The organism is Alkalicoccobacillus murimartini, from assembly GCF_030813245.1.
GTDB classification, from domain to species: domain Bacteria; phylum Bacillota; class Bacilli; order Bacillales; family Bacillaceae_D; genus Alkalicoccobacillus; species Alkalicoccobacillus murimartini.
Map to the genome: position 1 here is coordinate 403,700 of NZ_JAUSUA010000002.1, position 57,671 is coordinate 461,370.

General features: G+C 38.9%; 57 protein-coding genes (2 of these 57 running past the window's edge). 10 read left to right on the forward strand and 47 right to left on the reverse strand.

Going from position 1 to position 57,671, the window contains the following annotated elements:
* Window positions 1-158 carry the 5' portion of a universal stress protein gene (locus J2S05_RS08505; RefSeq protein ID WP_306981812.1) on the reverse strand. 262 nt of this gene lie to the left of the window's left edge, so the window shows 158 of its 420 coding nt (coding positions 1-158); its start codon is at window positions 156-158; its stop codon lies off the left edge, out of view.
* 162 nt (window positions 159-320) lie between these two features.
* Between J2S05_RS08505 and J2S05_RS08510 the strand changes: the two genes are divergently transcribed.
* The gene (locus J2S05_RS08510; protein WP_306981814.1) at window positions 321-569 is read left to right on the forward strand and encodes a hypothetical protein; all 249 of its coding nucleotides are present in this window, start codon (window positions 321-323) and stop codon (window positions 567-569) included.
* A gap of 309 nt (window positions 570-878) precedes the next feature.
* Here the strand turns inward: J2S05_RS08510 and J2S05_RS08515 are convergent, their stop codons facing one another.
* Entirely contained in the window at window positions 879-1,091 is a 213-nt protein-coding gene (locus J2S05_RS08515; protein ID WP_306981815.1) for a hypothetical protein, read from the reverse strand.
* 292 nt (window positions 1,092-1,383) lie between these two features.
* Here J2S05_RS08515 and J2S05_RS08520 point away from each other — a divergent pair, with 292 nt between their 5' ends.
* From J2S05_RS08520 to J2S05_RS08530, 3 genes are read left to right on the forward strand one after another with little or no spacing between them, the layout of a single operon-like run.
* Window positions 1,384-2,430 carry an N-acetylneuraminate synthase family protein gene (locus J2S05_RS08520; RefSeq protein ID WP_306981817.1) on the forward strand — a complete coding sequence of 349 codons (1,047 nt, stop codon included), beginning with the start codon at window positions 1,384-1,386 and terminating at the stop codon, window positions 2,428-2,430.
* Window positions 2,431-2,442: 12 nt separating this feature from the next.
* Window positions 2,443-3,591 carry a UDP-N-acetylglucosamine 2-epimerase gene (neuC, locus tag J2S05_RS08525; protein WP_306981819.1) on the forward strand — a complete coding sequence of 383 codons (1,149 nt, stop codon included), beginning with the start codon at window positions 2,443-2,445 and terminating at the stop codon, window positions 3,589-3,591.
* A 5-nt stretch (window positions 3,592-3,596) separates the two neighbouring features.
* Window positions 3,597-4,298 (forward strand): acylneuraminate cytidylyltransferase family protein, encoded by a 702-nt coding sequence (locus J2S05_RS08530; protein WP_306981822.1) that lies wholly within the window; start codon window positions 3,597-3,599, stop codon window positions 4,296-4,298.
* On the opposite strand, the gene J2S05_RS08535 is transcribed toward J2S05_RS08530, so the two are convergent.
* From J2S05_RS08535 to J2S05_RS08600, 14 genes are all read right to left on the reverse strand, one after another.
* Window positions 4,279-6,132 carry an MBL fold metallo-hydrolase gene (locus tag J2S05_RS08535; protein ID WP_306981823.1) on the reverse strand — a complete coding sequence of 618 codons (1,854 nt, stop codon included), beginning with the start codon at window positions 6,130-6,132 and terminating at the stop codon, window positions 4,279-4,281. The genes J2S05_RS08530 and J2S05_RS08535 overlap by 20 nt on opposite strands.
* 27 nt (window positions 6,133-6,159) lie before the next feature.
* The gene (locus J2S05_RS08540) at window positions 6,160-7,293 is read right to left on the reverse strand and encodes an ATP-grasp domain-containing protein (RefSeq protein ID WP_306981825.1); all 1,134 of its coding nucleotides are present in this window, start codon (window positions 7,291-7,293) and stop codon (window positions 6,160-6,162) included.
* Window positions 7,294-7,306: 13 nt separating this feature from the next.
* Window positions 7,307-7,975: a class I SAM-dependent methyltransferase gene (locus tag J2S05_RS08545; RefSeq protein WP_306981827.1), complete on the reverse strand. Its 669-nt coding sequence runs from the start codon at window positions 7,973-7,975 to the stop codon at window positions 7,307-7,309.
* Window positions 7,976-7,983: 8 nt separating this feature from the next.
* A complete protein-coding gene (locus J2S05_RS08550; RefSeq protein ID WP_306981829.1) occupies window positions 7,984-9,837 on the reverse strand; it encodes a motility associated factor glycosyltransferase family protein in 1,854 nt (617 codons plus the stop codon).
* A gap of 28 nt (window positions 9,838-9,865) precedes the next feature.
* Window positions 9,866-10,474, reverse strand: coding sequence for a hypothetical protein (locus tag J2S05_RS08555; RefSeq protein WP_306981831.1), 609 nt, complete (start codon window positions 10,472-10,474; stop codon window positions 9,866-9,868).
* Between the two features lie 369 nt (window positions 10,475-10,843).
* A complete protein-coding gene (locus J2S05_RS08560; RefSeq protein ID WP_306981832.1) occupies window positions 10,844-11,671 on the reverse strand; it encodes a flagellin N-terminal helical domain-containing protein in 828 nt (275 codons plus the stop codon).
* Window positions 11,672-11,821: 150 nt separating this feature from the next.
* The gene (locus tag J2S05_RS08565) at window positions 11,822-13,087 is read right to left on the reverse strand and encodes a histidine--tRNA ligase (RefSeq protein WP_306981834.1); all 1,266 of its coding nucleotides are present in this window, start codon (window positions 13,085-13,087) and stop codon (window positions 11,822-11,824) included.
* Between the two features lie 246 nt (window positions 13,088-13,333).
* Window positions 13,334-13,882 carry a GNAT family N-acetyltransferase gene (locus tag J2S05_RS08570; RefSeq protein WP_306981837.1) on the reverse strand — a complete coding sequence of 183 codons (549 nt, stop codon included), beginning with the start codon at window positions 13,880-13,882 and terminating at the stop codon, window positions 13,334-13,336.
* 123 nt (window positions 13,883-14,005) lie between these two features.
* Complete coding sequence (locus J2S05_RS08575) at window positions 14,006-15,208, reverse strand: aminotransferase-like domain-containing protein (protein WP_306981838.1); 1,203 nt, start codon at window positions 15,206-15,208, stop codon at window positions 14,006-14,008.
* Between the two features lie 307 nt (window positions 15,209-15,515).
* On the reverse strand, window positions 15,516-15,725 hold the full coding sequence (locus J2S05_RS08580; RefSeq protein ID WP_306981840.1) for a hypothetical protein: 210 nt from the start codon (window positions 15,723-15,725) through the stop codon (window positions 15,516-15,518).
* A 166-nt stretch (window positions 15,726-15,891) separates the two neighbouring features.
* A complete protein-coding gene (locus J2S05_RS08585) occupies window positions 15,892-17,715 on the reverse strand; it encodes a TcaA second domain-containing protein (RefSeq protein WP_306981843.1) in 1,824 nt (607 codons plus the stop codon).
* A gap of 111 nt (window positions 17,716-17,826) precedes the next feature.
* The gene (locus tag J2S05_RS08590; RefSeq protein WP_306981845.1) at window positions 17,827-19,272 is read right to left on the reverse strand and encodes a zinc ribbon domain-containing protein; all 1,446 of its coding nucleotides are present in this window, start codon (window positions 19,270-19,272) and stop codon (window positions 17,827-17,829) included.
* 17 nt (window positions 19,273-19,289) lie between these two features.
* Complete coding sequence (locus J2S05_RS08595; protein WP_306981847.1) at window positions 19,290-19,796, reverse strand: zinc ribbon domain-containing protein; 507 nt, start codon at window positions 19,794-19,796, stop codon at window positions 19,290-19,292.
* A gap of 463 nt (window positions 19,797-20,259) precedes the next feature.
* Window positions 20,260-20,754 (reverse strand): hypothetical protein, encoded by a 495-nt coding sequence (locus tag J2S05_RS08600; RefSeq protein ID WP_306981848.1) that lies wholly within the window; start codon window positions 20,752-20,754, stop codon window positions 20,260-20,262.
* 228 nt (window positions 20,755-20,982) lie between these two features.
* On the opposite strand from J2S05_RS08600, the gene J2S05_RS08605 reads away from it, so the two are divergent.
* The gene (locus J2S05_RS08605; RefSeq protein ID WP_306981850.1) at window positions 20,983-21,138 is read left to right on the forward strand and encodes a hypothetical protein; all 156 of its coding nucleotides are present in this window, start codon (window positions 20,983-20,985) and stop codon (window positions 21,136-21,138) included.
* Between the two features lie 397 nt (window positions 21,139-21,535).
* Here J2S05_RS08605 and J2S05_RS08610 read toward each other — a convergent pair whose 3' ends face one another.
* The 5 genes from J2S05_RS08610 to J2S05_RS08630 are packed head-to-tail and all read right to left on the reverse strand — an operon-like array spanning window position 21,536 to window position 24,768.
* Window positions 21,536-22,027 (reverse strand): hypothetical protein, encoded by a 492-nt coding sequence (locus J2S05_RS08610; protein ID WP_306981851.1) that lies wholly within the window; start codon window positions 22,025-22,027, stop codon window positions 21,536-21,538.
* A 36-nt stretch (window positions 22,028-22,063) separates the two neighbouring features.
* Window positions 22,064-23,575, reverse strand: a complete 1,512-nt coding sequence (locus tag J2S05_RS08615; protein WP_306981852.1) for a hypothetical protein — start codon at window positions 23,573-23,575, stop codon at window positions 22,064-22,066.
* A gap of 15 nt (window positions 23,576-23,590) precedes the next feature.
* The gene (locus J2S05_RS08620; RefSeq protein ID WP_306981853.1) at window positions 23,591-24,103 is read right to left on the reverse strand and encodes a hypothetical protein; all 513 of its coding nucleotides are present in this window, start codon (window positions 24,101-24,103) and stop codon (window positions 23,591-23,593) included.
* Window positions 24,104-24,135: 32 nt separating this feature from the next.
* Entirely contained in the window at window positions 24,136-24,453 is a 318-nt protein-coding gene (locus J2S05_RS08625; RefSeq protein WP_306981854.1) for a WXG100 family type VII secretion target, read from the reverse strand.
* A gap of 18 nt (window positions 24,454-24,471) precedes the next feature.
* Window positions 24,472-24,768, reverse strand: coding sequence for a hypothetical protein (locus J2S05_RS08630; protein ID WP_306981856.1), 297 nt, complete (start codon window positions 24,766-24,768; stop codon window positions 24,472-24,474).
* A gap of 525 nt (window positions 24,769-25,293) precedes the next feature.
* Here J2S05_RS08630 and J2S05_RS08635 point away from each other — a divergent pair.
* Window positions 25,294-26,121 (forward strand): methyl-accepting chemotaxis protein, encoded by an 828-nt coding sequence (locus tag J2S05_RS08635; protein ID WP_306981858.1) that lies wholly within the window; start codon window positions 25,294-25,296, stop codon window positions 26,119-26,121.
* A gap of 555 nt (window positions 26,122-26,676) precedes the next feature.
* On the opposite strand, the gene J2S05_RS08640 is transcribed toward J2S05_RS08635, so the two are convergent.
* The 6 genes from J2S05_RS08640 to J2S05_RS08665 all read right to left on the reverse strand — a co-directional run bounded on the left by J2S05_RS08640 (window position 26,677) and on the right by J2S05_RS08665 (window position 33,431).
* Window positions 26,677-27,552 (reverse strand): carbohydrate ABC transporter permease, encoded by an 876-nt coding sequence (locus tag J2S05_RS08640; RefSeq protein WP_306981860.1) that lies wholly within the window; start codon window positions 27,550-27,552, stop codon window positions 26,677-26,679.
* 18 nt (window positions 27,553-27,570) lie between these two features.
* Window positions 27,571-28,455 carry a carbohydrate ABC transporter permease gene (locus tag J2S05_RS08645; protein ID WP_306981861.1) on the reverse strand — a complete coding sequence of 295 codons (885 nt, stop codon included), beginning with the start codon at window positions 28,453-28,455 and terminating at the stop codon, window positions 27,571-27,573.
* A 92-nt stretch (window positions 28,456-28,547) separates the two neighbouring features.
* Window positions 28,548-29,615, reverse strand: coding sequence for a response regulator transcription factor (locus tag J2S05_RS08650; protein WP_306981863.1), 1,068 nt, complete (start codon window positions 29,613-29,615; stop codon window positions 28,548-28,550).
* Window positions 29,615-31,399, reverse strand: coding sequence for a sensor histidine kinase (locus J2S05_RS08655; RefSeq protein ID WP_306981864.1), 1,785 nt, complete (start codon window positions 31,397-31,399; stop codon window positions 29,615-29,617). Before J2S05_RS08655 ends, J2S05_RS08650 begins: the two co-directional genes overlap by 1 nt.
* A gap of 90 nt (window positions 31,400-31,489) precedes the next feature.
* Window positions 31,490-32,773 (reverse strand): extracellular solute-binding protein, encoded by a 1,284-nt coding sequence (locus J2S05_RS08660; protein ID WP_306981866.1) that lies wholly within the window; start codon window positions 32,771-32,773, stop codon window positions 31,490-31,492.
* Window positions 32,774-33,236: 463 nt separating this feature from the next.
* A complete protein-coding gene (locus J2S05_RS08665) occupies window positions 33,237-33,431 on the reverse strand; it encodes a hypothetical protein (protein WP_306981868.1) in 195 nt (64 codons plus the stop codon).
* Window positions 33,432-33,805: 374 nt separating this feature from the next.
* Here J2S05_RS08665 and map point away from each other — a divergent pair, with 374 nt between their 5' ends.
* Window positions 33,806-34,546 (forward strand): type I methionyl aminopeptidase, encoded by a 741-nt coding sequence (gene map / locus J2S05_RS08670; RefSeq protein WP_306981870.1) that lies wholly within the window; start codon window positions 33,806-33,808, stop codon window positions 34,544-34,546.
* A 45-nt stretch (window positions 34,547-34,591) separates the two neighbouring features.
* Here the strand turns inward: map and J2S05_RS08675 are convergent, their stop codons facing one another.
* From J2S05_RS08675 to J2S05_RS08735, 13 genes are all read right to left on the reverse strand, one after another.
* Window positions 34,592-35,437, reverse strand: a complete 846-nt coding sequence (locus J2S05_RS08675; RefSeq protein WP_306981871.1) for an ABC transporter permease subunit — start codon at window positions 35,435-35,437, stop codon at window positions 34,592-34,594.
* A complete protein-coding gene (locus J2S05_RS08680; protein ID WP_306981875.1) occupies window positions 35,434-36,219 on the reverse strand; it encodes a PhnE/PtxC family ABC transporter permease in 786 nt (261 codons plus the stop codon). The genes J2S05_RS08675 and J2S05_RS08680 overlap by 4 nt, the downstream gene beginning before the upstream one ends.
* A 12-nt stretch (window positions 36,220-36,231) precedes the next feature.
* A complete protein-coding gene (gene phnC / locus J2S05_RS08685; RefSeq protein WP_306981877.1) occupies window positions 36,232-36,996 on the reverse strand; it encodes a phosphonate ABC transporter ATP-binding protein in 765 nt (254 codons plus the stop codon).
* Between the two features lie 19 nt (window positions 36,997-37,015).
* Window positions 37,016-38,056 carry a PhnD/SsuA/transferrin family substrate-binding protein gene (locus tag J2S05_RS08690; protein WP_370873620.1) on the reverse strand — a complete coding sequence of 347 codons (1,041 nt, stop codon included), beginning with the start codon at window positions 38,054-38,056 and terminating at the stop codon, window positions 37,016-37,018.
* A 113-nt stretch (window positions 38,057-38,169) separates the two neighbouring features.
* On the reverse strand, window positions 38,170-38,994 hold the full coding sequence (locus tag J2S05_RS08695) for a PHP domain-containing protein (RefSeq protein WP_306981879.1): 825 nt from the start codon (window positions 38,992-38,994) through the stop codon (window positions 38,170-38,172).
* The gene (locus J2S05_RS08700; RefSeq protein ID WP_306981882.1) at window positions 38,991-39,701 is read right to left on the reverse strand and encodes a phosphonate C-P lyase system protein PhnL; all 711 of its coding nucleotides are present in this window, start codon (window positions 39,699-39,701) and stop codon (window positions 38,991-38,993) included. The genes J2S05_RS08695 and J2S05_RS08700 overlap by 4 nt, the downstream gene beginning before the upstream one ends.
* Window positions 39,701-40,903, reverse strand: coding sequence for a phosphonate metabolism protein PhnM (gene phnM, locus J2S05_RS08705; RefSeq protein WP_306981884.1), 1,203 nt, complete (start codon window positions 40,901-40,903; stop codon window positions 39,701-39,703). Before phnM ends, J2S05_RS08700 begins: the two co-directional genes overlap by 1 nt.
* A gap of 13 nt (window positions 40,904-40,916) precedes the next feature.
* Entirely contained in the window at window positions 40,917-41,756 is an 840-nt protein-coding gene (locus J2S05_RS08710; protein ID WP_306981885.1) for an ATP-binding cassette domain-containing protein, read from the reverse strand.
* On the reverse strand, window positions 41,749-42,615 hold the full coding sequence (locus J2S05_RS08715; protein WP_306981887.1) for an alpha-D-ribose 1-methylphosphonate 5-phosphate C-P-lyase PhnJ: 867 nt from the start codon (window positions 42,613-42,615) through the stop codon (window positions 41,749-41,751). The genes J2S05_RS08710 and J2S05_RS08715 overlap by 8 nt, the downstream gene beginning before the upstream one ends.
* On the reverse strand, window positions 42,612-43,724 hold the full coding sequence (locus J2S05_RS08720; protein ID WP_306981889.1) for a carbon-phosphorus lyase complex subunit PhnI: 1,113 nt from the start codon (window positions 43,722-43,724) through the stop codon (window positions 42,612-42,614). The genes J2S05_RS08715 and J2S05_RS08720 overlap by 4 nt, the downstream gene beginning before the upstream one ends.
* The gene (phnH, locus tag J2S05_RS08725) at window positions 43,725-44,318 is read right to left on the reverse strand and encodes a phosphonate C-P lyase system protein PhnH (protein ID WP_306981891.1); all 594 of its coding nucleotides are present in this window, start codon (window positions 44,316-44,318) and stop codon (window positions 43,725-43,727) included.
* Between the two features lie 20 nt (window positions 44,319-44,338).
* Window positions 44,339-44,761 carry a phosphonate C-P lyase system protein PhnG gene (phnG, locus tag J2S05_RS08730; RefSeq protein WP_306981892.1) on the reverse strand — a complete coding sequence of 141 codons (423 nt, stop codon included), beginning with the start codon at window positions 44,759-44,761 and terminating at the stop codon, window positions 44,339-44,341.
* A 379-nt stretch (window positions 44,762-45,140) separates the two neighbouring features.
* A complete protein-coding gene (locus J2S05_RS08735; RefSeq protein WP_306981894.1) occupies window positions 45,141-45,839 on the reverse strand; it encodes a GntR family transcriptional regulator in 699 nt (232 codons plus the stop codon).
* Window positions 45,840-45,974: 135 nt separating this feature from the next.
* Between J2S05_RS08735 and J2S05_RS08740 the strand changes: the two genes are divergently transcribed.
* The 3 genes from J2S05_RS08740 (at window position 45,975) to J2S05_RS08750 (ending at window position 50,637) form a co-directional block, all read left to right on the forward strand.
* Window positions 45,975-46,175, forward strand: coding sequence for a DUF6440 family protein (locus tag J2S05_RS08740; RefSeq protein ID WP_306981896.1), 201 nt, complete (start codon window positions 45,975-45,977; stop codon window positions 46,173-46,175).
* Window positions 46,176-47,020: 845 nt separating this feature from the next.
* Window positions 47,021-48,721 (forward strand): methyl-accepting chemotaxis protein, encoded by a 1,701-nt coding sequence (locus J2S05_RS08745; RefSeq protein WP_306981898.1) that lies wholly within the window; start codon window positions 47,021-47,023, stop codon window positions 48,719-48,721.
* Between the two features lie 221 nt (window positions 48,722-48,942).
* Window positions 48,943-50,637: a methyl-accepting chemotaxis protein gene (locus J2S05_RS08750; protein WP_306981899.1), complete on the forward strand. Its 1,695-nt coding sequence runs from the start codon at window positions 48,943-48,945 to the stop codon at window positions 50,635-50,637.
* A 420-nt stretch (window positions 50,638-51,057) separates the two neighbouring features.
* Here the strand turns inward: J2S05_RS08750 and J2S05_RS08755 are convergent, their stop codons facing one another.
* From J2S05_RS08755 to J2S05_RS08785, 7 genes are all read right to left on the reverse strand, one after another.
* Window positions 51,058-51,624 carry a T6SS immunity protein Tdi1 domain-containing protein gene (locus tag J2S05_RS08755; RefSeq protein ID WP_306981901.1) on the reverse strand — a complete coding sequence of 189 codons (567 nt, stop codon included), beginning with the start codon at window positions 51,622-51,624 and terminating at the stop codon, window positions 51,058-51,060.
* Between the two features lie 93 nt (window positions 51,625-51,717).
* Complete coding sequence (locus J2S05_RS08760) at window positions 51,718-52,128, reverse strand: immunity protein YezG family protein (RefSeq protein WP_306981903.1); 411 nt, start codon at window positions 52,126-52,128, stop codon at window positions 51,718-51,720.
* Between the two features lie 185 nt (window positions 52,129-52,313).
* Window positions 52,314-52,781: an SMI1/KNR4 family protein gene (locus J2S05_RS08765; RefSeq protein WP_306981905.1), complete on the reverse strand. Its 468-nt coding sequence runs from the start codon at window positions 52,779-52,781 to the stop codon at window positions 52,314-52,316.
* A 412-nt stretch (window positions 52,782-53,193) separates the two neighbouring features.
* Window positions 53,194-53,613: an immunity protein YezG family protein gene (locus tag J2S05_RS08770; RefSeq protein ID WP_306981907.1), complete on the reverse strand. Its 420-nt coding sequence runs from the start codon at window positions 53,611-53,613 to the stop codon at window positions 53,194-53,196.
* Between the two features lie 143 nt (window positions 53,614-53,756).
* Complete coding sequence (locus tag J2S05_RS08775; RefSeq protein WP_306981908.1) at window positions 53,757-54,326, reverse strand: T6SS immunity protein Tdi1 domain-containing protein; 570 nt, start codon at window positions 54,324-54,326, stop codon at window positions 53,757-53,759.
* 12 nt (window positions 54,327-54,338) lie between these two features.
* Window positions 54,339-56,501, reverse strand: a complete 2,163-nt coding sequence (locus tag J2S05_RS08780) for a polymorphic toxin type 15 domain-containing protein (RefSeq protein ID WP_306981910.1) — start codon at window positions 56,499-56,501, stop codon at window positions 54,339-54,341.
* Between the two features lie 1,085 nt (window positions 56,502-57,586).
* Window positions 57,587-57,671, reverse strand: the 3' end of a protein-coding gene (locus tag J2S05_RS08785; protein ID WP_306981912.1) for a UDP-glucose dehydrogenase family protein. Its footprint extends 1,235 nt past the window's final position; the window shows 85 of its 1,320 coding nt (coding positions 1,236-1,320); its start codon lies beyond the right edge, outside the window; the stop codon is at window positions 57,587-57,589.

The following is a 57,671-nucleotide window of genomic DNA, read 5'->3' on the forward strand; positions in this document are numbered from 1 at the left end:
CTATACAAAAAAACCTCAGAATGTCCTCTGACATCCACACAGTAAACAAGATCAATGTGAACCTCTGATTTATAAGGCTCCACCATTTGCACAGCTTTTTCTAGCCCTTTTCTTGCATGCTTTGATCCGTCCGTTGCTACCAGTATTCGTTTAAACATACGCCACACTCCTGTCGCTATCTTGTATAAAATGAATAACCGGCCAGTTAATTTACTATACCCTTTTCGGTTAAACTTAACACCTATTCTCTCAAAGGAAAGGTTTCCCAATAATTAGTTCGGGTATGCATTAGGGTAAATACCCAAAATAAGGAGGATGCAATGTCTGAAAATGCGATCAAAGTACACGTTTTAATTAGATTGCTATTTGCATTGTTTTTAACTGTCTTTTTTAATTCAGCAAGACAAGTCGGAGTAGACTATTCAATAATCTCCTCTATTCTTTTAGGCATATTTTTTACGATGCTTCTTATAGCAGGGTTGGCTTCTCTTAAAATGGGGTATCGAGCTGCTGGAGTAGTAGATTTATCGACTGCTGTGGCTGTATTGGGTTTGGGGGTTTTGTTATAAAAAGAGCACTTTGACGGATCGTTAAAGTCTCACACCAAACCCAGTGCCTACCGGAATAACAAATAGATAAAAGACAACTAACAACAAGTTCTTACCTAATAGTATCCGCTTATGCCGCTCACTCCCCTGCTATTCTCCCTTACCAGTACTAGTTCTTAAGATTTAAGTCATTATGCAGAGTACAACGACTAATCTTATCCTGCCCCTGTATCTTCTCTATCGTAATACACTTCTGTAGCAATAGCCTTTTTTACGTATCGATCCATCACTAATTCACAATGAGATAATCCCTTTTCTCATGAATCGCTTTCAACAGATTCTGCTCTTATTCCCTTGCACCACGAACCGAGTTCTAAGCTGTCGGTTACGCCCTATCTCTAGCAGGCACTCTTCAATTACTAATAAATCCTGTTGGATCGTACGAGACAATAGCTGATACGCTTCCTTTATCGTTCCAAGCAAAAGAAAATCATGTTCACTTATTAACCGATCATGTAACTCTTTTTGCCTAACCGAAAGCAAGCCGTTCTCCTCCTAACAACATTCCGATATGTACGTGTTTATTTATTTTATACCTTATACAATTTTTTTGGAGGTGGGTAAGGGGGATAAAATATGATTCACCACTCTCAATAGCTCAACACTAGGTTGATTTTGTTCATTTTTTTCACATAAAACCTTAATAAAACTAAACTTTATAAAAATATTTACTTTAAAAATGGATTCTGTTCAAATAGTATTGAATTCTTCAACAATAATCGACTAAATTCCGATAATATATATACAGACTACCTAAGAAGAAAGAGGTCTTATTATGAAGTATCCATCTTTTAAAATTGGCACCCGAAAAATTGGATTGGGTTATCCACCATTAGTTATCGCAGAGATTGGAATTAACCATGAAGGAAGCTTGAAGGTTGCTAAAGAAATGGTCGACTCCGCCTATGAAGCAGGAGCTGAAATGATCAAACATCAGACTCATATTGTAGAAGATGAAATGAGTCAGCACGCTAAAGATGTAATACCGGGAAACACCGATGTTTCTATTTATGAAGTGATGTCTAGATGTGCATTAAACTTTGCAGATGAATTAGCCCTTAAAGAGTATGTAGAATCAAAAGGAATGATTTTTTTAAGTACCCCTTTTTCAAGAGCTGCAGCTAATCGATTAAATGATATGAATGTTCAGGCATACAAGATAGGATCCGGAGAATGTAATAACTATCCATTAATTGATCATATCGCTGCCTTTGGTAAACCAATGATTGTTTCTACTGGAATGAACGATATAGAAAGCATAAACAAAACCGTTGAGATCTTAGAGAAACATGGCGTTCCATATGCTTTGCTTCATTGCACAAATGTATATCCAACTCCACCAGAGCTTGTTAGATTAGGAGCGTTAAATGAATTAATTAAACACTATCCTAATGCAGTGATTGGACTATCAGATCATACGATTAATAATAATGCATGTTTAGCAGCTGTAAGCCTCGGAGCTTCAATCTTGGAACGTCATTTTACTGACAGTAAAGATCGCCTAGGTCCAGATATCGTTTGTTCAATGGACCCTACTGAATTAAGCAACCTTATAACAGGTAGTATCGAAATTTCAAAAATGCGAGGCGGGACAAAAGTTCCTGTACTTGAAGAAAAACCAACGATCGACTTTGCTTTTGCATCAGTAGTAACAACACAGCCTATACAAGCTGGAGAGGTTCTTACTAAAGAGAACATATGGGTAAAAAGACCAGGTACTGGTCCTATTAAAGCAATCGATTATGAAAACTTACTTGGAAAACAAGTGAATCGAACACTTGTAAATGATGAGCATTTATTATGGGAAGACATTGTAGAATAGAAAGGAATTCTAATGAAAAAGAAGAAACTACTTTTTTTAACTGGAACTAGGGCTGATTATGGAAAGCTAAAATCATTACTCAAGCAAGTAGAGAGCCATGCTCAGTTTGACTTATATCTATTTGTTACTGGAATGCATATGCTATCAAAGTACGGTTCTACTTGGAAAGAAATTGAGAAAGATGGCTTTCAAAATACGTATCATTACATTAATCAAAAAAGTCAAGCTCAAATGGATATTACTTTAAGTAACACTATTCTCGGATTAAGTAATTACATTCATGAGATTAAACCAGATATTATTGTTATTCACGGAGATCGTTTAGAAGCTCTAGCAGGTGCAATGGTTGGTGCTTTTAATAATATATCAGTTGTACATATTGAGGGCGGTGAGGTATCAGGTACGATTGATGAATCTATTCGTCATGCCATTAGCAAGTTTGCCCATGTGCACCTAGTAAGTAACGAACAAGCGAAAAAAAGAATCATTCAATTGGGTGAAAAATCAGACATGATACATGTAATTGGATCACCTGATATAGATATTATGCTATCTTCAGATTTACCACAGTTACAAGAGGTTAAAGAAAGATATGAGATAAAATTTGATACCTACTCGATATTAATGTATCATCCCGTGACAACAAATTTAGAGAATCTACAGTTAAATATTAAAAATATCATTAAAGCTTTGCTTCAGACAGATAGAAATTATATTATTATTTTCCCAAATAATGATGAAGGTAGTCAGATTATTTTAGATGAGTATGCAAAACTAGAAGAAATAAGCAAAATAAAATTATTCCCTTCTATGCGATTTGAGTACTTTTTAACATTATTAAAAAATGCTGACTTTTTAATTGGAAACTCTAGTACTGGAATTAGAGAAACAGAGGTCTATGGAATTCCTACTATTGATTTAGGAAATAGACAAGAAGGAAGGTACTTGCCAGAAGTGTATGCAAATTTGGTTCATTGCAATGAAGTTACTGATGATATTTTGAAAGCTATTCGAAATCTACCTTTGCACCAACCAGCATATTCGTCTTTCGGGGAAGGCGAAAGTGATAATCGGTTTATCGAGTTGATCCAACAGGAGGACTTTTGGAATATTACACTCCAAAAGAAGTTCGTAGACCAAATATATTTAACAAGTAGGTGAAAGAATTGTACCAAAACAAACGTATAGTCGCGATCATACCAGCTAGAGGTGGAAGCAAAGGAATTCCTAAAAAGAACATTATATTGGTTAATGGTAAACCTCTTATTCAATACTCAATTGATGCTGCACTTCAGTCAAATTATATTGATGATGTCCTCGTCTCAACTGAATGTCCTGAAATAGCGAGAATATCAAGAGAAGTCGGAGCTAAGGTACCTTTCCTTAGACCTCCACACCTCGCTTTAGACGAATCTAAAACAATTGATTCCATTGTTTATACTATAGTTGAGCAGAAAAAAAGAGGGATTGAGTACGACCTGATTGTGGTACTTCAGCCAACCCAACCCCTAAGAAAAAGTTGGCATGTAGATCATTCAATTGAACAAATTGAAGGAAGTCAGCATAACGGGTTAGTAAGTGTTTCAAAGGTAAAAGACCATCCTATCTTAATAAGACAATTACATTCAGATCATACAGTCAGCAGTCTTTTAAGTCAGACAAGCACCGTAAGAAGGCAAGACTTCTCAGACTACTATAAAGTAAATGGAGCAATCTACATTAACAAGGCTAGTTCATTAACAAATAACACTAGTTTAAATGACAATTCACTTGCATTTGTTATGGATCAAAAATATGATCTGGATATTGATAACCCATTAGATCTAGAGTTATTAAAAATCATTCTCTCTAACCCAGAACACGCTTAAGCTCTTGTATCAGTTTATTTATTTTGTTGGGGCTTAGCCCATGGCTTTTCGCCCCTATTTCAATACTCTCATTAACCGAATTATGGCACCCAAAGCAATATAGACCGTATCTACCGAAGATTCTTCCTGCTTGCTCTCCGTAAGTTTCCATCAAATCAGCAATCACCATATGTTTACTTATCCCATCAACAGTAGTAGGAGTTCTCAATCTTTTTTTGAAATAAGGTGCTTGCAGCAACCGCCAAAAACCTGCATGATATACATCTGGATTACGAGAAAATTTGCACCAATAACCAATCGTAGCTTCATCCCAAGACTCATTAGTGGCTACAATAAAGGCTAAAATTTGCTGTGGAACCTGCATAGTTAAATTTACTTGATTCTCAAACTGGTTATAAAGGAAGCTAAGTTTTCCATCCCTAATTTGAAAACATGTCGAAAATAATTTTTCCTCCTGATGAATCACGTCAAGTTGTACTACTATATCCTCACAAAATAAGATTTCAGGCACATCATTTAATAGCAAAAAATAGTGTTCAATTTCAGAAAGTGATATGTCAGATGTCTTTGGATGAAAATCACTAAACATACCTTCGTCATATATGTTCTCTACATATTTAAGACGATCTAACTTATTATAGATTTCCTTCCGATTATAATTATATCGATGTATAGCGTCTTTTCTACCATCCCACTCTTCCCCCGGAAGAAGGTCAATAACTTTATAATTACTACCTCTAAAATAATTAACTACATCATCTAAGCTATTTTTCTTTAGAATGCTGGCATATTCTTTTTGACTTGGATGCCAGAGTTCAAAATGACTAGCAAAGGGTAAAAGATACTTAGCACCATATACCTTCATAGCCTGCATGAGCATAGATAACATTCCTTTTTGACCAGCAACCATGATTTCTTCTTTTCTTTCCATATCTAAGTGATCCCATGTTATTGGATATCCGGAAGCTCCAGGTGAAAAACTAGAGGCAATCATATCAACTGGCCCTATTAATTTGGGAATTTTGTGATTAATGCCTGCATCATTTAAGTTTAGAAATTTGAAATCAGCTGTTTCAATTAAAATTAATGCATCGTTCCACAAGCTTTCTGGTTCAAATAAAGTGATTGATAAACCATCGGAAATCTGCATCTTCGCTCCAAAAGGAACGGCTATAACTTTCTCAAACCCTAATTCCTCTAATTTGTAAATTAATCTCCTGTTTACAAAATCAGGAACATATATTGGAATTGATCGGTTGAATAGCCTAAGCGTGGGCTCATGGAAGTGATCTGAATGTTCATGGGAAATCCAAATTGCATTTGGATTTAATTGTTCAGTCCTTATAACAGGAGGAGGATACTGTATCCAGGACCCCATAAAAGCTGGTCCATTTATCCAAGGATCACAAAGTAAAGAGAAGCCTTTATGTCGGAACTCTATGCATGCATGAGCATGCAGCTTTATAGATGGACGTTTATCATAAGTAGACTTCTTTTTTTTCATAATGGGCTCTTTAATCAGCTCTAGTTCATCATTTGGTAGATCAGCGTATAAATCAGTTCCCTCTTCACTGACATGAAAATAGTCTAATGTTTGTTTTTTGGAAGTATACGATTCACCTGTTTCGCAGTCGAATTTCCACTGATGAATATCACACTTGAAGCAATGTGACTCTTCCTCAAAAAAAATCTGTCCACCTTGATGAGGACAAATTGAGGTAAAGAGCCTAAACTGATCATCTACTTTATTTAAAAAGTACGCTTGCCGGTTTAACACAATTTCACAAGGTAGCTTAGTAAAATCTCTAATATTTCCTAATAGAGTCTTGCTCATTATTTATTCACCTTATTTCAATTTTGCCTATGTTAAGAGTTTAGTACTATGTTCGTTAAGTTCTAAATTGCTCAGATTTTTATTCTTATGAATGACAATTAGATAACTATCCATATTACTTTTAGGGTATGGAATAAGTACCTTATTGTTTGCACGAATAAGCTTGTATTCATCCAACATACTTCTCAGATATATGTGAATGGTCTCTTCATGGTAAGTTAGGAAACCATCAGACAGATTATATATATGATCAGAAAAAACCTTTGGGGAAGTAGAATAAAGTCTCTGCTCAACTTCTTTTCCTACTATTAAATTAATGTAGTTATCTATATAATTGTATTCAAAAAAATCCCACGATAAATGAGTTTCAAAACGATCGCCCGCTATACCAAAGTCTATTTCAACAATTTCAAGACCTTCTGTTGTCGCAATTATATCTAATTTTAGTGCGGAATTCCGAATAGAGAAAGTAGAAATAAGTCTATTAATTAACTTATTAATATTCGCATTATACTCATCTGCTGGCTGTTGCCTTCCAATACAAAAAGTATCCTTAAGATTTTCCCTTTTCATAACAAAAGTAGCCTTAGTGGATCCATTTTGAATAATACTGCTAACTCTTAATTCCTCTCCCTCAAGAAAAGGTTCAATAACTACTTCATGAACATCTATATTACTATCTAAGAGCTGTTGTTTTGATAAAAGTTGAATTCCTTCACTTGAACCTCCAACAAGCGGTTTAACTATAAAACTATTTATCTCTTCTAGAGATTCAATCTCATGAGGTAAATAGCTTTTATACTTATTAAAACCAAATTCAAATAGTTTTTTTTGCTGTTCGTTTTTGTTCAAATTAATACTATACGTATCCGTTCCCAACTCACCTAAAAGATTAAAGTAATTGGCGATTTTCTTTTCCGTTACAAGAGCTTTTCCATAAGAAAAGCTCCCGACTCCAATATACTTGAGACCGAGGTCCACTAACCATTGAATTGCTTCATCATAATTCCAAGTACTTATCGCTTTGAATGCGTAACACAGTTTTTTACCAGGTGCATCTTGATCTAGATCAAATGCAATAACTTTATATCCTTTTTTCACAAGTCTCTCTATGAATGGAACTTGATTTAAACCCGCACCTACAGAAATGACAAATTCCAAGCATAGTCCTCCTTTATTTACGTGCTTCTATTAACCAATGAGCCATCGTGTGGCCAAGATCTCCAATTGGATCAACAGAACGATGACCTAAGCTTACATCTTTGAACATATCTAATTTATCCCTAACCCCTGCTTCATCCCAGAAATACATGATGGTTTGCTTAGGACTATCTGATTTTCGATCAAAGTAATCAACAAGAAATTTATCTCCCTCAACATGTAGTCCTTTATCCATTCTACTATCCTGTTTTGAACGTAATGTAGATAGTAAAACTCCACCTGGTTTTAACATGCTGTATACTTTATTAATCAGGTCTGTCTGTTCTTGTTCCTCTAGATAATGAATTAATCCCCAGACAATAATAACATCATAAAACTCACTTGTTTCTGTTAAATCTTGAACAAGCTTATTTTCAAATGTTGTTGATAGTAAACCAAGCTCTTCAGCTTTCTTATTTGCATATGCAATAGCTGCCACTGAACTATCTATTCCTTTTGCCTCAATTCCAAAATCGTTCATAAGAAATGTATGTCTTCCTGCTCCGCATGCAATATCCAAACCATTTGTAAATTTACCTTTGTTCTTGTTTAAGCTTGAAATGATTATTTCATCGGGATACTGTAACAGGCTTCTACCTTCTGAATAGACATTATTCCATGTCTCTACATTTAATTTAGACAAGATATACCTCAATTCTGTTCAATTAATTTATCTTCTACTTCTTTCACATGCTCTGAAATGATTTGATTAATTGCATTCCAAGTCTGAATGATGTATTTATATTGCTGAATAATAGTATGTGATTTTTTAACAACATCTTTTGAATACATAGCCTCTCGAATCCTAGTAGACAAAATCTCTAGTTCATGTCTAGACATAGGTCCTAAAAACACCTTATAAAACGAGGAATCCTCAATTTTATGAATATATTTATTAATAGTGCTCAATAAAAGGTCTAATTTTTTTTCATTCTGCTTCGCCGTCGAAGCCGTTAGAATGAAGTCTTCCAATAAATTAGACAATTTGTTTAATTGGATTTCTATACTCTCTTGTTCCTCCATAAGATGAACATAGTTTTTATAAACTTCTTTTTGATCATAAGTAATTGAGTTAATCTCTAACCAACTTTTGTCAATCTTTTCACTTTCAAATGTATTGGATAGACTTTCTAATGAGATAAATTCTGTATAATTTATCTTAGCTCCATTTTTGGTTGTGTTATAGAGTTTAATGTGAGAATTCACCTTAGCATAATGCTCCAAAGCCTCTCTCATCTTTACCATATGAGTCTTTGTTCGAACGACACCACCATCAACTGATTCAACCTCAAACGTTTCTGCAAGCTCATCTTCACTTAATTGATTATCTAACCATCCATATTCAATACCTGCTGCATATCGAACATTAGAATAACTTAAATTCTGCCCTACTAAAACAATTGGATTACAGCCAATCTTACTTAGAACTTGAAGTGCAATAACGGCAATGGAGGGTGCATCCGTAATTGCCTCTATTTGTTTTGTGTTATTTTTTTCTAATAGAGCTTCTGATACTGTATCTTGACTAGTAAGGAAGTGTAGCATTTTTCCCGGATAATCATGAAGTGTTTCGTAACCGACACTAGAACCAAAAATCATAGGAATATCCTTTAGGTTCTGCTTCTTTAATTTTTCAAAGACATATTGATTTTTCTCTTTAGGATCATACGTAAATGCAGCATCTGGATGAATTCCTTGCTCGATTAATGCATTGATTGCAGATCCCACTGAAAAGATATAAGCAGATTGGTTTTCTTTTATCTTTTTAAGCTGTTCAATCTCATCATTTAAGGATGGCCCCGCAGCAACGATAATAGCTGGCTTGTCTTTAAATAAGCCTGTATCAATATCATGTATGAAATTTGGTGTCTTTAGTATAGAGGGAAGATTTCTAAGACTATTAAGTACCCAACGAGATTGAAAGCTTACATTTGTATGTAAACGATCTTTTTGATTAAGTAATAATTTCTTAAACATCTCACTAAACTTATTAACTTTATCTTTATAAATTCTTTCGTAGCTAGGTAGGATTACTAACTTAGCTGGTGAGATGTTCTGCAATTCATCGTCTAACACTTCTTGATATCGGGCATCATCGTCTGCTAAGTAAACATTTGTTAAGTTCTTAAATGTATGATCCGTTAGATTAATCAATTCTAGAGATTTTTTTAATATAGCTGGATTTAGTTCTATTAGAGAGAATCGCTGGGGTTTATACGTCTCTATAAAAGCTTGAATATGATGACCCAGCCCAATGCCTAAAAATAGAATAGGATCTCCTTCATCTAATACGTTTTGATATTTTGTTAAAAGCGCATCTACTTCTTTAGTAGGATTGTACGAACTGTGAAGAAATTGCTTTACTTCATTCTGATGAACAGCTAGAGTTGGAACCCCATTTTTAGCCAGTTGAATCACAAATTCGTGATTATCTATTGTTTTATTTAACTTGTTAAGTAAAACTCGGTTTTTAATTCTTAAATAGTTTCGATTCTCTATTAACATAAAGACTCCACACACTCTCTATAATGTCTCAGTTTAGTAGATCTCTTTTTCCCTCAGTATCAATTATCATTATGATCTTATTCTTCAGTTCCTCAAGTAGCGTAATAAATTCATATTGAAGGATATCGCCTATTAAAATCTCATCTTTTGAAGCCATTCCATCTGTTAACTGCTTCAAAACTTCTTGTAGATCTGAACCTAACTTTAGAACTTCATTCCAGCTTTTTGGTTTTTCCTCTTCATGATCTATGCTAACAATCGTTCCATTAATCCATTCAATTCCATCCAGCATTTCCTGAAATTTTTCCCATGTCGAAGATTTAGCTATCTGATAATATTCCTCAGAAAGTAGTTGGATTTCTGGAATAGCCCTAGTTAAATAATTCTCTAAGGACAATGTAAGTTCATTAATAAATTCCTTTTTCGTTTTTAAATAAACTTCAATTAATTCAATTTTTTTTATATGTTCTGCTAGGTACTCTTGATATTCTTCATATACTTCTATGCCATCAATAACAAAGTGACTGAAGAAATAAGGTGTTTCTTCGGTTTTAAGATTGATTTCATCTGCTATTTTTTGTAAAGATGTTACATCATTTGGATAATCGAACTCTGTGTCTAACAGGTGTAGTTTCATAATGCACCCCATTCTATAAATACTATTTCTTATATCGTCAAAAAGCGGGGGAGGTTCAAGCGAAATTATTAAACAAATAGAGAAAACATGTGTTATGTTTTAACTTTAAATTTGATTTAACTTACTCTTAGTATTAACTTTTTGTAAGATTAAACTGATGTAGGTTATTCATTAGTACGATCAAGTTCAATAATTACTTAATCTAGTAATAATTACCTTTTGAAAATAGTAACTGAGTGTTTTTGTAACCGTTTTTTTACAATATGATGTTTAGTCCTGTTTAGATAACCTCACTCTATTATAAATAAGAAATCAAGAAAAAAAAGACTCCGGCTAAGCCGAAGTCTTTTAGATAAGATTAATGAGTTATTATCCAAGAAGTTGAAGTACTGATTGTGGAGCTTGGTTAGCTTGTGCAAGCATAGCTTGAGAAGCTTGAGAAAGAATGTTATTCTTCGTGAATTCCATTACTTCTTTAGCCATGTCTACGTCACGAATACGAGACTCAGCAGCTTGAAGATTTTCAGCAGAGTTATCAAGGTTAGAGATTGTGTGCTCTAAACGGTTTTGAACAGCACCTAATGCAGAACGTTGAGTAGAAACAGAATTAATTGCATCATTGATTGTAGAGATAGCTGCTTCAGCTCCACTTTGTGTAGCAAGGCTTACTCCACTTAATCCTAGAGCTTCTGATTTCATGCTGTTAATACTTACAGAGATGCTTTGACCTGAGTTAGCTCCAATGTGAAACTTGATTGCATTAGTATCACCAGATAGAGTGCCATCGATTAGCTTTCTGTCGTTAAACGCAGTCGTATCAGCAATACGATCGATCTCTTCAGTTAGAGCTGTAAGCTCTTCTTGAATAGCCGCACGGTCAACATCATTTTGGTTCGTATCGTTTGATGCTTGTACAGCAAGCTCACGCATACGTTGTAGGATTGAGTGAGTTTCGTTAAGAGCTCCCTCAGCTGTTTGAATCAAAGAGATACCATCTTGTGCGTTACGTGAAGCTTGATCCAAGCCACGAACTTGAGCACGCATTTTTTCAGAGATTGCAAGACCAGCAGCGTCATCGCCAGCACGGTTGATGCGAAGACCTGAAGATAGTTTTTCTTGAGCTTTAGCTCCAGCAGCTTGGTTTGCACCAAGTTGACGGTGAGCGTTCATTGCAGATAGATTGTGGTTAATAATCATTTGTTATTTCCTCCTTGAGTTTACCCGTTACACATCCTTGTGTTGGGTTTTCGTTTTGGTTTTGAACAGCCATTGCTAGCTCGTTCTCTATTTATATCGGAGGTGCTTTGAGGATGTTTAGTGGTTTTTGAATTTTTTTCGATAAATTTTTTAATTAAACCCAAACCCCACACCCCCCTCTTCCCCTGTCACCATATCCTTCACCCTATACTCATTCCTCTCTACCTCATCCTGCCCCACTACCACAACATACCTAACTTTCTGCTTATTCGCTCTCTCCATCGCTTTGCTCAATTTCTTCCCACCTAATTCACATTCCACTCGGTAGCCTTGTTGTCTCAAATATCTTGCTAACTTCAATGATTCTTTCTGAGTCTGTAATGGGATGATGTAGTAGTCTATCTCTGATAACATCTCATCACGCCCCTGCATAGCTACTGCAATAACATCCAGTCCAAATGAAATACCGACTGTTGCGATGTTTTCGCCTGAGCCTACTAGTCCTCCAATGGCATTCTCGTATCTTCCGCCGCTACCTATGCTTGATTGAATGGAGCCGTCTTTTAGAAACATTTCATAGATGGTGCCAGTGTATATTTCTAAGCCGCGAGCAAGTAGAGGATTGAATTGACATTGGTCCGTCATATCTAGGTATTCAAGGTAGGTTTGCAATTCCTCTATTTCACTGAGTCCCTGTCTGATATGTTCATTCTGCTTTGCGTATTGTTCAAAGAATTCCCTACTATCAGATTGTAAAAAGGTCATGACTTGCTCTAATGAAGAAGATGGAACAGCTAGATCCAATAGTTCACTACGTATAGCCTCGACTCCTACCTTTTCCACTTTATCAATCGTTAGAATCACTTTGTTCATTAAGTCCTCGGGCACTTTAAACACTTCTAGCATTCCTATTAAGAGTTTACGATTGTTGTATTGAATCACAACATCCAGATTCAGCTTCTTAAAAGCATCAATTGCCATCATCATAAGCTCAGCTTCAGCCATTTGTGATTTTACTCCAACGATGTCGACATCACATTGAGTAAATTCTCTCAGTCTGCCTTTTTTTATTGGACCATCCCGAAAAACCTTTCCTATCTCATAGCGTTTAAATGGAAACCCAACGGTTGGATTTAAGGCGATAACCTTTGCAAAAGGAATGGTCAGGTCATACCTTAAAGCCAGGTCTCGCTCTCCTCTGTCCGTCAACCTGTACATTTCATTGAGAATCTCTGCCCCGCCTGCATATTTTGAGGCCATGAGTGAGGTGTAATTTAGGATAGGTGTCTCCAATGGTTTACAGCCGTACTCTGTGAATGTCTGCTCGAGCACTTGTTGAATCTTACGTCTTGTGTTTTGCTCCTCTGGCATAAAATCCTGTGTTCCTTTGACGTTCTGATAGCTCATCTTTTTCATGTGTGTTGCCTCCAATTCGTTTAGAATACAGAAAAAACCGCATTGCGCTTAAGCTGGTTCACTTAATCAATGCGGTTCATGAGAAATAGTCTTCCTATGTTCGATTTTTTAAAGAGATCGAATTAGCAAGACTAGCTCGTATGATGATGTAGTTGTGTAGTTAAAAAGTTCATAAGATACACCTCTGTGAGTGATTAGATCTTATCTTATAGGAAAAAGAAGGGAAAAAAAACTACCCTTTTCAGACTAATCCTTCTTCGCCATTGGAGGCATACCTAACACTTCTTTATCAAAACGCTCCGGAATAAGTGTCTTGTACATTAGCACGCCAAGATCTCCGTTATCGTTCTCATGAGTGAAATAGTCAATGTAGCCTTTTCGTTTGTACATATCTAACAGCCATGGATGCTTGCGACCTGATGTTCCGAGTACGTATGCAGGTACTTTGTACGTATCGATAAATAGTGTGTTCTCGACATACTCCATAAGCTTGTTACCAACGCCTTGTCCACTTAAATCAGGAGCGGTTGCGAACCACCAGACAAACGGATAGCCTGAGACAGGGGTTGTACTTTCCCATGGGAAGCGAATGGTAATCGTAGACACTAAGCGACCATCTCGTTCTAACACAACAGCTGTTGATTTCTCTATATTTTCAGTGACCATCTCAAGTGTCGCTCGTGTAGATGGCCAATCAATGCCCATATCAGCCAGCGGTTTAAACGCGGTATTCATTAATTCTAGAAATGCTGGTGCATCCTCTTTTGTTGCGATGCGAAATATATCTTTGCTCATGCATAATCCTCCACTGTTGCGTAATGTTAATATGTTTAACGTAGATACGTTAGCATTACTCTAAAACGTTTGCTAAGCTCTCGTCAAATTCGTGAGCTCAACATTCGATACCATTTTCTAGTATTATGCCTTTATCTCTTCAACATCACTCTTCACAATTGAAAAATAAGTATCGGCAAGTATCCGGACCCCTCGTTTAATTTGCTCAGCATCGCAATACGTGAAGCACAATCTGATCTCGTTAGATGGGCGGTTATCCTGATAAAATGAGGTTCCAGGCACAATGCTTACTCCGTTTCGGAATGCTCTAGCTGCCAATTCATCCGTATCAATGTCTTTCTTAAATCGCACCCATATGAAAAATCCACCCTCCGGAATATGAAAGGAAATGTGATCTTGAAAAGTCTGTTGTAGTGCCTCAACCATCACATCCCGTTTCACACGATAATCATCAATCAGGCTAGTAAGGTGCGTTTGAAAAGAGAGCTTCGTAAATAACTGAGCAAGAATTTCTTGTGTTAGTGGGTTGGTTTGACTGCCTTGCAGAAAGATATTTAACTTTGACAGAACTTCACCTTTAGCAATGATCCACCCTATCCTTACTCCTGGACCAATAATCTTTGAGAACGTCCCAATGTAAATAACGTGACTTGGTGCATAGGAGTAAACAGATGGTTGATAGTCAGTTGTGAAACTTAACTCTCCATAGGCATCATCTTCAAGAATATAAAAGCTGTATTGCTCGGCGAGTTTGGCTAATTTTTCTCTGCGATCCTGAGAGAGATTCACCCCACCCGGATTATGAAAGTTCGGCATGATATAGATGAATTTAGGGGCTTTTCTTTTCTTAAGAGCCGCTTCCACCTCATCTACCACCAGTCCATTCCTATCAATTGGAAATGAGGTAATCTTTGCACCAGCAAGTTGAAATGCTTGTGTTGCTCCAAAAAAAGTTGGTGCTTCGACCCACACCTCATCACCTGTATTAATGAGCGTCCTTGCTGCTACATCAATCGCATGCTGCGCGCCAGATGTCGTTAAAATTTGATCTAGATCCACTTCAATTGAACGATGAACAGCGCTCTCTTTTATCCACTGCTTTGTTTTATTTATCCCGTCACCACCAAAATAGTGAAGAGCCAAGTGACCACCTGAAAGAATGGCCTCACTAGCTGCTTCACTTAAGGCTTGAAGTGGAAACAAGTCAGAATTCGGATAGCCAAACGACAGATGAACATGAGAGTCTTCCGTTGTGATCGTCCCTCCAATGGAAGACTTCTCAGGAAGATATTTAGCATACTCATACTCTTTTAATTGATTAACCATTGAACACACACCTCATTTTAGACTCTGTTCACTTCATTCATGCGCTTCAATTAAATGATGTTCAAATTCAAATGGTAAGTCAACTGTAGCCTGTTTATTTAGTCAAAAAAAGTCCTCAGTCACACAAGCGCGAGGACTATATACATCTCTAATATGATTTTAACTTTTCCACCAAATAAGCCAAAAATATCGCGATAACTTGTGGGATCAAGTTTAGAAAACTAACCAGGATGACTAATTGAAAGGACGTTAAGGGTTTGAAATAACCTTCCCAACGATCAACTCCAGCCATGTCACTTAAAAAGTATTACGAAACCAGTAGAGAAACGATATTACCTAGAAAAATAAATACAGAGTAGCTAAAGAATTTACATGAGAAAGCAAGAACTGAGGTCACACCAATCATGAGTAAATACCCGCTCATAGACGTAGTAGCGAAATCCTGATACATGGAATAAAATACGTAGGGAAAGCCATACAAACAAACGATTAGAATACCGATCATTACTTTTCTCATTTCAATTGTCCTCTCACTGAGAATGGTCATGTTCAATTTGTAATAATTATACATATACATTTGATTATAAACGAATGGTGTGTAAAAGGAAGTCATATCTTGGTTTCTTCTTGCAGATATTGAAAAGCAATACCCACCTCAACGGTTGAGGTGGGTATCATCTCTTCTAAATCTCCTTACTATCGATTTCCTTAACATCTCCAACGAGCTCAGATAATTCCCATCGCTCTTCGTCTTCGTTATATATAACAATATAAGTAGCATTAAAGGTTTTTTGTAAATCTGCTTTATCTGTGTAATAGATTTCATAGATTTCTTTTGTTTTAATGGTATAACTTCCATTGTCATTTGCACTGACACTAGTTGTTTCCGCATCTATAAAATATTGAGAAATTTCTCGGTCATACAGATCTATCATGTATGATTCGATTCCTTTTTTATATTCCGGCGTCACATAGTTATCAATATAAGACGGATCACCATAATTAACACCACTTACGTAGCTAGATATAAATGAATAGACAAGTGAATCTGCTTGGTCCTCACTTAGCTTTACTTTTGAACCTTCTTCAATGGCAGAATCTGTTGAGGAGACTTCATCTTGATCCTCTTTTGTAAATGAGAACGTTTCAGTTGGTTCGCCATACCCATACGTAGAACCGATGATGGTCCATGCATCGTCTTTAAAGGTCAACTCATACTCCCTATCCCATTCGGTGAATTGAAGGGAAGGCGTATCACCAGGGTAATATGTGTCTTCTTCCCATTCCTCATATACAACGACATTCGCTTTCCATGTTTGCCCATGCTCTACGATCGTTGTCTCATTCCAGTCAAAACCAGTTTCTACTAAATACCCTGCATATAGATAATCCCATTCGAGGTTACTCTCAATACTTGATTTGTAGTCGCTGTACGCTTCTTTTCCAAAGTGTTTGAGTTTATCTACGTTTCCTTCCTGTTTAGCCGTTCTGACAGAAAGTAGTGCTTCGTTTATGGTATTACTTAGCTGTTCTTTTACTTCATCATTTGGCGCAAAATAACCATCAATCGTTTCATAGATTGGGCTAGACACGCTTTTTAATAAGCCGAATGGTGACTCTGCCTCAATATGATACGTTAACGTGCCGTCTGTGAGCACAGGTCCAAACTCAAAAGGAGAAGAAGTCACATCTATTTCATTGTTTGTATCCTCTAATATAAGTTTTGTTCCCTCAATCATCGGTTCAACAGATAAAAATGCTGTATTCAAATCAAAGCCAAGACTGTAATAGTAGTCACCTTCAAAAAGATTCACGTTTAGTTCCTTTTCATTTATGCCAAAATCATTTTCGACCGTTCCTTTAATTTGATAATGACCAGGAAGGTAGTAACCAAAGAAAAATTCTTCATTCGCCCATATTGGAGAGACGTCTGTGTCGTCTACTGTAAATTCAATCTCTTCCATATTGGTGCTCACATATAAAGGTAATGCTTCTAACACAAATTGATAGTTATCAAAGACTAACCACTTACTGCCTGAGTTTGTGAAAGTGATAGGGAAGTCCATGTAGTAATCGGAGTAGTCGACGACCTCTCTTGGGCTATCCACAACTTCTGATTCAGCTGACCACTTGTATATTAAAGCCGAATGAGCATCAGGGTCTTCATCTAGGTACTCAAAAAACGCATCCACATGAGTATCTTCTACTTTTAAATCAGGATCACTTGATGCTAAGTGACTCTTCACGGCATTATGGTCACGATCAGCAACAGCTTCGAGGAATGAATCTAAAACTCTATCCTTATCCGCTAATGTTTTTCCTGTAAAAAAGAGCGCACCCGCGATAACAATCACACCGGCACTTGCACCAACAATGATTTTTGTTTTTTTGCTAAATGGTTTCATTGTAGCATTTACTTGTTCTTGTTCCGGTAGCTTTGTTCCACACTTGCTACAGAAAGCTTGGTTACGGTTTTTATGTTGACACTTTGGACATACTTGCATCATGTTCAACTCCAGATCTATTCAAGGTAGTTCGTGACTTTTTCGGTTAATGTCACATCAAAATTCCAGTTAAAATTTCCGTATTCAATGTTTCCACCCCAAATCATTCCGTTTTTAAGCAGCTGATTTATTTATATAGGTGTCTTCCTGTCTAAATTTTTGTGAAAGGATACATCCTACCCACGCTGATGCACCTGCAAATAACGTGCTAATAAAGAAACCAATAAACCAAGAAGACCCTATTTGAACACTGCCCTCCCAGAATGTAAGAGAAAATGATGTTAACCAAATAACAACCGAATGGATCAATCCTACTGAAACTGCATAAGCGACTACAGCTCGAAGTAAGCTTGTTCTTTGTCTAGAGACCCATAGGAATCCTGCTAGACCATGAATGAGAATTGGAATAAGAACAAAAAATCTCGCTCCTCCAAAAACCTCTTCTATATCTTCCTTTACATAATCATCCTCTGGGGTCACTTTAGCCCCTGTTAAAGCAGAATAACTGACAGAGTATTTTTCGTAATAAAAATCGATATCAGCCGAAATTGTAGATAGCTGACTGATATGCCAAGTGTACGAACCTAGCTGCGATAACAATGCTACGTAAGGGAGCGTTTGATCATCATAATCTTCTTTTGATAGATCACTTGTCATACCTACCGCTGCAGTCAGAACAAGTAGACAAGCCACAGAATGAATGACTGCTCGCTTAAACGCAGAAAGATAGCTAAAGTTATGTGATGCTAGGCTGAGTGTCAAACCAACTGTGATAAAAAGCGCACTAATAACAAAGCCATGAATAAACGCACTAAAAAATCCATACGAAGCTGTTAATGAAAATGTACCAAAAAACCCTGCATCCAATATGTCTGTTGTTCTAGTCGCAAATAAACTAACGATGCTTAAAAGCAAGGCATAGATAACAGCAGGTACTAGAATATGGATTGCTTTTTGTTGAATTGATTGTCCTATTTTCTTCCTGCCAATTAAAAACCCCACAATACTAAACACAATAGCCGGGAGGAGTAGCATGAAGACCAATCCACCCTGCATCAATAAATCCATATTCATCATGTCCTGCTCTACTAAATTAAATGTCAGACTAACAGAGTGAAGGACCATTAATACATCAATAAATGAAATGATATTGATACTCACCCCAAAACCAAAGCCGTCAAAGAATTCATCCGCGATAAAATTATTTAGCGAACCTGCAAACATAGCAGCGATAATAGAAAGAATAATAAGTGCAGCTATTGGATAAATCGCTAATTTTACAAACGAAAGAGGTGTTGTCTCACTCTGAGTGTGAGGTGATTCTGGAACAAAAGGAGTAGACGCTTGAACCGTTGAAATTCTATTAACTTCTGTACCTGTTCCGCAAGTCGTACAATATCTAGCATGACGCATCAAATCGCCACCACATGTTGAGCAGTGTTGATTCCCTTGATCTATAAGAGTTGGCTTCTTATCTTTGATATCCGTCAAAGCCACACCATCATGCTGACAATAAAGAGCTTCCGATGAATTTTTCGTTCCACATTGTTTACAATACATAGTACCCTCCTATCCCCTTAGACGTTATTCTGATGGGTTGCAGCTGTGCCACAACATGGGCAAAAATTACTTGTTTCTGGCATAGACTCTGAGCAAGTTCCACAAGCAACGAGCGCAGTAGGATCAACTTTTTCCTCAACCACAAGCTCAGATCCACAGCCCCCACAAAAAGACGCATTCGCATCATTTTCCTTATGACACTGTGTACATACAACACCCAACTTTGATTCCTCACTTAACACCGATAGCTCTTTACTCTTCTGATAGACAAACGTATCATGTGCCACAATCTGTGAACTTAATGACTGTAAGTCCTCATCGAGAAGCGCACCTGCCCTCAGCTTCTCATACGCCTTTTGACCAAGCTGAAGCAAAACCTCCGCCTTCTCCGCAGACTTCCCCTGTATCTCACGTTTGATCTTCATCATCTCTTGTGACGTTTGAAACTTCTGCTTTCCTTGATCAATACCACCCTGAACCTTAGAGAGACCCTCTCCAACCTTGTCTTTCCATCCTGTTGTCATATAATATCGTATCTCCCTTCTATGTAAGTGAAATTCCATGCTATTATACTAAAAGACTATGAAAAAGTAACTATTATATTTGAATTTAATGTAAATAAAGGTTAGTGAAAGAAAAAAACACTCAAGCTCGTTGGCTTGAGTGGGGGAGGAGTTTGTTTTTTCTGATGTGAGTTTGCGCACTTATTGGTTTTCGCGCATGTGATCATGTTTTTTGCACATTACGTTTTTCTCAGTTCTAACCTTTCCGCACATTCTCTAATACATAAATTATTTAATTTTAAAATTAATGTATTAGATAGCTAGTTCATGCTATTAATTTCAAACATGTAAAAATGTACAATCAGAAATCTGTACCTCTTGAAAAATCTGCTTCATTAACTTTCCATCTTCCATTCTCTTTTAACATCCACACATCAATAAATGTTAATCCATCTGTATCCTCTTCAGATTTTCATGCTCTATTCTAATCTTTAAATTCTAACCCTTCTTCTATCATTCTTTCTTTTAGTTCTTCATTAAATACTTCACCTAACTGAATATAATCATTAAAACTTCTTGCTACTGGCTGAGGGGATTCTTCCGGAAATGTTTCACTTATGTCACTAACAAGTTGACTTCGATTTCCATTTGTTTGTAGATATCTCTCTCCCGCCTTTAGCCAATCTTCTTGTTCCACTGCCTCTACCGGGTACCCAGCTTCAGGATAAGCCTCTGTAAGAGCTCTCCACCGCTCCACTATGCTCTCAGTTACGTTTGATGGTTCAACTTTTATATCCTGTGGATCATTTGTCTCTTCATACGAGGAATAATCAGCATTCAAGTAAAATATAGTAATAGCACTTTCATATTTATCAAGTTCATTTTCTGAGACTGTTTCTTGAGAATTAAGTAGAAAAATTGCAGTTGTGCTGATTAAAATCAATATTATTATAATACTTATTAAAAACTTTTTATTCATATATCTTCTCCTCATTTTATCTTGCTATTTCTGAAACAGACATATCGTCCGGTAAGTTGTTCTTTATAATATACTCCTTTGTTCAAAAGTCATACTTTCCCTATTTTGGAGAGGAGATTTTGATTGCCATTACGGATCGGGAGAAGTTTCTCTATTTTCTTCCCAGTCGCAATATTGATTTAGATATCCGGAAGTCCGATCGCCAAGGATGATCCGAATGCTAAAAAAGTGTTTGCTGGAGAGTACACGGCAGAGCGATTCCCAAAAGAAGTGTATGGTGTTCCGGTTTTTGTAAGGGCGTTTCCTATTAAAGACGATACTGGTCAGGTCATTGGACAGTTTGCCGCGGTAAGATCGCTTGAGTTTGAGCGACAATTACGATAACCCATATAATCATTTGTTCGTTTTACTTCGGTCATGTTCTCAACATATTTCCTTGATCAATACCACCCTGAACCTTAGAGAGACCCTCTCCAACCTTGTCTTTCCATCCTGTTGTCATATAATATCGTATCTCCCTTCTATGTAAGTGAAATTCCATGACATTATACTAAAAGACTATGAAAAAGTAACTATTATATTTGAATTTAATGTAAATATAGGTTGATTAACTTTTATTACATTTTAGATATCTATGACAAGAGCCACATCCTAAAAAAGAATGTGGCTCTGCTTATAAGTTATTAACATTCCTCTTCACGAATCCACTTAAAAATTTCGTTGCGAGCAATTGTAGTTTCTTTTTTTGAAATTCTCATTGTTTAAATTAGTTGAAGATAAATTATTCTATCCCTTTATCTTCTAGAACAATCTTAAAATACTCATTATATTGGTATCCTGAATGAATGTAATCATCTAGTATAAAAGGATCTAGCCCATTACCATTTGGTTCACCTTCAGCAATTTCCTCTGAAACGGATATCATATCTTGTGTATTGTTAATATACGCTTCGCTTACTTTAACCCAGTCCTCTTTCTCAACATCTTTACTTGGAAATGTTATCAAAGGATAAACATTTGACACTGCTTCCCATCGTTCGAGCAACTCATCAGTATTAGTTGTTCTGGACAATTGAATATCTCTTTCATCTCCGCTATCCAAGTAATGACTATCTTGTAATTCTAAATGTAATATATGTTCGGCTTTTTTATAGTTTTCTAGAACTTCTGCTTTTTGTTCTTCTGCTTCTTTGTAATTAAGATATAGAAAAATAGGGGTTGCTATGCCTACTATTAAAACGAGCAAAATGATAAATTTTTTATTTGGTGTCACACAAAATCCCCCTTAAAACTTTATAAATAATAGAACCTAATTGTCTTTATTCCCAAATAACATTTCTACAGTTTTATTTTCATCACCAATTTTATCCTCAAAAATATATTCAGATAAACCAGGAAATTCTTTGTTAATTTCAGCTTCATGATTGGAATAAAAATTACTTATCTCTTGCCATTCTTGCTTTTCTATTAATTCGCTAGGATAAGGTATATTACTATTTATTTTTGATACTTCTTCCCATCTTTCAAAAATTTCATATGTAGAATCTCTAGGATACAAACTGACCTGAAAATCATTCCTCCCTGCACCAGGAACATCTCTTTTTGAAACTAGTAATTGCATTTCTAAATCATCAGCAACAGCCCTAGCTTCTCCTACTGTAATATTCTTTTCTAAATCATTTTTTCCTGACTGATAACTGACAACCATGTCCATAGGAGTATATGCTCCTTTTGCAACATTCGCTAGAATTAATTGGCTTGCTTTTTCAGAAAAAAAGTTAGCATTATAGTTCGCTAATTCTTCTGCATATACATTATTTTGTTCGTTTTGATTGTTTACTGAAGATCTATTCCCGGCAAAGTAAATTACTTCAGATTCATTTAACCTTACCAAAATAGGAAATTCCATGTTAATAAAATCATCCCTACTCATCTCACTCTCATCGTACTGTGTAATACTAATTCTAATATCACTATTTAATCTATGGGAGTATGGATTCTCAACCAAATCGTACGAAATTTCATCCACACTCGCATAAAGAGGTACACCTTCGCCACCAATAGGTTCACTACCATTCATTTCTAATTCATTATTAACTTCATCTATTGCTTTTTTATAATTATTTAAGATTGCTAAATAAGCTCTAAGTTTTACTACTTCCTCATTAGAAGTAAGATCCCCGGGATTTAAATAATGTCCATATAAATAAGCCTCAATTATTCCTATTTCTTGGTCTAATAATTCCTCCGATACAAGAACTTCATCATTAATTCGTTTTTTTAAATCTTCCGTCCCTTCCTCACTCACCATCCTAGAAATCTCTTTTGCTTCCTCCCTTACCTCATCTGTCAGGACTTCCTTTTGAATATATTGATTAAGCAGTTCTCTTTCAGAATAGGATAGTGGTTGCCCACTCCCCATTTTACCTATTAATTGTGTGGTGAGAATTCCATCCTTCATGACAGATTCAGTAAGCGTCTCCACACAAATACTCTCAATGTTCTCGCCACCTTTGCCTAAAGCCTCTAAAAATTGTGTGACATTTATATTAAAAAAAGATAGACCTGTTCTGGCGTTAGAATAATTATTCTTGGCGTTAGTATCTGCTTCTACCATTCCATCCCAATAATCACGGACGGCTTTTATGTCATCCTTTGCTTCAGTGACCGGATCTACGTAATCTTGTAAAGTATATTTGTGGTTCATCCGCGCACTAATAGTCTGCGCCAAATGCATATTTTGAACGTAGTCATCTATGGTTTGCTGATATTCTTGTATTAATCGATTCAATTCTTCTTTATCCGCTTTATGATTTCCCATCTTTCCTCTCCCTCCTTACATCATCCGTAGCCTGCTTCGGTCTGATGAAACTTGTAATTTCAATTGATCAATTCGATTTTGATTATTCGATAGGAGCTGTTCAAGTTGCAAGTTGGCTGCCTTCTGATCTTCAATTTTGCCTTCCAGTTCACTGATATCATCATCCGCCTCATGAATGGTTTCTTGAATTCGGTTCCGCCCCTGTAATTGTTGATCCTGTCGGTTTGCAATTCGTTCTTGAATTTTCTCTAGTGCTCTACCTTCGAGTAATCCAGGCGCAAAAAATTTAATTCGTCCCATTGGCGAACCTTCACCAACAGTTAATCCTTCTATTTTGTCTAATTGATTAATCATATCTTGTTGATTCTGAAGTAAATCTTCTAGCTGCTTCTCCAATCGATTCAATTCAGAAATCCCATCGCTATGCTGAGAACGGTAAGTATTATTTTGCCCGGAAAGAGTACTAATTGATGATTGCTTAGAAGTTATCCTTTGGTTCAGCAAGAATATCTGCTGGCTGTTATCCATTTCACATCCTCCTGTACAGATGATTAATTTCTCTACTTAGACGAGTAATTGTCCACTTTTTTTTCAAATTTCATACTAATTTCCTCATCTTTTGAGGAAAAATCCTCGACTGCTTGGTCTAGTGTCGAAAGTATTGCGTCCATTAAGGCTTTTGAATTTGTCAGAACATTTTCAAGTTCGTTTCTTGCAGCTTCGTGACTCTCGACCGCATCGCCTTTCCAATCTGAGGTTACCTCTTGTAAATCCGACAATTTATCAATTGCAGCGTTCATCCGTTCTGAAGGAACCTGTCTTGCTTTTTCAACTAGACTTTGAACCGCTGCCGGGTCTACCTGAATTTCCATAGACATGAACTCATCTCCATTCTATTATATTGATTCAACTTCCTGAATTTCATTTGAAAATTGTTTACCCGCATTTTCTAGTTCCGTCAAAGAGATCTCAGACCTTACTTCAAGGTAACTCCTTACTAACGAACAAAACGCCGAAAAAGCCTCTGCAGATTCTCCCACAAACACTCCCTCGCTTATCATCATTTCAAATGGTGTAAAGAAATCCGTTATCATTCCATTCATATCTTCATGCAAAGACTGATAGATCTGTTGCAACTCATTTAGTTGTTCGTCCGTCACTTCAATCTTAGCTGGTCCTGTTGTTAACATCACACATTCACCACCTTATGTAAAAAATATTCCATTTTCCTCACACGAAAGTAATCCATTTCCATTGTACCTTTTGTGAATAATTTTCCATATACAACAAAAGCCTTGATTTTTTCATTTTAAATCCTTGAGAAAATCAAAACACAGACTAATGAACGAAATATTAACTGATTCATTTATCCTTCTATGTACTTACCCTTATTTGGTAAGAATCAACCTTTAAATTAATTATTTTCCTTCAAAATATATAAAAGACACTTATCACCTGTCACACGATAAATAGCTTCAGCGATTTGCAATCATTTTAACAATTATATCGTTCACTTAAATCCAATCATCTTTCTCATATCTACGATACGATTTTAGTTTTTTTTAGCACCGCACCTTTTTTCACGCGTATTCTAAGGATTTTTGAGTCCCACACCCCCTTTTCCGCACATTCCTCTGCTCTTGTATTGTAAAATTTTATGCAAGGAATTCACCTCATTTTTAGTCGATAAATAGACAGTAGAGGGGATGAATGAATAGATGAATCAATTAGATAACTTAGTTCATATAGCGAAGGATATACAAACCGTTTTTGGAGAGGAGATTTTGATTGCCATTACGGATCGGGAGAAGTTTCTCTGTTTTCTTCCCAGTCGCAATATTGATTTAGATATTCCAGTTGGAAGTCCGATCGCCAAGGATGATCCGAATGCTAAAAAAGTGTTTGCTGGAGAATACACGGCAGAGCGATTGTCAAAAGAAGTATATGGTGTACCGGTTTTTGTAAGGGCGTTTCCTATTAAAGACGATACTGGTCAGGTCATTGGACAGTTTGCCGCGGTAAGATCCCTTGAGTCTGAGCGACAATTAGATGAGTATATGCAACAGATTGGCGGAATTATTGGTGGCTTACAGGATGCAGCGCAAGTTGTCTCGAACCATTCTCAGCAGTTAGCCGCTTCTAGTGAGGAAATCTCTCATCAATCGACTCAATCGTTGGAACTTACAGGCCAAACAGTGGAATCTACCGTTGAAATTACGAATATCCAGCGCCAGACTACCATTCTTGGCTTAAATGCTTCTATAGAAGCGGCTCGAGCTGGAGCGGCAGGTGCTGGCTTTTCTGTTGTAGCTGAAGAGGTTCGAAAACTTTCGAGTGAAACAACAAAAACGACAAGTAAAATGAATGAATCATTAGAAAATATAAAAACACATATTGAGGCACTTGTTGCGAATGTGGATCAAATTAAAAGCTCCTCTTCCGAACAAGCAAACTTAGTGACGGACTTCAGTCAGTTAATTAATGATCTTGAAAAAGTAAGCTCTGAGATGAAGCTGTACTTTGACAAAGTTAGTGCCAATTCATAATAGAAGTATTACCCCTCTGATTATTTTAATCAGAGGGGTAATTTGTATTTGATCCTGCGCACTCTTTTTTGAGCATTCAACGACCTTTTTTGCGCATTTTTCGTTTTTTTGAGCACTGCCTCTTCATTTCCGCGCGTGGAGCATGTGTTTTTGAGCATTCTAGAAGTTTTTGAGCATTGAGCTATATTTTTTGAGCATCATAACTACTTTTTCGCGCATCTAAAGACTTTTGAGCATTACGCCTACATTCCCGCGCATTCCATTGCTTTTTTATCATAGGCCAAACCTTTTTGCGCATTCTTAATTTTTATGAGCACAACCTCTTCATTTCCGCGCAGAGAGCATGTGTTTTTGAGCATTCCTCAAGTTTTTGAGCATTAAGCTATGTTTTTTGAGCATCATAACTACATTCCCGCGCATTCAAATGCTTTTTGAGCACTGCCCTTTCATTTCCGCGCAGGGAGCATATGTTTTTGAGCATTCTTCAATTTTTTTGAGCATTGATTTATATTTTTCCATCACCACACCTAAACCCCCGCACCTCCCACTCTACTCCTACCCCTTCACCGCACCTTGCGTCATACCCTGAACAATTTGCTTTTCCATCACGAGATAGAACAGGATCGTTGGCACGAGTACAATCGTGAGCGCAGCCATTTGGGCGGTGTAGTTTGTTGAGTGTTGGCCGGCGAAGTTTGCTAGGCCGAGTGGCAGGGTTCGCAGGGCGTCGTCGTTGATTAGGACTAGGGCGAAGCTGAATTCGTTCCAGTTGTTGATGAAATTTATGATGATAGCTGTTGCCAGCACTGGGCGGGTCATGGGTAGGATGATCGACCAGAAGATGCGGAAGACGCCAGCTCCGTCCATGACGGCAGATTCTTCGATTTCTTTCGGAAATGATTTCATGAAGCTGGTTAGTAGAAAAATCGTAATAGATAGGTTAAAGGCAATGTATGGAAAGATTAGTGCAAGATGTGTGTCTATCAGTCCTATTTTCTGCATTAGGATAAACATCGGCACAAGGGTTGCGTGAATGGGCACGAGTAATCCTAGGATAAAGAAGGAGTACAGCACTTTTTGTCCTCTGAATTTGAATCGTGCTAAGAAATAGGAGGCGAGTGCTCCAAATAGTACGGTTAATAGAACGGCCGCTACACCGACAAACACACTGTTAAAGAAGTAAGTGTTGATGTTAGCAGTGAACCAGGCTTCTACATAGTTTGTCCAGACCCATTCGGTAGGTAAGCCGAATGGGTTTAAGGCGAAGTCCTGGCTTGATTTAAATGAGTTCATGATCATCCAGACAATCGGATAGGCATTCACAATTGCGAAGGCAATAAGAATGACATAGATAAATGCTCGCCTCGTGAGCTTTTTTAGTCTGGCTGTTTTTTCATTGATTACCTTTCTTGGTGCCGTTTCCACTTCCATCAGACAAACCTCCTTTGTTTACACTGGCTTCCGGTTTCCGCGCTTTTTTAGTAATAGATTGGCTAAGATGATCATGGCGATACTAAAGACAAAGATGAGAACAGAGATAGCACTTCCATATCCGTATCGCAGTCCTTGGAATGTTTCTGTGTACATGTATGTCGCCATAACTTCTGTTGAGTTAGCGGGTCCGCCGCCTGTCATAACGTAGATTAAGTCAAAGGTTTTTAAGCTACCACTAATACAAAGAATGACGGCAATAATGATGACACCCCAGATCGATGGCAGTGTGACATATCGCGTTTTTTGCCATTCTGATGCTCCATCTAGTTCGGCTGCTTCTAGAATATCGTTTGGTACGGTTTGTAAGGCTGATAAGAAAATGATGAAATAAAGTCCAACAAACTGCCAAATAATAACCGCTGCAATGGCGTACATCGCGTAATCTGGATTGCCGAGCCAGTTTTGTGCGAGCGCACTTAAGCCCAGGTTGTCTAGTAGGTTGTTAAGCAGCCCTTGTTCAACATTAAAGATCAAGCGCCACGTAAGTGAAATGACTACTGTAGAGATGACTACTGGCAAGAAGGCAATGGTACGAAAGAACTTTGCGCCTTTTATTTTTTGATTTAAAAGCAGAGCAAGTACAAGGGCAATGGGAATTTGACCAAATACTGATGCCGCGACCACGATTAGATTATTTCGAACCGATAGCCAAAATACGGAATCATTTAATATGGCTTGAAAGTTCGCAATCCCCACATATTGCATGGCAGAGAATCCATTCCAAGACATAAAGGAATAGTAGAAAGAAATAAAGATTGGAATAATGCTGAAGATGCAATAGATAAGTAAGGCCGGGATCACGCCGAGCGCGATTTTCCAGCGGCTTTTTAATAAATGCACGTGGCCTCACATCCTTTCACTAGTTATTTGAAAGCGTTTACTATTTGCATTGTAATTGTATTTACCACACACAAAAATCCCAAAAGCTACGATTATATCTGTTTTTTTCGAGTATCCTGCGGTGCGTTTAAACGACGGTACAGAGTAGGTGTCAAACCGAGCTTCTTCTTAAAGACTTGCACAAAATACTTATACTCCTTGTAGCCGACAAATTCAGCGATTTCAAACACTTTATTTGATGTATCCAGTAATAGCTCGGATGCCTTCTGAATGCGTAACCCATTTAAATACTCAGAAAAGCTTTTGCCTGTTTCTTGTTTAAACAGCATACTGAAATAATTCGGTGTAATAAAATGCTGCTCTGCCAGTTCAGATGCGCGCAGATCCAGCTGATAATTTTTATCGATATATCGCTTGATGTTCTCGATGACCCAATGATTTTGTTTGGACTGGTCCACTTCTCCAAGAATCCTTATGACATCGTTCACAAAAATTTCTTCAATCGCTGACAACGTAGTTACTTCTTGGACTTCCATCTCATTTTGCAAATGGAGTTCTACCTCATCTAATGGTCTATTTGGCAGTCGCTCTTGTAGCTTCCGTTTGAGGACTAGCTCAAGTTCTTGGCAGACGTGTACCGTTTGACGAAACGAATAGTCGTTTGCCTTCATCACCGATACGGTATCGGCAATACATGCTTTTACCTTTTCTTCATCCTGCATCAACACGGATTCCACCAAACACAGCTCTGCCTCTTTTGGATAACTATTTACTTTACGATCTAGCATAATCTTTTCTGAGACATTCTTAACGAGACCCATTAATTCATCCACATCCACAGGTTTTAGGAGATAGTCTTCTACCCCTAATCGAATGGCCTGTCGGGCGTACTCAAAGTCATCATAACCACTAATAATGATCATTTTTGTATCCGGATGCTGTTGAACGATACACGCTGCTAATTCCAGGCCATCCATGTCTGGCATTGAAATATCGGTTAAGATGATATCCACTTGGTTTTGCTCAACTTTTTGCAACGCTTGTCGTCCATTAAAAGCAAGGCCAACTACCTCCACGCCAATACTTTGCCAATCAATCGTTTGTGCAAGTCCTTGGCAAATAACAGGCTCATCATCTACAATGAGCATCTTCATGTTCATTACCTCTCCCCCTCCTTCACTCGATAAGGAATGCTGATTCGAATATGGGTACCTTGTTTTGAATCGAGAGCCTTCAATCCACATTCCGGTCCAAATCGATTCACTAATCGTTCATGGATGTTTCGTAAGGCATAGCCATGCCTTTGCTGATTTGGTTGATGTAACGATTCATTAAAGGTCTGCACGTTTACAGGCAATCCTTTTCCGTTATCTATCACATCAATGACCACGACCTCACCTTTTCGATAGGCGCGAATTGCAATCGAATTCGCTGGATCAAGTTCACTAAAACCATGCTCGAGGCTGTTCTCTACTAGAGGTTGCAGCAATAGCTTTAATATCAGACATTGCTCCGTTCCGGTTTCCATTCGCACAGAAAAAGTAAGCTGACCACCTAGCCGGCGCTTCTGTAATTCTAGATAACTTTGGACGTAGGACAACTCTTCCTTTAGTGAAATCCAGAGCTTGCCTTGACTTAGGCTAATCCGGAATAGTCTAGACAAATCTTCAATGCTTTTGCCAGTATCATTCGCCCCTTCCATTCGTGCTGTCCAACGAATCATATCTAAAGTGTTGTAAAGGAAATGGGGATTAATCTGACTTTGTAGCGCTTTCAATTCTGAATCTTTGTTTTGAATCTCTAGCTTATACTTTGTATCAATTAAGTGTTGAATTTGAACGACCGCTTTATTAAAACGTGAGCCTAGTTGCCCTAATTCATCATCTGAGCGAACCCGTACCTGAGCCGAAAAATCACCGTCTTCCAATCGCCTCGTCTCCCGAGTTAGTTCAGTAATAGGTTTAATTATGGTGAGCATAAATCCAACAAATGCGATGAGACCAATAACCCCTGCGACAATCATAATAATTTGCATCGTTTTACGAATCCCAGTAAATTCGTCTAATATATAATCCTCACTCACTGTTGAGACAAGGTACAGATCTCGACCCTCAACCTTCCGAGTGACAGCGTAATAAGCATCTCCATTTTCTTCATCATATTGAAAGGGCCCCGCCTTATCCTGCATTTGCTGGACCACATAGTCATTTGGATAAGATTCTCCAACCAACTGATGATCTTGATGTGAAAGGACTCGCCCATCCTTCTGTAGCAAAACCGTTTCATCATTCGGATTCAGATACCCATTTGTCATATAGGAATATAACTCTCGTTCATCTAAACGAATGCGCACCTGGCCAATTGGTTCCGTAATATCAAATAGATTATTTATCTCACGGAAAAGGGAAATCATCTGGTAGTCTTCTGGAACCCAGCCTTCACTCTCCATGGCATACGGATCTGTCCATACGATCTTTCCATGTGCATCCTCTGCTTGTTCCTCCCAAAGTAATTCATCCCCACTGATTCGTTCACCTAAATGAAGCTGTGTTCCATTAATCCCTTCAACCTGAGCTGAATGAACATAGCTTTTGTTGTTCAGATGAAAGGTAAAAAAGCCTCGAATATGATCCTGGAGTCGTTGCATTTCCTCGGGATCACTTCCCTCATGATCAACAGGTAACGTCATATATTGACGGAACTCTTCACTATAAATGATGTAGCTAGACAACTCTTCCATTCCATTCATCACTTCAAGTAAATTGTGTTCAATATGCCGTAAATTCTGTTCGTTGCGCTCAATCACTTGCCTCTCCAAAATCGTATTTGACTGATAATACACAAGCAAACTAATCGTCGAAGCCGGAATCAAAATAAGCGATAATAAAATAAGAAATGACTTCCAACGCAAACTCCAATCGCGAAAAAACACCCACCTTTTCATCGTAAGCGACAGTCCTTTTACAATAAGTAGTTAAAAAAAGCAGCGCGATTCTATGAAAGAATGCCCTGCTCTTTTTTATCTACTATAGCATCATTGTGTGTTTACAGCATTTTGAATATTTTGTGCAGCTTCCTCAGGTGTTGAGCGACCAATTGTTATGGCTTGAAGCTCATTCTGAAGCACGTTGTTAACGGCTTGAGGGAGGACCGCATCATATACAGGAGCTGGTGGAGCTTGTTGTGAGAGCTCTAGCATATCAAGGAACAATGGCTCAAGATCTGCATCACTAGGCATTTCCACATCAGCAGCTACCACTCGATTGACCCCAATTAACTCTTGGTAGAAGTCCTCATTAAACATCCACTTTAAAAAGGTTTCTCCTGCTTCTCGTTTTTCACCTTCTAAGTCGGCATTTAAAGACCACGCATTTCCATATACAGTTGAAATGGTTCCAGTATCCCCTAGAGGGAATGGGGCAATTCCTACATTCATATCATCAGGCTTATTGGTTAGAATGCTAATCGCACCCCAGTTCCCATCAATCACCATGGCCGAACGCTCTTGGAGGAAGTACTCAATCATCTGATTATCATCAATGGTGTTCAAATCTTCATTAAATGCACCAATGTCTACTAGCTCATCAATCACACCAAGCGCCTCAACAAAGTCATCATCTGTAAAAGCACGCTCTCCTTCAAGAACTTGAGCGATAAAATCGTTGCCTGTAAAACGATCAGCAATGGTTGAGATATACACAGATTGAAGCACCCACGAAGCCGAATTTCCTAGAGCAATCGGAGTTGTATCCTCAGCCTTTAGATCTTCAATAAGCTCCTTAAACTCATCATACGTTTGCGGGAACTCCTCATAACCCAGATCATTTAACATATCAACATTATAATAGACGAAGCTCGTTGGATTCTGTACAGAAGGAATGGCATACGTTTCTCCATCAAACGAAAAATCAGCAATCGCATCTTCATTTAAAAGTCCGTTATCCGTCCAGTTATCTAAAATATTATTAATCGATCCGACTGCCCCACCATCTACAAGTGGCTGCAATTCCGTACCCGGCCACACTTGAAAAATATCCGGAAGTTGCCCACCCGCCGCCTGTGTATTCAAGCGCGTCCGATAATCCGCGTGAGGCGTAGTCTCTATATTTAGCTGAATATCATCATGCTCTTCATTAAACTGTTCCACACGATCCATCGTTAACTTAAAATCATCCCGATCCGGGTTAGCCGATGCCCAAAAGCTCAGCTCCACCACATCATCACTGTTGGACCCACCCGTTTCTTCCGAGTTCCCACCACATGCAGCAAGTAGAGCCGACATACTAATCACGGCACCTGTATAGATATATCTCTTCAAACTAAATCCCCCCTTTAATGAAATCGCTTTCAAAAATTAGTATGACAGATTTTCCTATTATAAAAAGACTAAAAAGTTAATATTATATCTGATAATTTATTGAGTGTTGCGGGGACAGGGGTGAGATGAAGCTTTGTGTTGGTGGGAGGTGGCTCGGGTTTTGAGCGTTTGGGCGGTCTACGCGCACTTGGCTCGTTTTGTTGAGCATTCTACAGTTTTTCGCGCATCCTCCAACCTCCCGCACACCTCCCACAAAAAAACACCTCCAATCCATCGATCGGAGGTGCCCTTTCTTCTATAGATCTTCAATATCTGTCTCATTTGTTTCAATTAATTCTGAGATTTGCCAGAGGTTCTCGTCTTCGTTGTAGATAACTGTACAGTTTCCGCATACTTCATACAAAAGAATGATAGGCACACAAAAAAAAAAACAACCACCTCATCATGATGGTTGCATCCTACTTTATGAATAGTGATGGTTCTTCTCCTCTTTCTTCGCCTCAAACACCTTATAGATCATCATTAGTATAAATGCTGAAATCATACTAAACCTCACGGCAGGCTGACCATAGAATGTAAGCACATCAACAAATTCTAATCCTGCAATGATGGAGAAAACAATGACTAAGAAGAGGCGAAAGGTTTTCATCCGGCTCATATATACACCCTCCATCTCGTTATACTTTTAGAATACCCGGATGAGAGATGGAGAAACATGGATGTGCTGACAGCGGCGACACTTTATACTTTTTGAGCATAACTCGATCATTTTCGCGCATTCCATGGCTTTTTGAGCATCGCACCCTCTTTTCCGCGCACAGGGCACGTGTTTTTGAGCATTCCAGACGTTTTTGAGCATCGACCTTTAATTTTTGAGCACTGACTCCATTTTTTCGCGCATTGTCTCTGCATTCCCACTCCTTTCATTTCCTCAACACGAACTTTCAGCATGTGAGCACACTGAGGTTGTCAAAATGATATACTACCAATAGTAGAGCAAGAGCATATAGAGCTTGGAAGTGAGGATATACAATGATTGCAAAAACAGAAGAGGATTTTAACGGATTAAAAGAGATTGGCACAATTTGCGGAGCCATTCGAAATACATTAGTCGAGAGCACCAAACCTGGAATCACAACAAAAGAGCTCGATGACATAGCGGGAAAAATGTTTGCGGAGGCAGGTGCTGAATCTGCACCGATTAGCGTGTATGATTTTCCTGGGCACACGTGTATTAGTGTTAATAAAGAAGTGGCTCACGGGGTTCCGAGCAAACGCATCATTCGAGAAGGGGACCTAGTGAATATTGATGTGTCCGGTTCAAAAAACGGGTATTTCGCGGATACTGGGATGTCCTTTGTTGTTGGAGAAGGCGAGGCCTTTTTACAGAAGGTATGTGATGTGGTGAAGGAAGCCTTTGATGCTGGACTTACGAAGGCGAAACCAGGAGCGAGAAAGAGTGCACTTGGAAAAGCTGCACACAATGTCGCAAAACAGCATGGGTTAACTGTCATCAAAAACCTAACTGGACACGGTGTAGGGCGCTCGATTCATGAGGCTCCTGATCATATTTTCAGTTACTACACACCATGGGATGACGAGATTTTAAAAGATGGTATGGTCATTGCCTTTGAGCCCTTTATCTCTACCTTCGACGAGGAAGTGTTTCAATCTGAGGATGGGTTAACTTTTGTAACGGAAAAAAGCTATGTCGCGCAATACGAACATACGGTAATTCTGACGAAGGATGGACCGATTATTACTACTCTATAACGTACAAAGTGGACATCTACATTGGGATGTCCACTTTTTTATGGGTTAACTCGCCTTCGTTGGAAAGTACCTTCTCTTTAATCGTGTTGATGTCACTTCAAGTAGGACAGCGACAATTAAGACTGCATAGGTGATGAAGCCAACTTCTCTTAGGTCAAAGTAGAACCCGGAGGCCATAAATAATTCAAAGCCAATACCTCCTGCTCCTGCTGCGGCTCCCATGGCTACTGCGACGGAGAAGTTAATTTCAAATCGCAGAAAGGTCCAGGAAAGCAGGTAGGTGAAGGTTGAGGGGAGAACGGCGTGGGTGACGGTTTGCCACCAGCCGGCTCCTGTTGCACGAAGCGCTTCAATCATACCTTTGTCCACTTCTTCAAAGGACTCAGAGAATACTTTTACTAAGTAAGCGATGGAGTGGAACAGCATACCGAGAATGGCTGCAGCACTTCCGAGACCGGCAGCAATCGCAAAGATCAGCACCCAGAGGACGGTTGGAACCGCTCGGATAAAAGCAACAAAGATTTTAATCGATTTGGCTACCCAACCGATGGATAAATTTTCTGCGGACCATAAGGCAAGAAATAGCGCAATGACGGCTCCAATGATTGTGGCTAACATGGCGAGAGCTAGGGTCACCCCAACTTGGTAGATGGCATGCGACAAGTCAAAGTGACTCAGTCCCGGTTGTAAAAACATGGTTTGCAGATTGCTTGTTGTTTCAGTAATGGCTCGAACCAGCTCAAAGCCTCTATAGTCAAAAAAGAAAAAGGCAGCGATCGTTAATATGCCTAGAACAACAACCGTTCCATTTAATGAGCGATCCACTTTATTTCCGGCACGAATATTAATTTTCCCCGAACGTGTTCGTTTGGCATAATCGTATACTGTCATATAATAACCTTCCTTATACGATTTGAGGTGAGTTCAATACATATAACGGTTATAACAATAAGCATGGTTATTAACGTAACCGTATGATAATCACGCATTTTATAATATAGATCAAACGAATAGCCGATTCCTGTACCGGTTAGGAGTCCAACTAAGGTGGCACTTCTAATATTTGTTTCAATCATAAACAATACCCAGCTGACCATTTGAGGCATTGTCTGAGGCATCACTGCTTTACCAACGATCTGAAAGAATGTGGAGCCTGTTGCTGTTAAGGCTTCATAGGCGCTTAATCCCGCTTCATCAATTACTTCAATAAAAGCTCGAGTTAAAAGGCCAACAGTTCCAATAAATAGTGCAAGAAATCCTGTTAACGAATTTTGACCAAAGGAAAGTAATAGGATAAGTGCCCATGCCACAATAGGAATATTCCTTGCAACAGAAGCAATAAATCGAGCAAACGCGCCAATCACACTGTTCTTCGAGGTTGTATTGGACCCTGCAAGCCCTAAAAAAAAGGACAAGATCGCAGCGAGCGTCGTTGCCGCGATCGACATGAGGATCGTCTCAATGAGTCGATCCATAATTCCAGGTAGTCTATCAAACGTGTCTGCTGTGATCCACAAATTTTCTGCCATCCATATGAATGCAGCTGGAATGGTTGTGATTCCTTCAATAAAATTAAAGGCAGTTAAGTGAGCTGAGAACCAAGTAATTCCTACGACGATGATAAAGAATCCAAGGCTTTTCCACTTTCGCCTGTTAAATTGTTTCTCGTTCAAATCAACACGCCCTTACCCTGTTATTAACTCTTTTGTATCCATTCCGTATACATCACGGATGAAGCTTTGCGTTAATTGAACGGCCGAGCCCTCAAATACAAGCTTGCCACTATTTAACCCAATCACACGATCAGAGTAAGATTGTGCAACATCTACCTGGTGTAGATTGACGATGCATGTAATGCCCATTTCTTCCGTAATCGATTTTAGATAATCCATGATCACTTTTGATGAATGGGGATCGAGTGAAGCGATTGGTTCATCACACAGAATTAATTTAGGATTCTGAATGAGCGCACGACAAATGCCTACACGCTGTTGCTGCCCACCACTTAGCTGATCACAACGCTTATACGCATGTTCTTCAATCCCAAGCTTCTTTAATAAGAAGAAGGCACGCTCTTTCTCCTCCTCAGAGAAAAGACCAAGAATACCTTGTAACGTTGATTTGTAGCCAAAACGGCCATGAAGGACATTTTCAATCACCGTTAGACGCGGCACTAGGTTGTAATGTTGGAACACCATTCCAATATCTGTCCGGACTTTTCTTAATTCGTTACGCTTTAAGTCGCGTATATTTTTTTTGTCAAACGTAATGTCACCTGCGTCCGCTTCTATTAAGCGATTAAGGCAGCGGAGAAGTGTTGACTTCCCCGCTCCAGATGGTCCGATGATCGACAAGAACTCTCCAGCCTCCGCATGAAAGTGTATATCTTGTAAGACGGTTACATTAGCCTGATACGATTTGGTTAGGCCTTGTACCTCGAGTAGAGCCATCGAACCTCACTCCTTTTAACTAGTTTGATAGTTCGCGAATCGGATTAAACCAATCATCGTCTACAGGGGCAAATCGTTCATTCTCAGATTTGAAAAATAACGCGGATTCTTCCGAGTCTTCAGGAACAAAAATCTCTTCATTCTCAGCCACTTCATCTGAGGCAAAATGGTCTTGTATTTCTTTGAACACATCTTCTCCGAGTAAGTCAATGTTTCCGACAAATGGAGCATTTAATACTGGTGTTACACTAATAAGGACAAACTCACTGCCTGTTACCGTATTAAACGGTTCAGCCGCATCATCTTTCACTTTATAAATAGATCCAGGGCGATTTTCTTCCCCTTCAACAAGCTCTACATAATTCTCTACGCATGTATCACAAAATGCTGCAACATCCGCATTTCCATTTAATACGTTCACAGCTGACCCTTGATGGGAGTTACCGAACAGAACTTGAGAGAAAAGTGGACCACCTTCCATCAGGCTCTCCTCATCCAGATCCTCATCTTCAAAATGCGAGATAATACCTGATGCTGGCACTTTAAATCCAGACGTTGAGCTATTCGAGACAAAAGACATCGTTTTATCTGCGATCTCATCTAGGTTATAGTCGTCTCCATCTTTGTAGATATCTTCATCATCAAGATTCACAGCAAGCCAGCTATAATAAACGGCGTCATCCAATGTACCCGATGCACCTGACTGCACAAAAAGTGGCTGAATCGCGTCATTACTGTTGTTTGCTTCTATGTACCCTTGGGCGCCCATAAATGCTAGTTCCGCATTATCATTTACTAGAGTCTCAATCGCAATGGCATAATCGGTTGTTAACTGATGATTCACTTCTCGACCTGTCGCTTCTTCAATAATTGCACCGATGGCGTCACGTGACGAGGTCATATCTTGTCCAGATTCGTTCGGGTACCATACGAAATTAATTTCTTCATCCGAAGAACCGTTCGCCTCCGCTGACGCACCTCCTTCACTATTATCCGAGCAAGCAGCCAATCCCATCATCAATAAAGCTACTGAAGCTAAACCAAAGCGTTTTCTTAACACGTTTCATCCACCCCTCAAAAGTTATCACACGATTGCCTTATGGCTATTTCATTTAACCATAATTCCCTTGAATATGATGAACATTTACATTATTACCAAAATTCTTTCATCTTTTATTTACAATGTTGAAATAATCGGTCATGTTTCGACAGAATCTTCGGCTGAGACCCGATTATGACTGGCGTACCAAATTGCCCATGATAATCAGAGCCTCCCGTTACGAACAGGTTATAGTCATGCGCCAATCTCTCAACCTTGCTGTGATCATCCGCTTGATGATCAGGATGGTTTCGTTCAATTCCATCTAGGCCGACTTCCAGTAACTCTGGAATCAGGTTATACGAATTTAGTTGACCAGGATGAGCAATAACCGCCAGTCCTCCATCCTGTTTAATCGCACGCACAGCATCATAGACATCGGCATAGACAATGTCTCCAGAAGCCGGTCCGTCACCTTTAAATAGGGAACGATATAGACTTTGATACGTCTCTGACGAATATGGGGCGTCAGTTAGCTGCTTCATAATATGTTGCTTATAAATAGTGCTGCTAGGTTTGGCTGTATCTATCACCTGTGACTTATCCATGTGATAACCATGAGCATTTAGTTGATCAATTTGCCATAACGAATGGGTGTGTCTACGGTGTAGAATCGCTTGGCATAATTCAGTAAGGTATCGTGCTTGCGTGTCATAACCGTACCCTAATACATGAACTTTTCGGTTCCGTTTAAAATCATAGGCAGATATTTCAATACCTGGGATGATATGAATGCCAACCTTCTGCCCTTGTTCCATCGCCTCAGGCAGACTGGTCACCGTGTCATGATCAACGAAGCTCAAATGGGTGACGTTTTGGTGCTTCGCTTGTTTAATCACCTCTTCCACAGAGTCTGATCCATCAGAATAATGACTATGCACATGCAAATCCGCCTTCATCGCACACGTTCCGTTTGTTCGTATGCTTTTTGTTTCATATCGTATACTTGATCACAAAGTCCATCCATGAATTCAATGTCATGAAACACACCTATTAGTGTGGTTCCATCCAACTTCAGCTTCTCAATTAATTCACGTACCTTTAATTTCGATTTTCCATCCAAACTAGCTGTAGGCTCATCTAATAGCAGTAATCGAGGTTTCTTTACAGATGCAATCGCAATGTTCAAACGTAGCTTTTCGCCCCCTGAAAATGTATTCGGGTACGTGTGCCATAACCTCTCATCTAGCTCAAAATGGGTGAGCACGTGTATGGCTTCTTTATTCGCGTCACGTTGGCTATAGCCCATTTCTAATACGGACTGTTCAACAAGCTGAAGCGTCGTGGTACGCGGCATCACCGATAAAAATTGTGAGACGTAACCAATTTCATGTTTCCGCAAATACACCATCTGCTGTTCGTCTGCTTGCAGTAGATCAATTCTGCCAAATTGCTCGGAATCAAACCAAATCCGGCCTTCATCGGGTAGGTATGTCCGATAGATACTTTTAAGAATGGTTGACTTGCCACTGCCCGACTTACCTGTAATACCAAGAAAGGCTCCTTTTTCAACCATAAAATCAATGCCTTCCACTGCTCGAATCGTTTGGCTCAAATGAGCGATTGTGAATGATTTTCCGAACCCTTCCACTTGCAGTAATGGCATTAGCGCACCTCCGACATCGTGGATTGATTGCGATAGTTTGTCGTTGTCGCTACCTCGCCATTTATAATCGCTGAGGTCACCGTTGGGAATCCGTCACTCAGTTTTTCAATGATAAGTAAGTCAGCTTTTAATCCAGGTGTAATCGATCCAATCTGATGATCAAGCTTCACTGCTTTGGCCGGATTACGAGTCGCCAATTGAAACATCTGGTGTAGATCGAGTCCGTGTTGTTCATGAAGAGCAAATATGGAATGTAAAATTGCAGACGGATAATAGTCGCTACACAGAATATCCGCACAGCCCTCTTGGATCGCAACAACAGCCGATAGATTGCCAGAATGGGAGCCTCCAAGCATGATATTTGGTGCACCGACAACAATGTCAAGTCCGCATTCGTTGGCTTTCTTTGCCACATCTAACGTAATCGGAAACTCACTAATTGTGGTTCCAATCTCTTGTACCAACTCTATCTTTTTAACGTCGTCATCATCATGAGACGCAAGAGCGATCCCATAACTCTGTGCGAGTTCCGCGACTTCCTTCATTTGCTCGATTGATAGAACAGGGGTGTGCACCCGTTCTTCAATAAGGCTCGTTAATTCTTCATCAGAAATATCCCGGTACCCTTTTAATGTATCCCGGTAGATTTCCAGATTGCGATACTGACCTTGCCCGGGGGTATGATCCATAAAGGAGAGCAAGTCGACCTTACCTGCTTTGATGTTCTCCATTAGCCGGTTAACCTCATCCAGGTTATCTATCTCGAACCGGGCATGGAGACGATGGCGAATTAAGTGGGCTTTCTCGTGTGTCTGACTGATCGCATCAACAAGTCGCTGCACGTTCTCTGGATAACGCATGGGTTTATGAGTAAAAACATCTTCTCGGTAAAAGGATAGCGAATGAAACATCGTTGTAATGCCATTGCCTATCAATGTTTTCTCTGCTTCTCGTAGACTCATATGTACGTCCATCATGCTTGTTGGACGTGGTGATACAAGGGATTCAATATAATCGGAATGAATATCAATGAAGCCAGGAGAAACATAGCCCCCATTCGCATCGATTTTTTGCGCATGTGGAACATTCCTGACTTCGGCTTCTGGGATGATCGCTTTAATCTGCTCACCCTCAATTAAAATAGCTAAGCCCTCGACAATGCCTTCCTCTAAAACAAACTGTCCGTTATGGATAATAATCATATGGCGCCCCCTCTTATAGCATGGAATAGACAAGCTGCTGCGTGTATGGTTCCTGCGGATCTTCTAAGATCTGGTCGGTTAAACCTTGTTCCAAAATTGTGCCATTCAACATGACAATGGTGCGATCGGCTAACATCCGAATCACCGCTAAATCATGGGAAACAACAATCATACTGATGCCGAGCTCTCTTTGGATTGTTTTAATTAAATCCAGCACACTCGCCTGTACGGATAGATCTAGTCCTGTTGTCACTTCATCCAAAAGAAGGATCGGCGGATAATTAGATAAGGCCTTAGCTATTTGAACACGTTGCTGCATACCTCCCGAAAAATGCTTCGGTGCTTCTTTCATCCGTAAGAGCGGGATATGAACCTTTTCTAGTAGTTCTTTGCCCGTCTCTTCCATATGAGAGACGTTACGCCCTCCTGCCGCAATAAGCTTTTCAGCAATATTTCCAATTGCTGAGAACTCCATTTTTAATCCTCTTAATGGGTTTTGATACACCATGCCTAATATATGATTACGCACAAAACGTTTTTGTTGGTTGGACAAGCTCCACAGGTTTTTGCCTGCCACATCGCCATGGTTTAACAGCATCTCTCCTGAGCTTGCTTGTTCATCAAAGTAGAGGCATTGCATAAGCGTTGATTTTCCGCTGCCACTTTCTCCAACGATGCCAAGAATTTCACCAGGGTATAACTCAAACGAGAGATCCTGACATGCATATACTGTCCCGCATGAGGCGCAATAGTTTTTCTCAAGAGATCGTGTATGTGTATCTCGGCACGCACTGCACCCTGAGCCATATTGCTTATTCAGATTGTGGACCTGTAGGATTGGCTGCTTATACATAACTGGATTCCTCCTTGCCTTGAGGTGAGGCATTCAGCTGTTCTAGACAATAGCTTGAATCATTGCATTGAAACTCAACATGCCCTGTGTCTGGATGGAACACTTCGTCTAAAAAGACTTCGGTTGAGCCACATTGTCTGCAGCTTTTCCCATCAAATGATTCAATGGAAAAAGGATAGTCATCAAACGCCAGAGACCGAACATCCGTATAGGGAGGCACCGCATAGATCTTCTTTTCTCTTCCAGCGCCTAATAAGATCAGTGCCTCAGATTGATTCATTTGCGGATTATCAAAACGAGGAATCGGACTTGGTGCCATCACATACCGATTGTGGACATAGACTGGATGATCGGCCCCTGTCGCCGCGCGACCGTATTTCATAATCTGCTCAAACAGCTGCAGCCACGCTCCACTGTATTCTTCTTCGGAATGGAGAATTTTTGTTTTCGCTTCACTGGCCTCCACATTTCTTAGTGGTTCAGGCGTTGGTACTTGTAAAACAAGGATCTGGTCCTCTGTGAGAGGTACCTCTGGAATTCGGTGTCTGGATTGGATGAGGGTGGCTTCACTCGTCGTATCCGTCACACGAATGCCCGTTGTTTTCTGGACAAGCTTCTTAATACTCACTGCATTGACGGATTCATCTGACCCTTGATCAATGACTTTTAGAATGTCCTGCCTGCCTATCAGAGAGAGAGTAATTTGTAGTCCACCCGTTCCCCAGCCTCTAGCAATCGGCATTTCGCGAGACGAAAAAGGAACTTGATAGCCAGGGATAGCAACTGCTTTTAATAACGCACGACGAATCTCCTTTTTTGAGCCTTCATCAAAAAAAGCAAAATGATGACGTGGATTCATGACCTCGACACACCCTTTCTCACTTCTCGAATACTATCGAGTTTAGACTGAAACGTCACATAGTGAGGTAGTTTCAAATGCGATATAAAACCCGATGCCTCAACCGAATCAATATGTAGCAGCACAAACTCCTCATCATGCGTTGGAAAAGGCGCTTCAGGATGATCGAGACATTGATCCAAAATGCTCATAGCAATTGCTTTTGTTTCATTCTGTCCGTAACAAATGCCATAGCCGATTTCGAAATCAAGAGCTTCCCGATTGTTTTCATCCTTCTGTTTTACTGGCACAAACGACTCCACTTCCGTCACTTCAATCTCACCTAGATAATACTGGTCAGAAGCATCATCACTCGCCTCATTCGGATGAGCAATCGTAAGAGGAACATGGCCCACTCGCACTTCCCCAACCGTAGGATGAACTTGACCATATCCTCTTAATGATGCATAACCAAGAGCTGTGACCGCACCCGTTTGTCCCCTAGTCAATGTCTGTAACCGAGCACTTCGTGGGGCGGGGAACGTCATGCTTTGCTTCGTAATATCAAAAGGCGCACGGTCATCCTGCTCATAAAAGGAAAACAATCCTTCCTCTCTTAAATAATCCACGACTTTTGGATAGGTTGGTGGCAACGTCTTCTCTAGCGGTAGTTCATTCATGTGCTTGTTGTAGTTCCGCCGCTTTTCTTCTAAATGTTCCTTCGTTTCATCCATTAGATCAAAATCAATCAGCCGGTGCGTATAGTCGGTTGTGGCACCAAGGATCTGCCCTTCTGGAATGTCTTTAAAGCTTGCGGAGATTCTCCTAGACACACGCATCGACTTCGTTTCCACCGTTTCACTAACATACAACCTCGGTAGAGTGGAACGATGCGCACGCATGATGAACACCGCTTCCTCCATACTTCCTTCCGCCTGTTTGATTGCAAGGGCTGCGATGACAGGCGCATACAAGCTACTCTCAGACATCACTTGGTCAACTAACGCTTTCATTGTCGATAGAATCGTCTCTACTTCGAGGGTGTGTCCTCCCTTGATCCGGTCATACTGCCACCTCTCAATGGATGCCTCAATCGCCGTTGTCCCACCTTTTACCGCTACATAACCCACTTATTCCACCTCCTTCATCACCGTTGTACGTGGTATACACGCTAATTTTCCTGACGCTTCCGTTAAAATCAAATCAATGCCCAGCGGATATTCCTGATTTCTTTCCTGCCTGACTGCATTCACCTCTGAAGAGAATCCGAATGTCAGAAGAGAGGATGTCTGAATCCCCGGCCCAGTGAGCATCCACTTGGTCCCCTTTAAAAAGGAGGGACACTCTAAGATGATGGTTGCCGACGCGTTCGGATCGAGTAACGTTCCGTTTTTCACTTGATTCAGCGTCTCTAACAAGTCTTGCTCGGTGCACGTAGCTGGCACGATGATAAAATCCGCCTCGTGAACAGCGACTTGCTTGGCCAAAGTTAAACGTGAGATCAAAGCCGAAGTCGAATCGTCCTCATCCTTGGTCAGCACATGAAAACTCACTTCACTATCAAGCACCGTCAACGCAACCAAAAACATTGAACCATAGCAATCTAGAGAATGATCAATGTGCGGCATCACCTTTGCAACAGACGACACCTTACCAGGCCGTGCCATACTATCAATCAACCTCCGAAAAACCGTTTGCGTATCGTGAACTACATCCACTGCCATCGAATCCACTCCCTTTTCACCTAAACATCCATGGTGTCAAACGACACTTTTGTTTTCATTAACTGCGCATGCTCCTTGGCCTGCTTCGCATTCAACTCGTCTTGCGCAGCGAGTAACCAATTGGTCCATTGCTTTGTTTCTGGCAGCTCTGCTTGATACGCAGCATCAATGATCGCTAAATGTCGAGCTCGCTCCTCATCCATGCCCACAATCATACCCATCCCAACATGACCATCAATCTCAACCATCGCTTCTGTAATCAACGCTTCCCCTATGAAAAAAAGTGACTTTTTAGCCGTCTCCCGCATCTTCACCATCGTAAGCCCCTGCCTCGGCGCAACCATTTCCACAACAGAATAACCAGCTATCACCTCATCCGCCAGCTGTGCCGCTAAAGCAGGACCCGACTCCACTAATATCTTTGTCCGCATATGACGCTTCATGTGCCACACCTCCTCTACTACCTCCATCCTAACTTGGCGCCAAGTCGCTGTGTTTTAAGAAGGTTTGAATATTATGTAAATTTGTATTTACAATTGAGGGGAGGGGGCAGTTCTCCTTTCGTCGTTTCAATTTTGGGGTCTATCGTTTCACTTGCCTCTCCATTGCTCTGATTTCAGGGGCTATCGCTCCAATTGCCTCTCCATCGCTCCAATCTCGGGGGCTATCGCTCCACCCCCTCCATCGCTCCAATCCCAGTTCCACCTCTCCACTTTCCCACAAAAAAAGCAGGGAGCATCAACTTACTGATGCTCCCTGCTTTTAATCCATTGCACTATAATAAAATGTCCATTTTTATTCCAAATGTCATTTGAATTCCCTTCAATGATCTAACTCATACGTAAACTTATCCCCTCGATACAAAATATGCGTATACTCCAGCACATTCCCCGAATCTCCATCAATCGTGCTACTCTCCAATTTGATCAGAGGAACAACGCCAGAACAGTGTAATCGTTTCTGTTCGTCGGCTGTTGGAAATTGGATGCTTAACAATGACTTTCCATTCTCAAAGTTAGAGTACCCACATGCTCGATAGTAGGAAAACATAGAAGAAATACTGGCTGCATCTTCCTGAATGGTTGGGAACATCTCCATATTCAGAAACGAATGGTGAATAGCAATAGGCTCATCATTAATCAAGCGGAGTCTTGAAATATTGTATGCAGGCCCAGAAAAATAGTCAGCTCGCGCCGGGTGCGGATGCTCACCCGACTGGAACACCTCTGTGCGCAAATCGTAGCCTGCAGCGATCATTTTATCGGTAAAGCTCTCACTTCCCGATAAATGGAGTTTAATAGGCCTCGACTCTTCTTTTAAAAAGCGTCCTTTCCCCTTTACTGACATAACGTACCCGCGGTTTTCTAATTGCTGGTAGGCTTTTCGCACGGTCATTCGCGGTACTTGATAGGTTTCCGCCAATTCATTTTCAGAAGGCATTCTCTCACCAGCAGCCATTCGGTTAGTATTAATTAACTTAAGCAATTCATCATAAACAACTGACTCATCGTTTGCTTGCACAACTTATTCCTCCTCTCTTCCAACACGGTCATTTCTTAGATTCAGCAAAAAAAGTCCAGATCGTTAGATTTAGATTGAATGTCCTTTATGATGAAATTATAACAAACAGACTAACTAGCAAAGGTGCGGATAACGATGTTCAGAAAAAAAGAGACAAAAGAAACACGATTCTATGAAAAATCATCAGAACAGTTGGCGACAATTGGTAGAGTAAGTGTGCTAGTCGATCGTGTAACAGGCGTTCACTATCTTCATACGTGGGTTGGATCGGGAAGCGGACTGACTCCTTTGTTAGATGAGAATGGAGAAGTAGTTGTGGAGAAAATTGAAAAGTAATGTAAGGGACTTCCTATTGGAGGTCTTTGTTTAGGTAGATAAGCAGTTCCGAAAAATCACCTGGTTCTTATGCTTCGTCATCTCCTCATAGATCGTCAACAACCCTCCATAATAAACAAAAAAATTCTAATGACCCGCTTTTAAGACCAGATAATAAAATTGTCACACAAATCCTTCCATATATTAGGTATAATCTCTATAGAAGTGCCCTCCCCCTATGAGATTAGGGTAAAAAAGACACATCGCGATCAACATGCAACAAGGAGTTGGGAACCATTTTTTTCTATCAATTAAATTTTAAAAATGGCATCAGTTACTTTTATAAATCAAAAGTTTACTTGGAGAGTCCGCACAGAATTATTCAGCATGCAGTAGCTAATGGTTTTATGTATAAAGACGATAAGCAACTAGTGGTTACAGCTAGACGAGTTCGTTCAGATCAGGTGATAGAACCAGTGAAGTTAGTATAAAGAAACTAGGCGTGTGGGGGCACTGCTTATTAAAGTGATTGCTGGTCATATTTTGTATTAAGAAATACCGTCATACTATACGAAAGCAAATCAGTTACATCATTAGTTCATCTGACTATTAAACAAACATTTAATTAAAAAATCGTTTCACATTTCTAAGCTCAGAATAATTCTTAATCAAACCTACATAACGGTACTTTTCTATATTTAATAGGTAATCATAAAAAATTACACATATATTTGTTAAATAAGTTTTCTAACTTAAAGAACTATATCCCCTAAATTTCAAACTACTTGAATGTACTCAGATCCATGCCGATATATATCTTAATTCGAAATTTGTCGAATTATATCTGAGAGAGAAGTGAGATGCCGTTGAAATCCATTCGAGGTAAGTTATTTAGTGTATTTGGTACTATGGTTTTATTATTTTTTGGATTATCTATTTATTTGGTTGCGTCTCTCATCCAAACAAACGAGCGCATGGAGTCCATGCAAGAAGTGGACTTTGAATTACTTCTTCTTCAAGAGAGAATGGCTAATAGCATGAATGATCGCTTAGCACTATTTAGGGGATATATTATTTTCGGAGAGGAAGATTATCTTCAGAGGTTTGAAGCTGTAAATGAACAAATGATTAAAACCAAAGAAGAATTAGTGATTCTTTCTTCTAGTGATCAACTAGCTGGAACGATTGAGAAATCAGACCAATGGTTAAATATTATAGAGAATGACGTTTTACCGCTTTACCAAAACGGTGACGTTGATGCTGCAAATGAGTCAATGAGAGCCAATACAACAGGATTAGCCCGTGAAATCACAAGTAGCTTCCAAGAATTAGCTGATGATAGACGAGCCAATATGGAAGCGAGCTTTGATAAGAATACGCAAGAACTGAATTCACTAAAAATTATTGTGATTAGTACTGTCAGTTTTTCTGTCATTCTTATGATTGTTTTGATCCTATGGCTTGCATCAGCTATTACAAAACCACTTAAACGACTGGTTAAAGAGGCAGATTTGATTGCTAATGCAGATCTATCGAGTCAACCACTTATCATAAAAACAAAGGACGAGCTTGCGATTCTAGGGAACTCCTTTAATGAAATGAAAAAATCATTACGCACTTTAATTGGACAAACGAGAAATGTTTCGGAAAATGTAGCAGCAACTTCACAGCAGTTATCTGCTAGTTCAGAAGAGACATCCGCTGCGACCAACCAAATTGCTGATACCATTCAATCACTAACAAATACTGCCGAACAAAATCTAACCCTATCGAATCAAAGCTTAGAAGCATCAAGTGAAATGGAGCAGAGTGCTCTGCACATTTCAAAGGCAACACATTCAGTGAAGGTTGCATCAGAGGACATGGATACACGTTCAACAGAAGGAAGAGAGACAGTGTCGAAAGCTATTCAACAGATTGAATCAATTAATCAAACCGTTGGGGCTACCTCAAAGACAATGAATCAACTGGAGCAGCAAGCTTCAGAAATCGGCTCTATCCTAGAACTAATTACATCCATCTCAGATCAGACAAATCTATTATCATTAAATGCTGCCATTGAAGCAGCTAGAGCTGGAGAGAGTGGAAAAGGTTTTGCTGTTGTAGCAGGAGAAGTACGAAACTTGGCAGAGCAATCCAAAGAATCAGTGACTAAAATTGAAGCGATGATTAAATCGATTCAACATCACGCAAAAACCGCCGCATCCGACATGCAAAAAGGAACAAGCGAAGTCACAAAAGGAACCCAAATGATCAAAGAAGTGGATCGTTCCTTTGAAGAAATATCAACGTCTATTAACAAGGTCAACGAGCAAATTCAGACTGTCACTGCCTCGGCAGATGATATCTCTAATCGTACAATCCAATTAAAAGACCACATCTCGCAAATGAATCACGCAGCCAAGTCAACACTCGAAGGGACAGAAGATGCCGCAGCTAGCACCGAAGAACAGCTTGCTGCAATGGAAGAAGTTGCTTCATCTGCGCAAGGATTGGCGGATCTGGCTGGAGATTTGAGAGATGAGATTTCTCGGTTTAAGGTAGAGGAAAGTGTAACAGAAGAATAGGGAAAAGCCACATCATCAATAGATGATGTGGTTTTATTTTTATTGATCGGATAATGATATGGTTCAATCGAGTTTTTATGTAGCATACAAATGAAAACTTCAATAGTTGTAATTGGTATTATTTATTAATTAAGCGTTACCATTAACAATAATTCACCTAACTCCGATATAAGTAATAATTCAGTTTTCAGTCGAACCAATACAATGAAAGAAGTGATAAGGTGAAAACGATCCGCGGTAAGTTATTTGGTGTGTTTGGTGTCATGGTTATCCTGTTTCTCAGTTTGTCCGTGTATATGATTGTGACACTGACCCAATCTAGTGAACGCATGAATGCGATGCAGCAACATGAGTTTGAATTGCTATTGGCTCAGGAAAGACTCGCTTATAACGTGAACGATCGGCTAGCTCTTTCGAGAGGATACGTATTATTTGGGAAGAGCGAGTATCTAGATCAATTAGAGGCAGTGAATCTAGCCATTGAAAAAGATGAGCAAAAAGTACTTCAGCTATCAAATAGCCAAGAGCTTCAAGACACAATCAATCTCTCGACTATTTGGATGGACATGACGGAAGATGAGGTTTTTCCTCTTTATAAAAGTGGTGGTATTAATGCAGCCTTACCTGCCATGCAAACCAAAACAACACCTCTCGCTCGTGAAATCACGCGTACCTTTCAACAATTTGCTGAAGATGAACGTCTACATATGGAACAAAGCTTTGAGTCCAATAACCGCACATTAGATCAACTGCGCATTGTTGTGATCATTGCTGTCAGTTTATCTATCATTCTCATCACGATCCTCATCGTTTGGTTAGCTTCATCCATTACAAAACCACTAAAGCAACTAGTGAACGAAGCAGAGTTAATTGCCAACGCCGACTTATCAAGTGAACCCATTACGATTAAGACCAAAGATGAACTTGCTGTATTAGGTCAATCATTCAATAAAATGAAAGAATCCTTACAAAGATTAATCGGTCAGACGATGCATGTTTCCGATAATGTTGCTTCCACATCACAGCAATTATCCGCTAACTCAGAAGAGACATCATCGGCCACGAATCAAATTGCCGAAACGGTTCAAGCTTTAACACATGCCGCTGAATCAAACGTTTCCCTATCAAAACAAAGCCTTAAAGCCTCAAATCAGATGGCAGTCAGTGTTAAATACATCACGCAAGCGAGCCAGTCTGTGAAAGAATCATCGCTAGAAATGCATACACGATCAGCCGAAGGACGAACCGCGGTGGCTAGTGCTATTAAACAAATAGAATCGATCAACCAGACGGTAGGCACAACATCTACCACAATGGATGAGCTAGAACAGCAAGCGATAGAAATTGGATTAATCCTAGATTTGATCACATCCATCTCAGAACAAACAAACTTACTTTCCCTCAATGCGGCCATTGAAGCTGCCAGAGCTGGTGAAAGTGGAAAAGGATTCGCAGTTGTAGCAGGAGAAGTCAGAAACCTAGCTGAACAATCGAAACAATCCGTAAGTAAAATAGAACAAATGATTAAAACCATCCAGGAAAACGCCAAAAAGGCAGCTAATGAAATACAAAGAGGGACAAACGAAGTAACAATAGGAACACAATTGATCAAAAAAGTTGATCAAACTTTTGAAGAGATCTCGGAATCAATTATTAAAGTAAACCAACAAATCCAAACGGTCTCGACCTCTGCAAACGATATCTCTCAACAAACCATAAACCTCAAGGATCACGTTTCTAAAATGGATCAAGCGACCCAATCTACACTAGCAGGTACGGAAGATGCTGCAGCGAGCACAGAAGAGCAACTAGCCGCCATGGAAGAAGTCGCTGCTTCCGCTCAAGGTTTAGCAGAACTGGCCATGCAGCTTCGAGAGGAGATGTCGCAGTTTAGGTTGGGCGAGGACGAGAAATAGATGACCCGCTCTAAAGCTTCAAATGTCAATTTCGATTATGCTTAAAATCAGCACTAAACTGATCACTAAAAAAGAGTAATAGACAACTTAGCTACTCTTTGATTAGTTTCTTAACTAATTGATATTTATCGTTAGTCATTTTTTAGTCTCCTATAAAATCATTTTTCGACTTTTCCAGTAAGACGCTCTCCATTTAGTAAAGTCTTTGCAACCATTGGTGTTGCTTCCCCTATCTACATAAAAAAGCAATAGATTCTTGATCTATTGCTTGAACTATAATTTAAGTTAAGTATTTTGCTTTTTATTCTTATTGGACCTAGATCACTAAGATCTTCATCTCACCCTGATATTAAGTATAAATGTTAAATGCGTCTATTTATCTTGACCTTGCTCTTTAAATTCGCCCCATAAACAAATAAATTATTCAATCGGTCCAATTAACTCTTTAATAAGATAAATATGTTCTACAATTTTAACCTTTTTAAGATTCTCAACTTTTTCATCCCCTCCTAATCCAAGCAAAGGTACATATCCAAAGCATTCATCGTACTCAGGAGGACCATTCCGTTTTGCAGCCTCAATGTATGGTTGCCAATCCATTTTTTTCACTCTAAAACTTGGTTCCTCAGTTAAAAATTTTACAAATAAATCAAATTCAAATGCAATGATCTTTGAAATACCTTTTCGATAGTTCAATTGCATGATAAATCCATCAGAATTATCAATAGGATCCTTCTGCCAACAGAGAAGATCACCCATGGCTGTTGAAAAAATAGGAATAACATCTTCAGACCTCAAAAAGGTTTCCCTTATAACCTTCAGATAATCATCAGGGTTAATTATGCGTAGATAACCACCTAAAACTAAACCGAGTCCATGTTCATCCCAAAATTTCAACAGTTCAGATGGAATGAAGCCCTCATATTTTTTCTTTAAAACCTCTGAGACGTCTTCTTGGAACTCAAAAGTATCAATAAGACTTTGCATTCTTAAACCTCCAACTCTAATTATTTGTTGTTAGTTACATTCAAATAGGTACAAAGAACAATAGACTTTTTGATCTTTTGCTTCAAATATTAATTAAGTTAAATATTTTGCTTCCCAATTTCGTTTCTTATCTATAGCACTTATACCAAATAAATTTTCATGCCCATAATCAATTTTCATTTTTCCAGTATTATCAAGTATAAAGGTCAAATGAGTCCATTGTTCTTGATCCTGTTCATTAAACTCATTCCATAAATCAGTTAAAATCATATAAAGCTCGTTTTTCATGTTATCAAAATCATTCTCAGTTACATTATATAAGTCTGGTATATTAAGACTATAAACAGGTTTTCCTCCATCCAGAGGGTAATAATAGAAGAATACGGTCTTGAATCCCTCTCTATATTCAGCATATAAATATGTTTTCATCCAATCTTCTGGAATAGTATTGACTAGGTTATTTGTGATTTTTTGATAGATTCTTTCCATATTCTTTGATTCCATCCTCTTATCCTCCTAAGTAGTTTGTTAAATGGTGATCAAATTCCTCACCATTTATTGTATATTTTACATTAAACTCACTTGGTCATGGCTAAAACTGATGATCTAAGTTAAAGTAAAAAGCAATAGACATTTCATCTATTGCTTCTAATTTTAAGTATCATAGAATTGTATGTTTGCGAAACTAACTATTGAACCTTTTTCAAAAATTCATTTAAATTATCTGCTACGAACTCTATATATGGTTCCATGTCGGAAGATTCTTCGTGTTTCCAGACGTAAACTTTTGGTTCTTCTTCATTTTCGTAATAGTTCAGACATAAATAATCTCCAGCAAAAAGAACTGCAAATGGTAGTAGTTGAGCACCTGCAACATCTTCATCGAAAATAATTCTTTCATCTAGACGAGTTCTCGTTACGTCAATGTCTAGAACTCCATTATCAGTATCAGTGTCTTCTACTATACAAAGGAACCTCTCGATAACATATGAACTCTGCTCTGTACTGAATTCTTTTTCTAAAGGAATAGCTCCATTAGCTTTAATTAATATGTTTTTTAATGAAAGAGGCAATTTAGCATTCCAGTATTCTTCTTCTTGTTTTACTACCTCGACACTTGGTAACGGTTTAACTATCGATTGATCATCAAAATTCATTTTACTTCCTCCTTTTTATCTTGGAGCATCTGCCCAATGACCCTTTGATCTTCCTCCATTGTGTGTATATATATCATGTATACCCAGATCTATTAGTTCCAGTTCACCCGGCATTAGGGTGTATATTCCACCATTCATGATCTCCTCCATACAAATAGAAGCATTTTCGTCGCGAACAAGAGCCCGCGAATTTTTTGAGTTCACTTATAGTACTATCGTTACATCCACATATTTAGTTTTTTACCTTGGCTAAATCAAATCTATAAAATCAAAGAAACGGCTGATTCTTCAAACCATTCCATTGAGATATCAGAAGCTAATTTATTGGATGATTCGAATATACTAAATTATACTTTCAATCATGTCTGACTGAAACTCACTAAATTCATCTTTAAAAACTTCGTTCATTTAATCAACTTCCTTTAGTTAAATATTTTGCTTCCCATTCATCTTGTTTGTCCGTGGGACTAAGATCAGCGATATCCTCATAGCTATAATCAATTTTCATTTCTCCAGTATTATCAAGAATAAAGGTTAATAGTGTCCATTGCTCCTGATCATGCTCTTTAAATTCCATCCATAAAACTTCAAATAAATCATACAGTTTTCGTCTCATTATATTATGATTTTCAACATCAACTTTAAAATCGTGTGGGATATCTAGACTATAGATTGGTTTTTCATTTGCTGTTGGATAATAGTAGAAAAATACTTTTTTATATCCCTCCCCATATTCAGCGTATAAATAAATTTTGCTCCAATCTTCAGGGATTATTTCAACTAACACATTTGCAATTTCTTGGTACGTTTTTTCCATATTTGATGTCTCCATTTAAGTAACTCCTGAGAAAATCAGTCAAACTTTCTGTAAATTTTTTACCATCATTCTTATATTAATTTAACTCGGCGATCCATTTTAGAGTTCGCCCTTGCTAAGCAAAAAAGAACCACAGTTAATTACTGTGGTCAAAGAAATTATTCAATCGGCCCCATTAACTCTTTAATAATATAAATATGCTCTACGATTTTAACCTTTTTTAGATTCTCCACTTTTTCAACCCCACCTAATCCTAGCAATGGAACATACCCAAAGCATTCATCATATGCTGGAGGACCGTCCCGTTCTACAGCTTCAGGGTAAGGGAGCCAATCCATATCTGGCTCTAAAAAATCTTTCTCTTCTTCTTCAATAAACCTGAAAAATAAATTTATCTTCGTTGTAATAACACTACTAGTTCCCTTACGATAATTTAGCAAGCCTAAATACGTCTTATTAGCATCATCAAGACTTGACCAATAAAGAACATCACCCATCGCGGTGGTGAAAATTGGAATAGCGCCCTCGCTTCTTAAGAAGGTATCTTTAAGTACTTCATCATAGCTACCAGGATTAATTACTTTTAGATACCCATTAAGTAATGTCCCAAAGCCGTAATTCTCCCAAAAATCCAATATTTGATCAGGTAATTTACCTTTATAGTCTTCAATTGTTTTTTCTGAGACATTTGATTCCACGATAAAATTATTTAATAATCTACTCTTCACTGTCTTCCTCCTTTATTTACGTGTTAATTTCACATTAAGTGAAGTATTTTTCAATTGGGTTTCATTCATGTTTTTTGCTATATTACTAATCTTTTCATCCACTATATCAATTCTATATTTCCATTGTGAGCCCAGGGAAGAGTTTATTGAACTGTCTCCTAACCCGCTAATGTGGCTCGGAACTCCCCCAGCAATTTGATCCGGGTTATGAAGAGCAGCTTGCGTTTTTATCCATTCATTTGCCTTTTGTTCAGCTTGTTTTTTTGTTAAACCACTTTCATACAATTCATCAATCTTATTCTTTAATTCCCATTCGCGAGCAGCTCTTTGTGCAGCATTTCCCTCGATTGCACGACCTTCTTCAAGATAACGTTGACGATTCTTTAAATACTCATCCATTGTTAGCTTATTCATTCCAGTTTCTTGATCTTTTAGCTGTCTATTAAATTCAGGCGTATCATGTTTTGAATTCTGTTTAAAATCAACACTAATCTGATCCATTCTTGTTGTGTGAACGGCCGTTTGCAATCCTGCTTTTGCCTCAACCTTACGCAAATTTGCTTCAGTCACTGCTTTCAAATCACTCTGAATCTTAACTGGGTTCAATACATTATGCGGCGGTGGTGGCGTCACCGTTCGTCCGGCGTTAGTTACGGTAGCAAGTGCTGGACCTCCACCACCTGTAAAGTGGCTCATCGCTTGGACCGATTTGTCGATAGCTTTATTTGTGATTCTTTGGACGTTTTGTGCGGTTTGGTTGGCAAACTTAGCTGTGCTAGTGACTGCTTTTTGGGTAAAGTCGTTCAATGCGTTGACACCGTTTAAGCCTGTTTGCTTCATAGTGCTTGTTAATGATGGCTTACTGACAGGGTTCTGTGTTGAGAGTTGTACTCCTAGGTTGTGCTGAGTTGTTTTACCTGGGTCTCCGCCTACTTTTCCTAATCGTCCAGCGCTACCGATCTTAGATATCCCTTTATCACCTACAACGGATGTGGCAACGATAGTTCCTGCATAACCAAACCATTGACCTCGAGATTCGGCATCTCCGTTGATAACATCTTCTTCAAAGGTATACCAGAGCTCTTTTCCCATGTCTACGAGAATAGCTGGGTCATCTGCTACAGCAACAATGAAGTCCCTGGTGTCATTGTATACTCCAACTGGATCAGTGACAATATTCTTGATACCTTCATAGGTATCTTTCCCCGCATTCCAAATTCCTTTACCAGCTCCTTTGAAAAAATTCAAGGTAGCATCTAAGGCCCCACCTGTTTCCCCTTGTTCCGTATTAACTCCAGCTGTATCTGTTGGCGGCCCACACGCGTTAATCGCCGCGCCCGTATTCACCTCAGCACTCACCGGCAAATGCTCCATGTAATACCACGGACTCACCTCTGGATCAATCTGCGCGTGTTCATACATACCTTTATAGAGATATTCAGTAGGTAGGGTGTGGGCATACATTTTGGTTTCTTGTAGCTTGGCCATATGGGCGTTCCGAACGGCTGCATTCTGACTTGAGATTGTTTTCCATTCATCCACATTCTCGATTTGACTTCGGCTATAGCCGACAGGAGATAGACTTCCATCAATCGTCTTAGAAGTGATTTCTTGGAGAAAACTAGATAGGAGGGCGATGCGTTCTTCAATCGGTTGCATGGTAGTCATGCCTTCCTGATCCATTTGATAGAGGTCTTCTATCATCGTTTCCGCCGCATCCTCTGCTTGGCGCAATCCATGAAGGACATCACTGTCACTTAATCGGCCTAAAGAGATCACATCTGAGTATTCACTAAAGACATCATTAATACCATCTGTTGCGGTGGTCACCGACTCCTTTAAATCCTTTAGCTTCGGGATAAGCGTCCCTTCTAAAAACTCCTCACGAATGGAGGCATTCTCATCGCTATCTAAATCTTTGATGGCTGATTCAAGCTTGTCTAGTCCATGCGATAAGCTTTGCAGCGTATCCCCTAAATGCGTCACAAACGTGAGGTGGACATCTTGAAAGTAGGCGCGAATGGCGTCGCCCGCCGAACCTTTCATAGTCTCTTCATCTGTAATGAATTGAACTAAGGCTTGATGATAAGAGGCCAACTGGGTCATTTGAGTGCTTGTATCTGATTTCATATTTCCGATCATATTATAAACAGACGATGCTTGAAGTGTTTTCATCTCTTCCTCCTCGTCCAACTATTTCACTTTATTTCCATGGTAAAAGATGAGAGAAGGTATAGTAAGTTGCAAAAGTACCTTTTTTCGATGCATCAATTGGATGAAATTAGGTAATTTGTAGTTTGTTTGAGCGTAAGTCCAAGGATAGATTGGTTTTGAATTCTTCCTTTTATAATAGCTAATTAATTTGTAAGGGCGTCATCGTATGAAAAACCGGAAAATCTAATTGTAAAATTAAACTTGATGTCTACAACAAAAATTGTTCGTCGTTAATGATCAAAAACTGTCAACTTCATAGAGTTTTACAAGGAGGAAGACTTATTTGTGCGTTGATATTTAAGCTATTTCATCAAGCTATAATTTAGGGAAATATGATTGAGGTTTTAATAGAAGAACTTATCTTTAAAAGTGAGGTAGCTTTAGTTTGAAAGACTCTATATTGAAAGAGTTTAAAGGATTACTAAACTCTTATAGTCAAAGAATGGAGGAAACAACAAAATCAATCTTATTTTTATCTATTAGAACATAATAAAGAAAGAGACATATTTCAAATAACTCCATCACGAAAACAAATAACTGATTAGATCTTTTTACCGATAATAATTTTTTATCTTTTTTAGTTCGAATAACTCCTGATGATCCTGCTATTTTTGTTTCTTGTTCCTAACTTTACGTTACCTTTCTTAGTACCATATATTTTTTTAACCTTCCAGTCTATATGCTTGAACGTCTTTCTCTTTATTTAACTTTTTGGAACTCCGTGTTAGTTAATAGTTTCACTTTATTTATTATGTCTCTTCCTAGGTTAATCGGAATCAACAAACTTCCTGGGATATTATCCAAGAAGATATTGTTAATTCCGACATGATAATTACAACAAAACAAACTCAACTCCACCTCGCTAAGTCAAAAGCATCAAAAATGTATAGAAGCATACTAATGCAAAATGAGCCGGAGTATGAAATAAAACCTGCGCTTATTTAGGCGGAGATTCAATGGAGCAACTTTTGCTAAATGATCCTCGTAATAAACGTCTCTAAAAAAACAAGCCCCCATGGATTTATTCCATAAGTGCCTCTTAGTAATTACACTAATTCCTTCTCAACTTTCACGACAGGTCGTCCAACTGAATAATACTCGATACCAGCTGCCTTCATTTTTTCTAGGTCA

What these genes read in the sequence shown, in the direction of transcription:
- J2S05_RS08715 (WP_306981887.1), bottom strand. Translation starts at nt 42,615, where the DNA reads ATGAATCCACGTCATCATTTTGCTTTTTTTGATGAAGGCTCAAAAAAG.
- J2S05_RS08760 (WP_306981903.1), bottom strand. Translation starts at nt 52,128, where the DNA reads ATGGAATCAAAGAATATGGAAAGAATCTATCAAAAAATCACAAATAAC.
- J2S05_RS08710 (WP_306981885.1), bottom strand. Translation starts at nt 41,756, where the DNA reads ATGTATAAGCAGCCAATCCTACAGGTCCACAATCTGAATAAGCAATAT.
- phnH (WP_306981891.1), bottom strand. Translation starts at nt 44,318, where the DNA reads ATGGCAGTGGATGTAGTTCACGATACGCAAACGGTTTTTCGGAGGTTG.
- J2S05_RS08640 (WP_306981860.1), bottom strand. Translation starts at nt 27,552, where the DNA reads ATGGAAGTGGAAACGGCACCAAGAAAGGTAATCAATGAAAAAACAGCC.
- J2S05_RS08550 (WP_306981829.1), bottom strand. Translation starts at nt 9,837, where the DNA reads ATGTTAATAGAGAATCGAAACTATTTAAGAATTAAAAACCGAGTTTTA.
- J2S05_RS08770 (WP_306981907.1), bottom strand. Translation starts at nt 53,613, where the DNA reads ATGGAGACATCAAATATGGAAAAAACGTACCAAGAAATTGCAAATGTG.
- J2S05_RS08570 (WP_306981837.1), bottom strand. Translation starts at nt 13,882, where the DNA reads ATGAGCAAAGATATATTTCGCATCGCAACAAAAGAGGATGCACCAGCA.
- J2S05_RS08780 (WP_306981910.1), bottom strand. Translation starts at nt 56,501, where the DNA reads ATGAAAACACTTCAAGCATCGTCTGTTTATAATATGATCGGAAATATG.
- J2S05_RS08625 (WP_306981854.1), bottom strand. Translation starts at nt 24,453, where the DNA reads ATGTCTATGGAAATTCAGGTAGACCCGGCAGCGGTTCAAAGTCTAGTT.
- phnC (WP_306981877.1), bottom strand. Translation starts at nt 36,996, where the DNA reads ATGGCTCTACTCGAGGTACAAGGCCTAACCAAATCGTATCAGGCTAAT.
- J2S05_RS08665 (WP_306981868.1), bottom strand. Translation starts at nt 33,431, where the DNA reads ATGAGCCGGATGAAAACCTTTCGCCTCTTCTTAGTCATTGTTTTCTCC.
- neuC (WP_306981819.1), top strand. Translation starts at nt 2,443, where the DNA reads ATGAAAAAGAAGAAACTACTTTTTTTAACTGGAACTAGGGCTGATTAT.
- J2S05_RS08695 (WP_306981879.1), bottom strand. Translation starts at nt 38,994, where the DNA reads ATGAAGGCGGATTTGCATGTGCATAGTCATTATTCTGATGGATCAGAC.
- J2S05_RS08615 (WP_306981852.1), bottom strand. Translation starts at nt 23,575, where the DNA reads ATGGGAAATCATAAAGCGGATAAAGAAGAATTGAATCGATTAATACAA.
- J2S05_RS08565 (WP_306981834.1), bottom strand. Translation starts at nt 13,087, where the DNA reads ATGAAAAAGATGAGCTATCAGAACGTCAAAGGAACACAGGATTTTATG.
- J2S05_RS08655 (WP_306981864.1), bottom strand. Translation starts at nt 31,399, where the DNA reads ATGAAAAGGTGGGTGTTTTTTCGCGATTGGAGTTTGCGTTGGAAGTCA.
- J2S05_RS08635 (WP_306981858.1), top strand. Translation starts at nt 25,294, where the DNA reads ATGAATCAATTAGATAACTTAGTTCATATAGCGAAGGATATACAAACC.
- J2S05_RS08620 (WP_306981853.1), bottom strand. Translation starts at nt 24,103, where the DNA reads ATGGATAACAGCCAGCAGATATTCTTGCTGAACCAAAGGATAACTTCT.
- J2S05_RS08555 (WP_306981831.1), bottom strand. Translation starts at nt 10,474, where the DNA reads ATGAAACTACACCTGTTAGACACAGAGTTCGATTATCCAAATGATGTA.
- J2S05_RS08755 (WP_306981901.1), bottom strand. Translation starts at nt 51,624, where the DNA reads ATGCAAAGTCTTATTGATACTTTTGAGTTCCAAGAAGACGTCTCAGAG.
- J2S05_RS08765 (WP_306981905.1), bottom strand. Translation starts at nt 52,781, where the DNA reads ATGAATTTTGATGATCAATCGATAGTTAAACCGTTACCAAGTGTCGAG.
- phnG (WP_306981892.1), bottom strand. Translation starts at nt 44,761, where the DNA reads ATGAAGCGTCATATGCGGACAAAGATATTAGTGGAGTCGGGTCCTGCT.
- J2S05_RS08535 (WP_306981823.1), bottom strand. Translation starts at nt 6,132, where the DNA reads ATGAGCAAGACTCTATTAGGAAATATTAGAGATTTTACTAAGCTACCT.
- J2S05_RS08510 (WP_306981814.1), top strand. Translation starts at nt 321, where the DNA reads ATGTCTGAAAATGCGATCAAAGTACACGTTTTAATTAGATTGCTATTT.
- phnM (WP_306981884.1), bottom strand. Translation starts at nt 40,903, where the DNA reads ATGATTATTATCCATAACGGACAGTTTGTTTTAGAGGAAGGCATTGTC.
- J2S05_RS08580 (WP_306981840.1), bottom strand. Translation starts at nt 15,725, where the DNA reads ATGAGAAAAGTAATGATCGGTATTCTAATCGTTTGTTTGTATGGCTTT.
- J2S05_RS08675 (WP_306981871.1), bottom strand. Translation starts at nt 35,437, where the DNA reads ATGACAGTATACGATTATGCCAAACGAACACGTTCGGGGAAAATTAAT.
- J2S05_RS08560 (WP_306981832.1), bottom strand. Translation starts at nt 11,671, where the DNA reads ATGATTATTAACCACAATCTATCTGCAATGAACGCTCACCGTCAACTT.
- J2S05_RS08700 (WP_306981882.1), bottom strand. Translation starts at nt 39,701, where the DNA reads ATGCCATTACTGCAAGTGGAAGGGTTCGGAAAATCATTCACAATCGCT.
- J2S05_RS08740 (WP_306981896.1), top strand. Translation starts at nt 45,975, where the DNA reads ATGTTCAGAAAAAAAGAGACAAAAGAAACACGATTCTATGAAAAATCA.
- J2S05_RS08595 (WP_306981847.1), bottom strand. Translation starts at nt 19,796, where the DNA reads ATGACAACAGGATGGAAAGACAAGGTTGGAGAGGGTCTCTCTAAGGTT.
- map (WP_306981870.1), top strand. Translation starts at nt 33,806, where the DNA reads ATGATTGCAAAAACAGAAGAGGATTTTAACGGATTAAAAGAGATTGGC.
- J2S05_RS08590 (WP_306981845.1), bottom strand. Translation starts at nt 19,272, where the DNA reads ATGTATTGTAAACAATGTGGAACGAAAAATTCATCGGAAGCTCTTTAT.
- J2S05_RS08600 (WP_306981848.1), bottom strand. Translation starts at nt 20,754, where the DNA reads ATGAATAAAAAGTTTTTAATAAGTATTATAATAATATTGATTTTAATC.
- J2S05_RS08585 (WP_306981843.1), bottom strand. Translation starts at nt 17,715, where the DNA reads ATGATGCAAGTATGTCCAAAGTGTCAACATAAAAACCGTAACCAAGCT.
- J2S05_RS08650 (WP_306981863.1), bottom strand. Translation starts at nt 29,615, where the DNA reads ATGAACATGAAGATGCTCATTGTAGATGATGAGCCTGTTATTTGCCAA.
- J2S05_RS08575 (WP_306981838.1), bottom strand. Translation starts at nt 15,208, where the DNA reads ATGGTTAATCAATTAAAAGAGTATGAGTATGCTAAATATCTTCCTGAG.
- J2S05_RS08520 (WP_306981817.1), top strand. Translation starts at nt 1,384, where the DNA reads ATGAAGTATCCATCTTTTAAAATTGGCACCCGAAAAATTGGATTGGGT.